The organism is Halovulum sp. GXIMD14793, assembly GCF_054457435.1.
On record NZ_JBTLNE010000032.1, the window covers coordinates 1 to 41,370 of the forward strand.

Annotated in this window: 38 protein-coding genes and 7 pseudogenes; 25 read left to right on the plus strand and 20 right to left on the minus strand. The window is 58.0% G+C overall.

The window, feature by feature from the left end:
• From ACW9UQ_RS10630 to ACW9UQ_RS10645, 4 genes and pseudogenes are all read right to left on the minus strand, one after another.
• Positions 1-495 (minus strand): annotated as a pseudogene (locus ACW9UQ_RS10630) (hypothetical protein); the annotation flags it as partial.
• Between the two features lie 165 nt (positions 496-660).
• The gene (locus tag ACW9UQ_RS10635; RefSeq protein ID WP_458931000.1) at positions 661-1,179 is read right to left on the minus strand and encodes a saccharopine dehydrogenase NADP-binding domain-containing protein; all 519 of its coding nucleotides are present in this window, start codon (positions 1,177-1,179) and stop codon (positions 661-663) included.
• Positions 1,176-1,628 carry a thiol-disulfide oxidoreductase DCC family protein gene (locus tag ACW9UQ_RS10640; protein WP_458931001.1) on the minus strand — a complete coding sequence of 151 codons (453 nt, stop codon included), beginning with the start codon at positions 1,626-1,628 and terminating at the stop codon, positions 1,176-1,178. Before ACW9UQ_RS10640 ends, ACW9UQ_RS10635 begins: the two co-directional genes overlap by 4 nt.
• Before the next feature lie 124 nt (positions 1,629-1,752).
• Entirely contained in the window at positions 1,753-2,364 is a 612-nt protein-coding gene (locus ACW9UQ_RS10645; RefSeq protein ID WP_458931002.1) for a hypothetical protein, read from the minus strand.
• A gap of 215 nt (positions 2,365-2,579) precedes the next feature.
• Here ACW9UQ_RS10645 and ACW9UQ_RS10650 point away from each other — a divergent pair, with 215 nt between their 5' ends.
• The 11 genes and pseudogenes from ACW9UQ_RS10650 (at position 2,580) to ACW9UQ_RS10700 (ending at position 12,874) form a co-directional block, all read left to right on the plus strand.
• A complete protein-coding gene (locus tag ACW9UQ_RS10650; protein ID WP_458931003.1) occupies positions 2,580-3,692 on the plus strand; it encodes an S-(hydroxymethyl)glutathione dehydrogenase/class III alcohol dehydrogenase in 1,113 nt (370 codons plus the stop codon).
• A 224-nt stretch (positions 3,693-3,916) separates the two neighbouring features.
• Positions 3,917-4,291 (plus strand): c-type cytochrome, encoded by a 375-nt coding sequence (locus ACW9UQ_RS10655; RefSeq protein ID WP_458931004.1) that lies wholly within the window; start codon positions 3,917-3,919, stop codon positions 4,289-4,291.
• Positions 4,292-4,572: 281 nt separating this feature from the next.
• Positions 4,573-6,375 (plus strand): annotated as a pseudogene (locus ACW9UQ_RS10660) (methanol/ethanol family PQQ-dependent dehydrogenase).
• Positions 6,376-6,456: 81 nt separating this feature from the next.
• Positions 6,457-6,960: a c-type cytochrome, methanol metabolism-related gene (locus ACW9UQ_RS10665; RefSeq protein ID WP_458931005.1), complete on the plus strand. Its 504-nt coding sequence runs from the start codon at positions 6,457-6,459 to the stop codon at positions 6,958-6,960.
• A 36-nt stretch (positions 6,961-6,996) separates the two neighbouring features.
• Positions 6,997-8,047 (plus strand): annotated as a pseudogene (locus ACW9UQ_RS10670) (ABC transporter substrate-binding protein).
• 9 nt (positions 8,048-8,056) lie between these two features.
• A pseudogene (locus tag ACW9UQ_RS10675) lies at positions 8,057-9,016 on the plus strand (YVTN family beta-propeller repeat protein).
• A 125-nt stretch (positions 9,017-9,141) separates the two neighbouring features.
• Positions 9,142-9,565: pseudogene (locus ACW9UQ_RS10680) on the plus strand (cupredoxin domain-containing protein).
• Positions 9,566-9,576: 11 nt separating this feature from the next.
• Positions 9,577-9,825: a PepSY domain-containing protein gene (locus tag ACW9UQ_RS10685; protein ID WP_458931006.1), complete on the plus strand. Its 249-nt coding sequence runs from the start codon at positions 9,577-9,579 to the stop codon at positions 9,823-9,825.
• A gap of 48 nt (positions 9,826-9,873) precedes the next feature.
• A pseudogene (locus tag ACW9UQ_RS10690) lies at positions 9,874-10,600 on the plus strand (ATP-binding cassette domain-containing protein).
• A complete protein-coding gene (locus tag ACW9UQ_RS10695; protein ID WP_458931007.1) occupies positions 10,597-11,409 on the plus strand; it encodes an ABC transporter permease in 813 nt (270 codons plus the stop codon). The pseudogene ACW9UQ_RS10690 and the gene ACW9UQ_RS10695 overlap by 4 nt, the downstream one beginning before the upstream one ends.
• Positions 11,410-11,509: 100 nt before the next feature.
• The gene (locus ACW9UQ_RS10700) at positions 11,510-12,874 is read left to right on the plus strand and encodes a phosphohexomutase domain-containing protein (RefSeq protein ID WP_458931008.1); all 1,365 of its coding nucleotides are present in this window, start codon (positions 11,510-11,512) and stop codon (positions 12,872-12,874) included.
• Between the two features lie 273 nt (positions 12,875-13,147).
• On the opposite strand, the gene ACW9UQ_RS10705 is transcribed toward ACW9UQ_RS10700, so the two are convergent.
• From ACW9UQ_RS10705 to ACW9UQ_RS10765, 13 genes and pseudogenes are all read right to left on the minus strand, one after another.
• Positions 13,148-13,696 (minus strand): recombinase family protein, encoded by a 549-nt coding sequence (locus ACW9UQ_RS10705; RefSeq protein ID WP_458931035.1) that lies wholly within the window; start codon positions 13,694-13,696, stop codon positions 13,148-13,150.
• Positions 13,679-13,963 (minus strand): annotated as a pseudogene (locus ACW9UQ_RS10710) (transposase); the annotation flags it as partial. The pseudogene ACW9UQ_RS10710 and the gene ACW9UQ_RS10705, both read right to left, overlap by 18 nt.
• Positions 13,964-14,082: 119 nt before the next feature.
• Positions 14,083-14,289, minus strand: a complete 207-nt coding sequence (locus ACW9UQ_RS10715; RefSeq protein WP_458931036.1) for a transposase — start codon at positions 14,287-14,289, stop codon at positions 14,083-14,085.
• Between the two features lie 143 nt (positions 14,290-14,432).
• On the minus strand, positions 14,433-15,080 hold the full coding sequence (locus tag ACW9UQ_RS10720) for an SDR family oxidoreductase (RefSeq protein WP_458931009.1): 648 nt from the start codon (positions 15,078-15,080) through the stop codon (positions 14,433-14,435).
• A complete protein-coding gene (locus tag ACW9UQ_RS10725) occupies positions 15,077-15,766 on the minus strand; it encodes a DUF1045 domain-containing protein (protein ID WP_458931010.1) in 690 nt (229 codons plus the stop codon). The genes ACW9UQ_RS10720 and ACW9UQ_RS10725 overlap by 4 nt, the downstream gene beginning before the upstream one ends.
• A 133-nt stretch (positions 15,767-15,899) precedes the next feature.
• Positions 15,900-17,222, minus strand: a complete 1,323-nt coding sequence (locus ACW9UQ_RS10730) for a c-type cytochrome (RefSeq protein WP_458931011.1) — start codon at positions 17,220-17,222, stop codon at positions 15,900-15,902.
• A 3-nt stretch (positions 17,223-17,225) separates the two neighbouring features.
• A complete protein-coding gene (locus ACW9UQ_RS10735; RefSeq protein ID WP_458931012.1) occupies positions 17,226-18,464 on the minus strand; it encodes a formate dehydrogenase subunit gamma in 1,239 nt (412 codons plus the stop codon).
• A 145-nt stretch (positions 18,465-18,609) separates the two neighbouring features.
• Positions 18,610-19,203 (minus strand): formate dehydrogenase FDH3 subunit beta, encoded by a 594-nt coding sequence (gene fdh3B / locus ACW9UQ_RS10740; RefSeq protein ID WP_458931013.1) that lies wholly within the window; start codon positions 19,201-19,203, stop codon positions 18,610-18,612.
• A 14-nt stretch (positions 19,204-19,217) separates the two neighbouring features.
• Positions 19,218-22,118 (minus strand): formate dehydrogenase subunit alpha, encoded by a 2,901-nt coding sequence (locus ACW9UQ_RS10745; RefSeq protein ID WP_458931014.1) that lies wholly within the window; start codon positions 22,116-22,118, stop codon positions 19,218-19,220.
• A gap of 106 nt (positions 22,119-22,224) precedes the next feature.
• A complete protein-coding gene (locus ACW9UQ_RS10750) occupies positions 22,225-22,413 on the minus strand; it encodes a twin-arginine translocation signal domain-containing protein (protein WP_458931015.1) in 189 nt (62 codons plus the stop codon).
• Positions 22,414-22,447: 34 nt separating this feature from the next.
• Positions 22,448-23,059, minus strand: coding sequence for a TorD/DmsD family molecular chaperone (locus ACW9UQ_RS10755; protein ID WP_458931037.1), 612 nt, complete (start codon positions 23,057-23,059; stop codon positions 22,448-22,450).
• A gap of 93 nt (positions 23,060-23,152) precedes the next feature.
• Positions 23,153-23,746, minus strand: a complete 594-nt coding sequence (locus tag ACW9UQ_RS10760; protein WP_458931016.1) for a DUF3306 domain-containing protein — start codon at positions 23,744-23,746, stop codon at positions 23,153-23,155.
• Positions 23,743-24,300: a DUF3305 domain-containing protein gene (locus ACW9UQ_RS10765; RefSeq protein WP_458931017.1), complete on the minus strand. Its 558-nt coding sequence runs from the start codon at positions 24,298-24,300 to the stop codon at positions 23,743-23,745. The genes ACW9UQ_RS10760 and ACW9UQ_RS10765 overlap by 4 nt, the downstream gene beginning before the upstream one ends.
• 94 nt (positions 24,301-24,394) lie before the next feature.
• Here ACW9UQ_RS10765 and ACW9UQ_RS10770 point away from each other — a divergent pair, with 94 nt between their 5' ends.
• The gene (locus ACW9UQ_RS10770) at positions 24,395-26,368 is read left to right on the plus strand and encodes a 4Fe-4S binding protein (protein ID WP_458931018.1); all 1,974 of its coding nucleotides are present in this window, start codon (positions 24,395-24,397) and stop codon (positions 26,366-26,368) included.
• Positions 26,369-26,506: 138 nt separating this feature from the next.
• Here ACW9UQ_RS10770 and ACW9UQ_RS10775 read toward each other — a convergent pair whose 3' ends face one another.
• Positions 26,507-27,250: a hypothetical protein gene (locus ACW9UQ_RS10775; RefSeq protein WP_458931019.1), complete on the minus strand. Its 744-nt coding sequence runs from the start codon at positions 27,248-27,250 to the stop codon at positions 26,507-26,509.
• A gap of 89 nt (positions 27,251-27,339) precedes the next feature.
• On the opposite strand from ACW9UQ_RS10775, the gene ACW9UQ_RS10780 reads away from it, so the two are divergent.
• The 7 genes from ACW9UQ_RS10780 (at position 27,340) to pyrC (ending at position 32,563) form a co-directional block, all read left to right on the plus strand.
• Positions 27,340-27,549 (plus strand): DUF6494 family protein, encoded by a 210-nt coding sequence (locus ACW9UQ_RS10780; RefSeq protein WP_458931020.1) that lies wholly within the window; start codon positions 27,340-27,342, stop codon positions 27,547-27,549.
• Positions 27,546-28,616 (plus strand): iron-sulfur cluster carrier protein ApbC, encoded by a 1,071-nt coding sequence (gene apbC, locus ACW9UQ_RS10785; RefSeq protein ID WP_458931021.1) that lies wholly within the window; start codon positions 27,546-27,548, stop codon positions 28,614-28,616. Before ACW9UQ_RS10780 ends, apbC begins: the two co-directional genes overlap by 4 nt.
• On the plus strand, positions 28,609-29,322 hold the full coding sequence (locus ACW9UQ_RS10790) for a biotin/lipoate--protein ligase family protein (RefSeq protein ID WP_458931022.1): 714 nt from the start codon (positions 28,609-28,611) through the stop codon (positions 29,320-29,322). The genes apbC and ACW9UQ_RS10790 overlap by 8 nt, the downstream gene beginning before the upstream one ends.
• 5 nt (positions 29,323-29,327) lie before the next feature.
• Positions 29,328-29,807 carry a DUF6505 family protein gene (locus ACW9UQ_RS10795; RefSeq protein WP_458931023.1) on the plus strand — a complete coding sequence of 160 codons (480 nt, stop codon included), beginning with the start codon at positions 29,328-29,330 and terminating at the stop codon, positions 29,805-29,807.
• Between the two features lie 74 nt (positions 29,808-29,881).
• Positions 29,882-30,220: a hypothetical protein gene (locus ACW9UQ_RS10800; protein WP_458931024.1), complete on the plus strand. Its 339-nt coding sequence runs from the start codon at positions 29,882-29,884 to the stop codon at positions 30,218-30,220.
• 234 nt (positions 30,221-30,454) lie between these two features.
• Positions 30,455-31,486 carry a nucleotidyltransferase family protein gene (locus ACW9UQ_RS10805; RefSeq protein WP_458931025.1) on the plus strand — a complete coding sequence of 344 codons (1,032 nt, stop codon included), beginning with the start codon at positions 30,455-30,457 and terminating at the stop codon, positions 31,484-31,486.
• Positions 31,487-31,525: 39 nt separating this feature from the next.
• Positions 31,526-32,563 carry a dihydroorotase gene (gene pyrC / locus ACW9UQ_RS10810; protein ID WP_458931026.1) on the plus strand — a complete coding sequence of 346 codons (1,038 nt, stop codon included), beginning with the start codon at positions 31,526-31,528 and terminating at the stop codon, positions 32,561-32,563.
• Here pyrC and ACW9UQ_RS10815 read toward each other — a convergent pair whose 3' ends face one another.
• Positions 32,564-33,418 (minus strand): sulfotransferase family protein, encoded by an 855-nt coding sequence (locus ACW9UQ_RS10815; RefSeq protein WP_458931027.1) that lies wholly within the window; start codon positions 33,416-33,418, stop codon positions 32,564-32,566.
• Entirely contained in the window at positions 33,415-34,797 is a 1,383-nt protein-coding gene (locus ACW9UQ_RS10820; protein ID WP_458931028.1) for a sulfotransferase family 2 domain-containing protein, read from the minus strand. The genes ACW9UQ_RS10815 and ACW9UQ_RS10820 overlap by 4 nt, the downstream gene beginning before the upstream one ends.
• Positions 34,798-35,026: 229 nt before the next feature.
• Here ACW9UQ_RS10820 and ACW9UQ_RS10825 point away from each other — a divergent pair, with 229 nt between their 5' ends.
• The 6 genes from ACW9UQ_RS10825 to ACW9UQ_RS10850 all read left to right on the plus strand — a co-directional run bounded on the left by ACW9UQ_RS10825 (position 35,027) and on the right by ACW9UQ_RS10850 (position 41,244).
• On the plus strand, positions 35,027-36,649 hold the full coding sequence (locus ACW9UQ_RS10825; RefSeq protein ID WP_458931029.1) for a peptide ABC transporter substrate-binding protein: 1,623 nt from the start codon (positions 35,027-35,029) through the stop codon (positions 36,647-36,649).
• Positions 36,650-36,685: 36 nt separating this feature from the next.
• Entirely contained in the window at positions 36,686-37,609 is a 924-nt protein-coding gene (oppB, locus tag ACW9UQ_RS10830) for an oligopeptide ABC transporter permease OppB (RefSeq protein WP_458931030.1), read from the plus strand.
• A 1-nt stretch (position 37,610) separates the two neighbouring features.
• Entirely contained in the window at positions 37,611-38,534 is a 924-nt protein-coding gene (locus ACW9UQ_RS10835) for an ABC transporter permease subunit (RefSeq protein ID WP_458931031.1), read from the plus strand.
• On the plus strand, positions 38,534-39,490 hold the full coding sequence (locus ACW9UQ_RS10840) for an oligopeptide/dipeptide ABC transporter ATP-binding protein (RefSeq protein WP_458931032.1): 957 nt from the start codon (positions 38,534-38,536) through the stop codon (positions 39,488-39,490). Before ACW9UQ_RS10835 ends, ACW9UQ_RS10840 begins: the two co-directional genes overlap by 1 nt.
• A complete protein-coding gene (locus tag ACW9UQ_RS10845) occupies positions 39,487-40,470 on the plus strand; it encodes an oligopeptide/dipeptide ABC transporter ATP-binding protein (protein ID WP_458931033.1) in 984 nt (327 codons plus the stop codon). Before ACW9UQ_RS10840 ends, ACW9UQ_RS10845 begins: the two co-directional genes overlap by 4 nt.
• Positions 40,471-40,533: 63 nt before the next feature.
• Positions 40,534-41,244, plus strand: a complete 711-nt coding sequence (locus ACW9UQ_RS10850) for a VIT1/CCC1 transporter family protein (protein ID WP_458931034.1) — start codon at positions 40,534-40,536, stop codon at positions 41,242-41,244.
• Positions 41,245-41,370 lie beyond the last annotated feature (126 nt).

The following is a 41,370-nucleotide window of genomic DNA, read 5'->3' on the forward strand; positions in this document are numbered from 1 at the left end:
GATAGGCAGGGCCGTGTGTTCGAAAGATGTCAGCGACCTCCAGTTTTGGGCGCGGCAACGCCCGGACCCGTCACTCTGACCTTCGATCTTGAAGCTGCGCCAGCAACTCGTAGGGGCTACCTCTGTGCGGATGGTCAGATCGGACATGGCTGCTTCGGCCTCGATCAGCGTGAACTCCGCCAGACAGGGCCGCGCGCCGGGGCGCAACTGGTCACGCCGCAGCAAGCTGCGTACAGCGATCCCGGGGATGTAGGGGCCTTGTGCGGCCTCTGCCAGCAGGGTCCAGCGACGTTCGGTCATTGTTGAGCCCACGCGTCCGACGACCTGCACCACCATACCGCCGCGATCGGTGCCAAAGGGCAGCAATCGCTTTGACAGCCAGTGCAGCAGACCAAGGCTGCGCAGGCCTTCGCGCAAGGGTAGCGTGCGGCGTAGCTTGGCCAGCAGTGACAGAGAACGGTTCATCACGCCCAATTCCATACCGGAGCGGAACATCACTGATCTGGCAGAAAAATGCTGCGGGAAAAGGGTCAGATCCGGGACATCCACCAGCTAGGCCGGGCGGGTGTCACCTTTGCTGAAAGATACCCGGCGCCGGTCGCTCCAACCGCGCATCTGGCGCCACGCGCCGCCGCACCATACGGCAACGGGACGACCAACTTACGAGACGATGCTTGCGATGACGGACCGGCCCCGAGGGGCGCGATTACCAGGCAGAATGGCGCTTTCGATCAGGGCGATCTCGGACATGCCCCTGGTCAGAGACGCGACAACGGCCGATGACAGGCCCGGAACACTGGAAGCCCCCGACAAAATGCAAACGCCTGCAGCGCGCGCTTCGGTATCGAGCGTGGTGATGCCTTGCGTGAACTCAGTGGAATCGCTGAGATCAAGGTAAGAGCAGCCTTCGGCGATACAGCGTTTGGGTAGCAGATAGGGGTCATCATAGCTTTGAAATGGCCCAGCAGCGTCCACGATCACATCCGGTTCCGACGCGAACAGAGGGCTTAGGTCGCCTTTGCGATCAACCTCGAGGGCCCGACAGCCCAGGCGTGTGGCCAGGGCGTTGGCCGCAGCTTGGTTCCGTCCAGCGATCCAAAGCTGGTGACCGTCCTTTATCAGCAACTCGGACAAAAGTGCACCAAATGCCCCGTAGCCGCCAAGGATGATAACCTTCATCCAATAAGACGACGTTGCAGGGCCGGGTCGGGCAGGGCGCGGAGATCGGTGCGGCCGAATAAAGCATAGCGGTTGCGCGCGATGCGGCGGTAAAGCCAGTTTCGAAGCATGCTGGGCATCAGACGCAGAGGCTGCAAAAGCCAGCCAATGCCGCCGACCTTAGCGCCAGCAACGATCATTGCGTCCATTGAGGTCAGCGCTTTGCCATCAATCAACAGCAACCAGGTTTCGGGGGCATCGGGATCAATGCGGTAATGATGCAGGACGGCGCGACCAAGGTCCGACTGGATCGGGCAGATGCGGAACTTTTCTTTCTTGTCGAAACGGGTGATCAAACGTGCCCCGAACGAACACAGGGCGAAATCGCCGTCCATGAACGCAACGGGACCCGTATCGTCAAAGGCGGGGACCTTTGGATCGTCGCGATAGGAATAGGCTGATTCAGGCATGTCATTTGCCTCCATCCTGTCCTACGGAATCTATTTGTATTCTATCCGGTTCACCAGAGGACGCGCTGTCGCAGGAACGTGTATGAAGCACTAAGGCAGTAGGTAGGGTGGGTTTCAACCCACCCTACAGCTTTACTCCTGAAGATGCGCCATGATGATACGCGCCAGTGCAAAGGCCCGTTTTTTTCAGCAGGACCGGTGTCTCGCAGACATATGTCAGTGACTGTCGGCGATCGTCAAAAATACGCGTGTCCCAGGCCAGTTCATCCTCGAGCAGTTCAATTTGATCGTAGTCCGGCGTATCCGAATTCTTAAGCTTTGCGACCTCGGCCCGCCGTCTCTCAATCTGCTCTGCAAGCGCAATCTGCTTGCGGGAGTAGCGCCCGATCCCCTGGATAAGTGCGTTGCGATCACGGTCGATTTTCTTGAAAGTCGCGGCGAAGAGCGCCGTCAGATGTGCATCAGGTGCCGCGTCGTGATCCGTGACAAAGTCTGCCACCAGCGCTTTTGCGTCTTCTTCAGAGGTACGCCGCACCGCCAGGCGTCCAGCCAGCAGGCGTATAGTATCCGACTTTATCAGCTGCTCGACATGATCGTCTATCTGCGGCCCGGCCCACATCTGGCCAAGTGACAGATGCTCGACTTTGCGCTGAATGCAGGGCCAGTCAGGATCGTCAAAGTTGGCGGCGACACCTGGTCCGGCAAGCAGGGTCATAAGGATCATAAGGTATTTCATCACTTCCCCCTGTGTCTGCTTTGCAGGCTAGGCGATCCGTTACCCCAAAGCCAGAGCCGCAATGTTGGTCATAGCCCGGGCCGCCTCACAGGTCTGCTGCGACTAAGGTCTAGTCTCGACCCGGCATTTACTGCAGGTATAGTTGCAACAGAACCTTTAGGCCCCGCCCGGCAGTTTGGCCCAGTCGCGGGAGTAGCAGTATGGGAGGAACACTTATGAGAACGCGTGCTGCGGTCGCCACCAAAGCCGGTGCGCCGCTTGAGGTGATGGAGGTCAATCTCGACGGCCCCCGAGATGGTGAAGTGCTGGTTGAGGTCAAGGCCACCGGGCTTTGCCATACAGATGAATTCACCCGTTCGGGTGCTGACCCTGAAGGGTTGTTCCCGGCCATTCTGGGCCATGAAGGTGCCGGTGTTGTTCTGGAAGTTGGCCCAGGTGTGACCTCGCTCAAGCCCGGTGATCACGTGATCCCGCTTTACACCCCGGAATGCCGGGAATGCGAATACTGTCTGAACCCCAAGACCAATCTCTGTCAGTCGATCCGGGTCACGCAGGGGCAGGGGCTTATGCCGGATGGAACCTCGCGCTTTTCCACGCTCGATGGCGACCCGATCCTGCATTACATGGGCTGTTCGACCTTCGCCAATCATACCGTCCTGCCCGAGATCGCCTTGGCCAAGGTGCGCCAAGACGCGCCGTTCGACAAGATTTGCTATATCGGTTGCGGCGTGACCACCGGCATAGGCGCGGTGATCAATACAGCGAAGGTTGAGATCGGCTCGCGCGCGGTCGTGTTCGGCCTGGGCGGTATTGGCCTGAACGTTATTCAGGGTCTGCGGTTGGCCGGTGCTGATCAGATTGTCGGCGTTGACCTGAACCCGTCTAAGAAAGACATGGCTGAACGTTTCGGCATGACTGATTTCGTCAACCCATCCGAGGTCGAGGGCGATCTGGTGCCCTATCTGGTTGATCTGACCAAGGGCGGCGCGGATTACACCTTTGATGCGACCGGCAATGTCGGCGTCATGCGCACGGCTCTTGAATGCGCCCATAAAGGCTGGGGGGAATCGATCATTATCGGTGTAGCGCCTGCCGGCGCAGAGATTTCGACCAGGCCTTTCCAGCTGGTAACCGGACGTAGCTGGCGCGGTACTGCTTTTGGCGGCGCACGCGGTCGGACCGATGTGCCCAAGATCGTCGACTGGTACATGGACGGCAAGATTGAGATCGATCCGATGATCACGCACACGCTATCGCTGGATGAGATCAACAAAGGGTTTGATCTGATGCATGCCGGCGAAAGTATCCGCGCGGTGGTCGAGTACTGACACAGGCCGGTTTGGGGCTGGAATGTAGGGCGATCCGAAACTGGCCGCTCCGCCGCGCCGATTTGCCGCAGCCCTTAAACGGTCACAGTTGGTAACAATATATTGGTCAACTCGCGGAACAGTGTCTTGTTCGGATCAGCTTATAGGTTAGTCTGAGGCAGATTTGACACTTCGGCATGACAATCCCGCTGATGCACAGACGACCAGTTAATGGAGACGATCGAATGAACAAAGCAATGATCGCCGGCCTCGGCCTTCTGGCCATGACCATGCCAGCCCTTGGTCAGGATGCCGAAGCAGGTGAAAAGGTATTTCGGAAATGCAAAGCCTGCCATCAGGTCGGTGAAGGTGCCAAGAACCGTGTCGGCCCGATATTGAACGGTATCGTAGGGGCCGAGGCTGGTAAGGTTGAAGGGTTCAAATACTCCGACGCACTTATGGAAGCCGCCGCTGGTGGTCTGGTCTGGGACGCTGAAACGCTGGATAAATTCCTGCTAAAGCCGAAAGACCTGATCAAAGGCACCAAGATGACGTTCCCGGGCCTGCGCAAAGAAGAAGACCGGGCCAATGTGATCGCTTATATTGAATCGCAATCCTAAGCCGCATTCAATTCTGAAATCTGGCGGTCGATCCGAAAGGATCGGCCGCTTTTGTTTTTGTATTCTATAGGCGCACGCAGACAAAACCCCGCGAAGGCTACGGCGACCTGTCGAGTATTCCATGGTGTACTACTTTAGCCGCAAAACCCTTTGCTGCTTGTTGACGCAGCGTTTTCTGCGCCGCTTTATGATCTCGTCTGAAGGGGCGACATCCGCCTTTTTCGCGCAACTCTCCGGGCGGGCAAAACGCACCGAAGAGATTATGAAACGGGAGGGAACTCATGAAAAAGTTGACTGCAAGCGTCTCTGCGCTTCTGGTTGCATCCGCAACGGCGGGTCTTGCGAATGATTCCGTGATGGATATCGCAAAAGACCCCACGCAGTGGGGCATCCAGACCGGGGACTATGCCAATACCCGCTATTCCGAGCTGAGCCAGATCGACAAGTCCAATGTCGGCGATCTGCAAGTGGCCTGGACATTCTCAACCGGCGTTTTGCGTGGCCACGAAGGGTCGCCCCTGGTTATCGACGGCATCATGTATGTCCACACGCCATTTCCGAACAACGTTTATGCGCTTGATCTGAATAACGAAGGCAAAATTGTCTGGAGCTACACACCACAGCAGAACCCGGATGTGATTGCCGTGATGTGCTGTGACACGGTGAACCGGGGTCGGCCCATGCCAATGGCATGATCTTCCTGCATCAGGCGGATACCACATTGGTCGCGCTGGATGCCAAGACCGGCGAAGTGAAGTGGAGCGTGGTAAACGATGATCCCTCGAAGGGTGAAACCAACACCGCAACGGTGCTGCCGGTAAAGGACAAGGTGATTGTCGGTATCTCGGGAGGGGAATACGGCGTGCATTCGCATGTCACCGCCTATGATATGGAAACCGGAGAACAGGCCTGGCGCGCCTATTCCATGGGCCCGGACGATATGATGCTGGTCGATCCGGAAAAGACCACCCATCTGGGCAAGCCGATTGGTGCGGACTCCTCGCTCAATAGCTGGGAGGGTGATCAGTGGAAGATCGGCGGCGGGTCGACCTGGGGCTGGTATTCCTATGATCCTGAGCTGGACCTGTTCTACTACGGCACCGGCAACCCATCCACTTGGAACCCCGCGCAGCGCCCGGGTGACAATCGCGGGTCGATGACCATCATGGCCCGTTACCCCGATGATGGAATGGCCAAATGGTTCTATCAGATGACGCCGCACGACGAATGGGGGCTATGACGGTGTCAACGAAATGATCCTGACGGATCAGGAAGTTGATGGCGAGATGCGCAAGCTTCTGACCCATTTCGACCGTAACGGCTTTGGCTATACGCTGGACCGCGCAACCGGCGAGTTGCTGGTGGCAGAGAAATACGACCCGGTGGTCAACTGGGCAACCGAAGTCAACATGGATCCCGAAAGCGATCAATACGGTCGCCCGCAGGTGGTGGCCCAATACTCGACCGAGCAAAATGGCGAGGATGTCAACTCCACCGGTATCTGTCCGGCGGCACTTGGCTCAAAAGACCAGCAGCCAGCGGCCTATTCGCCGAAGACTCAGCTGTTCTACGTGCCGACCAACCATGTTTGCATGGACTATGAGCCGTTCCGGGTCAGCTACACCGCAGGGCAGCCCTATGTCGGGGCGATGCTGGCGATGTATCCGGCACCGGACAGCCATGGCGGCATGGGTAATTTCATTGCCTGGGATAACATCAAGGGCGAGATTAAATGGTCCCTGCCAGAGCAGTTCTCGGTCTGGTCCGGTGCGCTGGCCACTTCGGGCGATGTGGTCTTCTATGGTACGCTTGAGGGGTATCTGAAGGCTGTTGACGCAGAGACAGGCGAGGAACTTTACAAGTTCAAAACCCCGTCGGGCATCATCGGCAACGTGATGAGCTACGAGCATGACGGCAAGCAGTACATCGCGATCCTGTCGGGCGTTGGTGGCTAGGCTGGCATCGGTCTTGCGGCTGGTCTGACCAATCCCAATGACGGGCTGGGTGCCGTGGGTGGCTATGCTGCACTCAGCGACTACACCCAGCTTGGTGGTCAGCTGACCGTCTTTGCTCTGCCGGACTAAGGCCTCGGGCAGAACTGAAACGAGGCCGGCCCCGGCGCAAAGACTTGGGGCCGGTTTTCCTTGGGAGGATACAAAAAACCAATGCTGCACAGAATTATTGCACCGCTCCTGCTATACGCAGTCGCTTTCGGCGCTCAGGCCCAGGACGCAAATATCGACGTCAACTATACCGAAGGCGGACGCTCGTTCACCGCAGATGACGTCCCCACCTACCTGATTGCCGAAGACGGCACCGTGGATTGGCCCACCTTTTCCGGTTTTCGCCGCTATCACGCCGAATGCCATGTTTGCCACGGCCCGGATGGTGAAGGGTCGACCTATGCTCCGGCGTTGAAGCAGTCGGCACTTGATATGGATTACTACGATTTTCTGGAGGTCGTCGCCTCGGGTCGGCAGAAGGTGGGTGCGTCCGACAATTCGGTGATGCCTGCCTTCGGCACCAACAAGAACATCATGTGCTATCTGGACGATATCTATGTGTATCTGAAGGCACGCGGGACGGATGCTGTTGCGCGCGGGCGCCCCGCGAAGAAGCTGCCTAAGCCGGATGAAATCCGGGAAGCCGAAGACGATTGCATGAGCTGATCAGCCATGATCGCAAGGTATATCCTGCCGGGTCTGATGCTCGCCCTATCCGGTGCGGGCGGGATGGCGCAGACCTCTGATGACAATCAGACAACCGGCCGTTTCATGGGGCAGGAGTTTGTCAATGAAACCGTGGCGGTCGAGGATGCGACGGCGGCGGCAGAGGTTTTGGACAGGCTGATCGGCGAGGGCACATATTTCATTGTCACCATGGCCGATGCCCAGACCACACTTGCGCTGGCTGATCACGCCGGCGACCGCGCGCTGCTGGTAAATGCGCTGGCCCGTGATACCGCGCTGCGCGATGATCAATGCCGCCGTAATCTTCTGCATATCGCGCCCAGCTCGGCGATGATTGCGGATGCGTTGGCGCAGTTTGCTGCTGTGAAACGATGGGATGAATGGTTCCTGATCGAGGGGTCAAACCCCGCTGACACCGAATTGGCCGAGGCCTATCGCCGCGCAGCCAATAAATTTGGACTGAAGGTGGTTGAAACCCGCGTCTTCGAAGACACCGGCGGCGCACGGCGCACCGATAGCGGTCATGTCCAGGTCCAGCGCCAGATGCCTGCCTTTACCCAATCTGTGCCGGATCACGATCTGGTCGTCGCGGCGGATGCGACAGATTATTTTGCTACCAATCTGCAATTCCATACATGGGAGGCCCGGCCGGTTGCCGGTTCCGCAGGCCTGCGGCCCGAGACCTGGCACCCGGCACAGGAAGCCTGGGGGGGCAACCCAGTTTCAGAACCGGTTCGAGAAACTGTCCGGTCGCTATATGCGGGACGAAGACTTTCAGGTCTGGGCGGCGCTTCGTGTCCTTGGCGAAGCAGCAACACGCACCCAGTCAGCCGATTTCGCCGTGCTGCGGGATTACATCCTGAGCCGCGATTTCGAACTGGCTGCCTTCAAGGGGCAAAAGCTGACCTTTCGTCCCTGGAATGGTCAGCTACGCCAGCCGATCGTCCTTACGGCTGACAAGGTTGTTGTGACGGCGTCCCCGCAGGAACAGTTCCTGCATCGCGTGTCGCGTTTGGACACGCTGGGTCTGGATGAGCCTGAATCGTCCTGCAATTTCAATGAATAGGAGGCCCGAATGCTGCGTGTACTGTTTCTGGCGCTGAGCCTGATCGCGGGTCCTGCGCTGGCCAACAAGGTTTTTGTCTCGAACGAGAAATCAAACGACATCACCGTCATAGACAGCGACACGCAGGAGGTGATCGCAACCTTTCCCGGGGGCCAGCGCCCCCGCGGCATCACGATCAGTCCGGATGGCAAGGAGCTGTATGTCTGCGCCTCTGACGACAATCTGATCCGGGTGTTCGACACAGAGACCTACAAGGAACTTCACACCTTGCCCTCCGGCCCTGACCCGGAGCTGTTCATACTGCATCCATCAGGCAATCCGATTTATACCGCGAACGAGGATGACAATCTGGTCACGGTCACGGATGTCAAAGAGCGCAAGATCCTCGCTGAGGTTCCGGTCGGTGTGGAACCTGAGGGCATGGGGATCAGCCCCGATGGCAAAGTGGTAGTGAATACCTCGGAAACCACCAATATGGCCCATTTTATCAATACCGAGGCGTATGAGATTTTCCAGAACACCCTGGTCGATCAGCGCCCGCGCTTTGCCCAGTTTACGGCGGATGGCAAATACCTATATGTCAGCGCCGAGATTGGCGGCACCGTTGCGGTGATCAATCCCGAAGATGGGGCTATCCTGCACAAGATCACGTTTGAGGTCCCGGGCCTTGCGCCTGAGGCCCTGCAGCCGGTGGGGGTACGTGTCACCTCGGACGGCAAAACCGTGTTTGTGGCCCTTGGGCCTGCCAACCGGGTTGCCGTGATTGATGGCGAAAGTTGGGAAGTACAGAAATACCTGCTGGTCGGTCAACGCGTCTGGCAGCTGGCCTTCACGCCAGATGAAAAATAGCTCTACACCACCAACGGCAATTCCAACGATGTCTCGATCATTGATGTAGACCGCTTGAAGGTCGTGAAATCCGTGCAGGTTGGCGAACAGCCCTGGGGCGTCGCCGTTAAACCGAACTAAAGCGTTTCGGGATAAACCTGAGACAAAGGATTATCCCGAAACGCAGTGATAAGCCTATATGGCGTACGCGTTTCGATTTTATGTGATGTCTCAAGGTAAACTCGAAACGCTTTAAGGGAGACGATATGAAACACCTGTTGCTGGCCGCACTTTTGGCAGCCACGCCCGCTGACGCCCATGATCTCGGCTTTGCCGGGTTGATGTCCGCAAAAAACCGCGAGACGCTGGAGCCGCTGACGTTGGCCTCGGGTCAGCCAGTTGCCAAGGCACCCTATACGTTGAAATCCGGCACTTATTACAAGCTGAAGATCATTGCGGACGGCTCTGCTGAACTGGCGCTGTCCGGCGGCGACTTCTTTCGCGCGATCTGGATCAATGAGATCGTTATCAACAAGATTGAGATACGGCCAATGGGCGTCCACAGCCTTGAATTCGACGACGAGGGCGAGGCCGAGATCAGTTTTATCGCCATCAAGCCGGGGACCTATGAGTTGAAAAATCCCGGGGTCTTCCGGCGAGTCCCAGAAAGCCGTTTTCACCATCCAATAGGAGGATAAGACATGAAAGCCCCTGCGATACTTGCAACCCTGTCCCTTGCCCTCAGCGCCCCGGCTTTTGCCGAAGGGGAGGCTGATTATCTGCCGAAGATCATGGAATTCATAGAGGAAATCGGCTGCGAAATCGACCCGGATGATATCGAGGTTGAGGACGAAGGCGGCTATGATCTTGACGATGCGCAATGCTCGGATGGACAATATGACATCACGCTGGATGCAGACTTCAATGAGACTGGCCGCCGTAAGGAATAACCTCTGACTGACGTTACACAGAGCAGGACAGATAGCGCGGGCAGGGCGGTGCCCGCGCTTGATGTGTCTTGTGTCAGCCATGCCTTTGGTCGGCTGAAGGCGCTGGATGATGTCTCGCTTTGTGTTCCGGAAGGGGCATTCGTGGCACTTCTGGGGGTTAATGGCGCGGGTAAGATGACGCTGTTTTCGCTGATTACCCGGCTTTACGACAATGTGTCCGGCGCGATCCGTGTCGGCGGGCATGACGTTCGGCGTCAGCCCGGCCCGGCGCTGGCGCAGTTGGGGGTCGTGTTCCAAAGCCGCGCGCTGGATCGCGACCTTAGCATTCGTCAAAACCTAGCCTATCACGCCGCCTTGTATGGCATCCCGCGCCGCCCGGGATCGCATCGAAGAGGTGATTGCGCTGGTCGGTCTGACGGACAAGACCGACATCCGCATTGCCGCGCTATCGGGCGGGCAAAGCCGCCGGGCCGAAATTGCCCGCGCCCTGCTGCACAAACCAAAGCTGCTATTGCTGGACGAGGCAACGGTAGGACTTGACGTGCGCACGCGGGCCGAGGTGTCGGCACTGGTGCGCCAGCTGATCCGCACCGAAGGGGTTGCCGCCCTTTGGGCCACGCATATTTTTGATGAGGTCGAGGCCGGTGATACCGTCGTTGTGTTGCATCAGGGCCAGGTGCTGCGCACGGATTCAGCCACGGCGATTGCCGGTGACGGCACATTGTCTGACGCCTTTCTAAACCTGACCGGGATGCCGCAGGAGGCATCGGTATGAGCGTGCGTCTGAACTGGGCTGGCCGCCTGACCGCCTTTCGCGGCATTGTCTGGCGCGAAGCCCTGCGCTTTACCAAACAGCGCGAACGCTTTTTGTCCGCACTGGTGCGCCCGCTGGTCTGGCTGTTCATCTTTGCTGCCGGATTTCGCGCCGTCATGGGCATCTCGATCACAGAGCCCTACCAGACCTATGTTCTGTACGAGGTCTACGTGACCCCCGGATTATGTGGCATGATCCAGCTGTTCAATGGAATGCAATCCTCGCTCAGCATGGTTTACGACCGTGAAACCGGGGCAATGCGCACGCTGCTGGTCAGCCCTTATCCGCGCTGGTTTCTGCTGACCTCCAAACTGCTGGCTGGCGTTGCGGTGTCGATTGTTCAGGTCTATGTCTTTCTGGGCATCGCCTGGTTCTGGGGCGTGGATCCGCCGATATGGGGCTATATTGCGATCCTGCCCGCGCTACTCCTGTCGGGCATGATGCTGGGCGCGCTGGGATTGCTGATCTCGTCAACCATTCGTCAGCTGGAGAATTTCGCCGGCGTGATGAATTTCGTTATCTTTCCGGTGTTCTTCGCCTCCTCTGCGCTTTATCCGCTGTGGCGGATGAAAGACAGTTCGGTGATCTTGCATGAGATCTGCCGTTTTAATCCTTTCACCTATGCCGTCGAACTGATCCGCTTTGCTTTGTATCTGCAATTCAATCTGACGGCCTTTGCCGTGGTTGTCGGCTGCACGCTGGTATTTATGGGCGGGGCGATCTTCGCCTATGATCCGTCCAAAGGGCTAATTACGCGGCGGCGGGGATAGCTAAGCGGGCCGCCGCAATTCTGTTGCAAACTGGTGATTGATTGTCGACCGCAGTCGGTATCCCGGCTATGGATTTTTCAGAGTAAAAGACGGAGCAATCATGACGGACAGCCCTTTCAAAGCCTATGACATTCGCGGCACGATTGGTCAGACCCTGACCGAGGACCGGGTGATCCGTATCGGCCGGGCTTTTGCCCAGGTGGTCAAATCGCAATCCGTTGTCATCGGCCATGACGCCCGGGAAACCTCGCCGGGATTTGCCGATGCGCTGGCGCGGGGGCTGACCTCCATGGGCGTTGATGTGATGGAACTGGGGCTGTGCGGCACCGAAGAGGTGTATTTCAGCACAGCTCATCAGGGCGCGGCTGGGGGGCTGATGGTCACGGCCTCGCATAATCCGATTGAATATAACGGCATCAAGATGGTGCTGGCCGAGGCCAAACCAATCACCCGTGAAACCGGTATGGCCGAGATTGAGAAACTGGTTCTGTCCGATCATGCCTTTGCAGAAGCGGCAGTGCATGGACACCGGCAGGCGGTTAATGACCGCGCCGCCTTTATCGACCGGGTGTTGTCGTTTATTGATCCGGCCTCCATCAAAGGTCTGAACGTTCTGGCAAATTCCGGTAATGGCGCGTCTGGCCCAACAGTGGATGCGCTGGTGGCAGAGATGCGGGCCCGCGGTGCGCAAATTGATATCGTGCATCAATATGCCGATCCGGACCCGACCTTTCCCAATGGTATTCCAAACCCGCTGCTGCCTGAAAACCATGCGGCATCAGCGCAAGCGGTTCTGGATGCGGGCGCGGATTTCGGGGTCGCCTGGGACGGCGATTTTGACCGTTGTTTTTTCTTTGATCACACGGGCGCTTTCATCGACGGCGCTTATGTGGTTGGCCTGCTGGCCACGGCGTTTCTTCGCACCCATCCGGGCGAAAAAATCGTGCATGACCCGCGTATCATCCTGAACACCCGCGATCTGGTTTCTTCGGCTGGCGGGCAGGCCATCGCCTCGCGCACGGGGCATGCCTATATGAAACAGATCATGCGCGAAACCGGGGCGATCTATGGCGGCGAGATGTCGGCGCATCACTATTTTCGCGACTTCATGTTCTGCGACAGCGGCTTGATCCCGTTTGTGCTGGCGGCTGAACTGGTTGCCTCGACCGGGACCACACTGGCCGATATGGTCAGTGAACGTATGGCGAAATTCCCGGTTTCTGGTGAGGTGAATTTCCGGGTCGCGGATGCCAGCACTGCGATTGCAAAGGTCGTTGCGGCGTATGAGGCGGATGCTATTGGCCGGGATGAAATGGACGGCGTGTCGCTGGATTTCGGCGATTGGCGCTTTAGCCTGCGTCAGTCAAATACAGAGCCTTTGGTTCGGCTGAACATCGAGTCAAAAGGGGACGCGGCGCTGGTAGAAAAGCATCGCGACAGAATTGCCGCGATGCTGCGCGATTAGGGCCTGTTAACACTATTGTCTATCGCTGAAATGTGCTAACTATATGTTATGAATGAGATAACAGAAAGCCAATACGCGCTGATCTGCCCCTACTGGGGTTGATTCCGGCTGGGTGCAGAATAGGGCGTTAAAGCGTTTCGGGATAAACCTGAGACAAAAGATTATCCTGAAACGCAGTGATAAGCCTATATGGTGTACGCGTTTCGATTTTATGTGATGTCTCAAGGTAAACTCGAAACGCTTTAAGCCCGGATCGGGGTACTGTCTTCACGCTCAGCCTCCGTTTTCGGTGAGATAACGGTAGATTGTGGCCTTAGAGAGGCTGTATTCCGCCATGAGGTCTTTGATCAGCACGCCTTGCGAGCGTTTCTCCCGGAGTTCCTTGATTTGCTCACCCGACAGCGCAGGCCGTTTTCCGAACTGGACACCTCGATCCTTGGCTTTCTTAATCCCATCCATCTGACGCTCGGCGCGGATCTCGGTCTCGAACTGTCCGATGGCGCCCAGCATGTTGAACAGGAGACGGCCGGTCGCATCGGAAGTGTCGATGTTCTGATCAATGACGACAAGATCGACGCCGTTCTCCCGCAAGGTCTCAGCGATCTGACAGAGGTGCAATGTGGATCGTGCCAACCGATCAATGCGCGTGACAATGAGTTGGTCGCCCTCGCGCACGTAATTCAGGCATTCCTTCAGTTGAGGGCGGGCGTCCGTGGTGCCACTGCGCTTTTCCTCGAAGAGCTTGTCACAGTCACGCAGCTTTTCACGCTGCACATCCAGAGATTGTCCAACTGAACTGACACGGGCATATAGATCGCAGATATCTCCGACGGCGTTTGTTAGAGCGTCGAAGGTTCGCACGGCCAAGCGTCTGAGATGGGCTTTGAGCTTGGAGAACGCCATTTCAATCGGGTTCAGGTCCGGGCTGTATGGCGGCAGGAACAGCATCCAATTGCCCTGTGCGCGTAAGAGCTCCTGCACCTTTGCGGATTTGTGGGCGGCGAGGTTGTCGGCGATCACCACGTCGCCAGGGAGCAGCACAGGGGCAAGCTGGGTTTCGACATAGGCGTCGAAGGCGGCACGGTTCATTCCGGCAGCTTCAAGCCTCCCTTTTGAGAGGTCGCGTCTGCATGCGTTTTGCAGATGGTGGCATCCACGAGAACGTATTCGAAATCCGGGTCCGTGCTTAAGGCTTTGAAAAGACTCTCTCAAACACCTGCCAGCGTCCAGCGGCGAAACCTGGAATGAGCTGTCTTCCAATTTCCCAATTCCGGTGGCAGGTCGCGCCAGGGCGATGCCCCTCTCGCCAGCCAAAGGATCGCGTCGAGGAACAACCGATTGTCTGCGCCAGTGCGGCCCCGGTCACCCTGCTTGCCCGGGACCAAAGGTTCAATGATCGCCCCCTCTCGGCAGATTGCTGCGCAATCGCCTGCCGGGCAGTGACTGCCTGTCTGTCAAAGTCCGTCTGCTCAAGATCGCCTCCCGTTTTTGATCTTGAATCAAACGAAAGATGATTTGGGAATCCCCTAAATGCAGACGCCGCCTAGTACACTTTGCTCTAAAAAGCGATTTCGCTGCCGTCATAGCTGCGAAATCCGCCGGTGTTTTCCAACGACAGGCTGGTGATCTGCTGAAACAGTCCGGCGGCGCTTTCTTCAACGTCGATATCCGCCTCACCGCCGCCCATTTCGGTCCGGACCCAGCCGGGATGCAATGCGGCCACGGCAATTCCGTCGCTGCGCAAATCCGTTGCCAGATTGCAGGCCAGATTGACCGCAGCTGCCTTTGACGCGCGATACGCCAAGGATCCGCCCGGTGCCCGCGCGCTGCTGGCCATGATTGAGGCCATGACCGCAATACGGGGGCGCTTTGCGCGTCGCAGATGCGGCAGAAAGGCCCGGATGGTCAGAAAGACGCCGGTGGTATTGACGGCCAGACTGTCGGCCCAATCCTGCGCCGTTGTTTCCTCCAGCGATTTACCCTTATCGGCATAAATCCCGGCATTGCAGACCAGAATATCCAGGGCTTCGTTACCCATGCGATCTGCGGCAGCTTTCAGGCTGGCCTCATCGGTGACATTGACGGGCCAGAGAACGCCTTCGGGCTGGCGCGCGGTGCCGATCGTTGTCAGGCCGTGTTGCCCCGCAACTTTCATCAATTCTGCGCCAATACCGCGATTGGCGCCGGTGATCAGAATCGTGGTCATGGGGTCCTCAGGGCAAAGCGGTTGATCTGGTGAAAGCGACCGTCCGGAGCCTCGCCGAACAGACAGACATCCTTGACCCAGGCAGGTTCGGGCACAGCAGGCGCAAGATGCGACTGCAACGCGGCCTGCACCGGTTGCACAATGCTGGGGTCCAGCTTGCCGGTCAGGGTGATGTGGAAGCGGAATTCATCAAGCACATAAGGGTAGCCCCAGTGCTGAAGGTTCTGCTCCTGGGCCTCGGTCAGGCCCGAGGCGCGGCGCTTTGCCAGCTCTGCCTCGGTCTGGGGCGCGCGAAACCGGTCGGGGGCCTGCACGCAGGCGGCGGAAAGCGTGGCCAGCGGTTCAGACGGGGCAGAGGGCGTCAGGGCAAGGAACCGGCCAAGGGCTGTGACCTGCAGAAGGGGCAGCTCAAATGCAGGCTGATCACAGATGTCTTGCTCAATCACCGTAACCAGGTCATCGACCGTCCCGCCCATCAGCCGAAAAGGGGGCTTCAGCGTTCCGTGCAGACCGTATTTGCGGGGTGTTTCCGACAGGCTGCTGACGGGGGCGGGCAGGCCGGGAATGTCCGGATGGGGCAACTCCTGCCCGGCAATCGTATCCCATCCCAGCCAAGCCGAACCGAGGTCATGCAACGCGCTGTCAGCAGGCGGCGCATAGTAGATCGCGTAACGCTGGTAGTCCATGCCGTATCAGTCCAAACGGACCGAGTTTCCAGAGGAGCGCTGTTGTTCGGTATACCAAATACTGCCGAGGATCGTGTTCGCGCCGAAAGCGATAACTCCGATTGCAACGAAAGCCAGAAGCATGGTGCGCATATCAGTCCCCCTTTTCCTTTTGGTCAGTGGTAGTGCGTTTCAGGAACGCCAGCAAGTCCGCGCGGTCGCTTTCTGCGACAATCACCTGCATCGGCATTTTTGAACCTGGGGTATAGTTATCCGGCCCCAGTTCAAACAGCTTGCTGATGGTTTCGTCGGTCCAGACAATATCGGTCTGACGCATAGCCTCGGAATAAGGATAACCGGGCAGGGTTCCGGCTTGACGCCCGAAGATGCTGTATAGGCTCGGCCCGGCTTTGCGGGCCGTATCTGGCGTCAGGCTGTGACAGATAGAGCATTTGCGCATGAACTGGCGCTCACCATTTTCCATTGTGGACGGATCCCGCAGGAAACTGCGCCTGTCGGTGGCCATTTGTTGATCGCTGCTGTGTTCAGCTGGCCAGACAAACGCCGCATCGTCGATGCCACCGGCCAGCAGGCGTGTCCCATCTGCACTAAAGGCCAACGCCCAGATCGGGCCGCGCAGCGCTGCCTTGAAATCATGTGCGATGCTCCAGTCTGTGGTGTCGACGGTCATGATAAACCCCTCGCCATCGCCAACCGCCAACCGTGTCCCATCGGGGTTGAGGGCAAGCGACAGGATCGGGCGGCGGTCAAGCGTCAGGTCGGCCAGTTGCGCGTTATCCGACAAACGGATCGCCCGCGTGCCACCATCGAGCGCGCCATAGGCCAGCCATCCAGCTGCCTCGTTCAGCACCAGACGGTTAATGCCGAACCCATGTCGGGCATACAGGCCCGTCTGATCACCGCTTGTGACATCCCAGCTGCGCACTGTGCCGTCAAACGTCGCAGAATAAATCGTCTGGCCATCATCGGAAAATTGCACATCATTTACGTTGCTGCCGACCTCAATCCAGCGCAGCAGGCGGGTCTCGGGCACCGACCAGACCCCGATGCGCCCATCCCAACTGGCAGTGGCCAGGGTCTGACCATCAAGACTGACAGCAAGGTCGAGGATCTTACTGTTATGTCCGGTCATCTCGGCCACAGATTCGCGGGTGTTCAGATCCCAGACTATGATCGAGAAATCATCCCCCGCAGAGGCGGCGCGTCCGTTTGGCAAAAATACTGCCGCATTCACGGCTGCCGTATGTCCGTCCAGCCAAACCGGTGCATCGGGCTGATCCAATTGCCACAACCCCAGCGCATAGTCGAAGCTGGCTGTCAGAACCGCCTGATCCTCAACCGCAATACCCTTGACCGGCCCGCCATGGCCGGAGAGCAAAACCACTTCCTGCCCATGGCTTGGCAGGGCGGGGGCGGCCATCAGGGCCGCGGCCAGAATGGCGCGGCTCAGCTTCATGGGTTATTCCGCAGGTGTCGCTTCGGCAGGCGGATCAGAAGGTGGGGTCTCGGGCAGGCCTTTCTTGGCCTGCACTTCCTCAACCCACAGGCTGTGATGCTCTTTCGCCCAATTAAGATCAACCTCGCCCGACCCCATGGCATCATACGCACCCTCCATCCCCAGAGAGCCGATATAGATATGTGCAATGATGATCGCCATCAACACGAAGGACACGATGACATGCCAGATCTGGGCATATTGCATCTCTTCATGTGGTGACAGGGCAGCGGGGATCGGCCCAAGGCCGGGCAGGGAGTCAATGCCCCATCCGCGCAGCATCTCAAATGTGTGTGCAAACAGGTGCAGTTCGAAGGGGAACAACAGTGACACACCAGATACGGCGATAGACCCGCCCAAGATGATCACCGACCAGAAGATGATCTTTTGGCCGGCGTTGAACTTCTTCGCTGGTGGATGCGCCTTGCCGATGATCCCCCCACCTTTGAGGAACCAGGTAATGTCATGCCGAGACGGCAAATTATGCAAAACCCAGAAGAAGAACACTATCACCAGGGCAATGATAAACGCCCAAGCCACGTTGTTATGCACCCATTTGGACATCTCAGCCAGCGGAGCAAAGGCTTCCTTGCCCAGAAGCGGTATGATGGCCATCCGGCCAAACAGGGTCAGCATTCCGGTTGCCGCTAAAAGCAGGAAAGATCCTGCCAGCAGCCAATGGCCGAACCGCTCGATTGAGGTGAAACGCAGAATTTTAACGCCGGACACGCCTTCGGAAATGCGGATACGGCCTCGGATCAGATAGAACAGGGCCAGCAAGACCAGCGTTCCCAGCAGCAGATACCCGCCATAGTCGCGCACCGGGCCCTCGCGCCATTGTAGCCAGCGCATGCCGCCATCCTGGATCAGAACGCGGGCTTCGGGGCCACCGCCCGAGACTTTGACATCGGCTGTGCCGTAGCGCAGTGCGCGGAATACCTCAGCATCTGAGGCACCGCCCAATGTCCCAAGCGCGCCTGTGATGCCCGCCGCACTGTCCGGGTCGCCTGTTGCATCGCGGCGAAAGCTATCATCCACTCTTTCGCCGCGCTGACGGGCCAGAATGTCTTCCAGCGTTTGCGCACCGCCGGTTTCAGCGCGGGTATCGGCTGCGGGCGCGTCGGCGTCGGTTGTCTGTGCCATGGCCGGAGAGACCATCGCAAAACCAAGAAACGCGAGAATAAGGGCGAGGGTCCTGATCATGATTGCACAGGCCTTTCTGTAATTTCTGCATTCGGTTTCCGCGCTTCAGCCCCCAAAAGGCGATTTCGCAGAAACGGCACTGCCCGGGGGTGGCCCGGGCAATGCAATGGGTTGGACGCGGCGCCGAAACGCCGCACGCCAGAGCTTAGTTGCCCTTCTGGTCGTAGGCTGTACCCCAGCCCCACGCGCCAGAGCCGAAGCCGCGGGCTACGACACGCTCGCGGTAGACTGCGGATACATCGTCGCCGTCACCGGCCAGAAGGGCCTTGGTGGAGCACATCTCGGCACAGATCGGCAGCTTTCCTTCCGCAATACGGTTGCGACCGTATTTCTGGAACTCAGCCTGGCTGTGGGTCTTTTCCGGACCACCGGCGCAGAAGGTGCACTTGTCCATCTTGCCGCGGCTGCCGAAGTTTCCGGCCTGCGGGAATTGCGGCGCGCCGAAGGGGCACGCGTAGAAGCAATAGCCGCAGCCGATGCACAGATCCTTGGAGTGCAGAACCACACCGTCATTGGTCTGGTAAAAGCAATCCACCGGACAGACCGCCATACAAGGCGCGTCCGAGCAGTGCATACAAGCGACCGAGATCGACCGTTCGCCGGGCTTGCCATCATTGATGGTGACAACACGGCGGCGGTTGATGCCCCAGGGCACCTCGTGCTCGTTTTTACAGGCTGTGACACAGGCGTTGCATTCGATGCAGCGTTCGGCGTCACACAGGAATTTGGCTCGTGCCATGTCTTTCTATCTCCTTACGCTGCGTAGACTTTACAAAGTGTGGCTTTGGTTTCCTGCATCTGGGTGACGCTGTCATAGCCATAGGTCTGCGCCGTGTTTGACGCCTCGCCCAAGACATATGGATCCGCCCCGTCAGGATATTTGTGGCGACGGTCTTCGCCCTGCAGATGACCACCGAAGTGGAAAGGCATGAAGACAACGCCTTCGCCAACCCGTTCGGTCACCATTGCCATGACCTTGACCTTGGCACCTTCGGCACCCTCGACCCAGACCATCTGCCCGTCGCGGACACCCCAGTTATTGGCGTCACGCGGGTTAATCTCGACGAACATGTCCTGCTGCAATTCGGCCAGCCAGGGGTTCGACCGGCTTTCATCGCCGCCGCCCTCATACTCGACCAAACGGCCAGAGGTCAGGATGGTTGGATAGTCCTTAGAGAAATCCTTTTGCTGGATCGACGAATACATCGTCGGGACGCGCCAGAACTTCTTGTCGTCATAGGTCGGGTAGTCTGCAACCAGATCACGCCGCGGCGAGTACAGAGGCTCGCGGTGCAGCGGAACCGGATCGGGGAAGGTCCAGACGACGGCACGGGCCTTGGCGTTGCCAAAAGGCGCACATTCGTGCTTGATCGCGACTCGCTGGATGCCGCCGGAAAGGTCGGTTTTCCAGTTGGTTTTTGGACCGGCTACCGCATCAATTTTCGCGCGTTCCTCGTCCGTCAGATCGCCGTCCCAGCCCAGATCCATCAGCATCTGCATGGTAAACTCGGGATATCCATCCTGGATTTCCGAATTGGCCGAGTAGACACCTTCGGCCAGCAGATTGTCGCCATCGCGCTCCACGCCAAAGCGCGCGCGGAAGGTCAGGCCACCCTCAGAGACAGGCTTGGACATGTCATAGAGGTTTGGCGTGCCGGGATGGTTCATCTCGGCCGTGCCCCAGCATGGCCATGGCAAACCATAGTAATCGCCATCAGCCGGGCCACCATTGGCGCGCAATGTCGTGCGGTCAAAGGTGTGCTGGTTTTCCATATGGAGTTTCAGCCGTTCTGGTGATTGACCGGTATAGCCGATGGTCCACAAAGCGCCGTTCAGTTCACGCAGGATATCTTCGACATTCGGCTCATCGTCGCCGTCCATCGCGATGTTGCGGAACAGACGCTCATCGAAGCCAAACTTCTTGGCAAGCTTGGCAATGATGATGTGGTCCGGAAGGCTTTCGAACAGCGGCTCAACAACCTTGTCGCGCCATTGGATCGACCGATTTGATGCTGTGACAGAGCCACGTGTTTCGAACTGGGTCGAAGCGGGCAGCAGATAGGCCCCGTCTTTCCGGTCATGCAGAATGGCCGAAACGGTGGGGTAGGGATCAATCACGACCAGAAGGTCGAGTTTCTCCATCGCCTCCTTCATCTCAAGCTGACGGGTCTGCGAGTTGGGCGCATGGCCCCAAAGAACCATCGCCCGGGTGTTGTCAGGCTGATCCAGGTTTTCCTTGGCTTCCAGCACACCGTCGATCCAGCGCGAAACCGGGATGCCGCGCTCGTTCATCATCAGACGGTCGGCCCCGTCGGTGCCTGCGCCTTCCATCTTGGCAAAGCGGCCCTTCAGCCAATCCAGATCCTCGCCCCAAACGCGGGCGAAGTGGGCCCAGGAGCCTGCGGAAAGACCATAGTAGCCAGGCAGGGTATCTGCCAGAACACCGAGGTCGGTCGCGCCTTGCACGTTGTCGTGGCCGCGGAAGATGTTGGTTCCGCCACCCGCAACACCCATGTTGCCAAGGGCAAGCTGCAATACGCAGTAAGCACGGGTGTTGTTGTTGCCGTTGGTGTGCTGGGTGCCGCCCATGCACCAGATCACGGTGCCGGGACGGTTATTGGCCATGGTCCGGGCCACACGTTCCAGCTGGCGACCAGGAACACCGGTGACACGCTCGGTCTCTTCCGGTGTCCAGCGGGCAACTTCTTCGCGGATCTGATCCATGCCCCAGGTACGGGTGCGAATGAACTCTTTGTCTTCCCAGCTGTTTTCGAAGATATGCCACAGGATGCCCCAGATCAGGGCAACGTCTGTACCGGGGCGGAAGCGAACATATTCATCCGCATGCGCTGCCGTACGCGTGAAGCGCGGGTCGCAGACGATCAGCGGTGCATTGTTTTCTTCCTTGGCTTTCAGCACATGCAGCAACGAAACCGGATGCGCCTCGGCAGGGTTGCCGCCGATGATGAAGATCGCCTTGGACTTATGAATGTCGTTGTAGCTGTTGGTCATCGCGCCATAGCCCCAGGTGTTCGCAACACCTGCAACTGTGGTGGAGTGACAGATACGCGCCTGGTGATCGATGTTATTGGTGCCCCAGTAAGCAGCGAACTTGCGCAGCAGATAGGCCTGCTCGTTCGAGTGCTTGGCGGAGCCCAACCAGTAAACGCTGTCAGGTCCGCTTTCTTCGCGGATTTTCAGCATCTGGTCGCCGATCTCTTCGATGGCGGTGTCCCAGCTGACCTTGGTCCATTCGCCGTCAACCAGCTTCATCGGGGACCGCAGGCGGCGCTCGCCATGGGCGTGTTCGCGGACCGAAGCACCCTTAGCGCAATGCCCACCAAGGTTGAACGGGCTGTCCCAGCCGGGCTCTTGCCCGATCCAGACGCCGTTATTCACCTCGGCAATGACAGTACAGCCGACCGAGCAGTGGGTGCAGACGGATTTGATGGTCTCAACCGCGCCGCTGACGGCAGATTGTGCCGATGCGCGGGTAACCATACCCGCATTTGCCGCAATGGCCGCCAGACCGCCAACGGCCAGACCCGAGCCGCGCAGGAACGCACGGCGATCCACGGACGTATTTGCGGCGTTTGAGAGGAGGTTTTCCGAACGGGGGCGTCGCGCAACCCCATTGGTTTTTTTCCTAAGCATTCACATTCTCCCTTGCTGGGCCCTCACTGGACCTCGCTTGGCTTTCATATGGAACGGCGGTCGGGCGTCACGCCACCGGTTGCCGGTCCCCATTACACCTGTCCGATCAGAACCGGGCAGTTTCCAGATATGTCTTGACGTGATCTGTCTTGCGAAGGCCTTCGCCAGCGGCCTCAAACTCTGCAGCTTCGACCTCTTGCGGGGTCATTGTCGCCATAGCGGCGGCTGCCGGGGCGCTAACGCCTGCAAGTTTCAGAAAGTTTCTGCGGCCTTCATCAGCCTTTTTCTCACTCATTCCTGGCTCCTTCATATTCTTTAAGTCGCTGGGTTTAGGCAGCATTTCCTGTCATGCGAAATGCTTCACGTTCGATATCGATAAAAGTACGCCCGATTGCGCCGACTGGTGCATAGAAGACAGAGTTCTTCGCGGCCTCAAGGTCCGTAAAGAAGTGCTCTGCCCAAGGAGCGATGTGCTTGTTAAAAAACTCTTGTTGGGTGGCCAATGATGCCGGGGCACCAAACCGCCCCCGGATCAGCCCTGCCATCACCTCGCAAAGTGTGGCAATGTTGTCTTCCGGCTCAAAGACATTTTCAGCACGCTGAATTTGCAAGCGGGCCAAGTCGTTGCGCAACACCGCCAGCGGCTTTTCGTTGAGGAAACCGGTCAGATAGTAGCTTGCGTAGGGCAGCAACTCCCCCCGGCCTAGTCCGACGAACAGTGCGTTAAACTCTCGCGTTACGGCTTTTTCCTTGATGGCCTTCGACACACGCGTCAAAGCATCAATCGCTTTGCCCAAGGCGCTGTCATCCCCAGTAAGGGCTGCACATTTAGCGATCAAAGAGGAGTTTGGCGGAGCGGCCAGCAATGCCCCAAGAAAGTCATAAAGATCCGCGCGAAGCACGTCCTCTTTAGTTTCAACTTTCTCGTCAAACGCCTGCACGCCGCCTCCCCACGAACTGCTTTGTCTTGATTTAGACAGTAGACCGGAACCTGCTGTTTCGCCAATGATTTTTTGCACGCTTTGGTGCATATTTTAGCTAGCATCCTCAAAATGCACTCGGATACGACGACGATAGGGTTGATCGGTGATTTCAGCTTCCATTTCAAACTCTTGCCGCGGCAAGTCCTCGTAAATTTCCTGTGGCGGCTCACTGTCCAATGTCTGACTGTTTTGATCGCCATCATCCAAAGCCACCATGTCCAGATCAGAATCGTCGATATCATCTTCCTGAACAGCCTCTGCCTCAATGTCCGGCACGTTCTTTAAAATACCGCGCCCTACCTTGTAGAGTGTCTGCAATGTCCCGGGTTTCACAAAATCCCCAGTGAAGTCATCGTCATAGTCGTTCAACCCATCCAAGCAGGCGAGAACTGGGTTTGATCGCCATAGCTTGCGCAAGGCGCGGTTGCGCAGGTGATGCGGAACGGCTTTGGCCATGAAGCCGGTGATATCATCCCCGGGCAACAGGCTGTCAGGGTCTTTCAGGCCGAGATCGGCCAGAATTTCCGCGTCTGACTTTTCGGACAGGTCAGCAGGAGGCGCTTCCGCAGGCTCGGGCATCACTTCGGGTTCGTCTGCCAGTTTTCGCCGCGACCACCTATTCAGGAAGCCTTCTTCATCGCTCATTGCAACCGTCTCCGTTTGGTCGGGGCGCGATAGACATCGCTTGTTTGTTTTATCCTGGCATCGCCGATGCCGTCCTCGACCAGTTCAATATCCTTGCGGTCGCGCCTGCGTTTCACAAAGGGGGTTTCCTCGTGATGGGCCGCGATGAAATCCCGCACCCATGCGATCAGCCCCGCTGACATCGGCACCGGTTCCACAATATCCTCTGAACTGTCACCATAATCCTGCGCCTCATAGGCCGAGGCGGTGATCAGAAACAGATCGAACGGCCGCTCGGGGTCGGTTGCAGCGCGCAGCACGACAAAGGCTTTCGGTTCTTTGGCGTTCAGCGTTTCGACATAGGCCTCCGTTTCGGTCCGATGCAGTTCCATCGTCAGGGTTGCGGCATGATATTCAACCACATCCCCCTCCCGCCGGATTTCTCGCCAGCTTGCAGGATCGGCCCCCGGCAGCACGGCGACAGCCTTCCAGGCATGTTTGGCCCAGCGGGTCACACCCGGCCGTCGTTGCACCACGATACCAACCGGCATGGAGATCATTCGTTCGTCACGCACCCTTGTCCTCGGCCCCTTGCTCTGTCTTATTGCTAGAATAATTCTAGATAGCTGGGCGCAAGTGTCCAGCAATCGCAAGGATAGGGTACCAGGAATGAGCAGACGAGTGATGCTGTGCGACTGTGCGGCTAGCCAGAAGATCGACGCAAAAGCACTTGAGAATGCAGGGATTTTCTGCAGTAAGGTTCATTCCGGTCTATGTGGCGCCCAAATCGAAAAATTGGCCAAGGCGATGCAGAAAGATGCTGTTGTCATCGCTTGTGCGCAGGAAGCCCCGGTGTTTAAGGAGCTCGCCGGTGAGCTAAATACCGCGCCGCCCCTGCTGATTGATATCCGCGATCGCGCCGGCTGGTCTGAGGATGGCGATGCCGCCGGGCCCAAAATGGCGGCGCTGCTGGTCGAGGGGCAATTGGCCCCGCCACCCACCCGGCTGCGTGATGTGATTTCCGAGGGGCTGTGCCTGATTATTGGCAGCGCCGAGGTTGCGCTGCCGCTGGCTGAAAAGCTGAAAGGCGCGTTGTCGGTCTCTTGCCTGATCAGCGATGCCGAAGCCCAGATTGCCGGGCCGTCGCGAGAGATTGACGTTATGTCCGGGCGCATCCGCAATGCTGTCGGGTCCATCGGCGCGTTCTCGGTAAATGTGGATGCTCTGCGGATGACCAATCCTGCCGGCCGCGGCGAGCTTACCTTTGGCGCGGCGCGCGATGGTGGTGTGGCGCAATGCGATATTATTCTGGACCTGCGCGGGGAAACGCCGCTGTTTCCCGCGCCCCAGAAACGCGACGGTTACCTGCGCGCTGATCCAAAGGACCCGCTGGCCGTCGCCGATCTGGCCCTCAAAGCGGTGCAACTGGTCGGTACGTTCGAAAAACCGCTGCATGTCCGGTTCGAGGAAAGCCTCTGTGCCCATTCCCGCGCTGGCCAGTCCGCCTGCAGCCGCTGTCTGGACCTTTGTCCGACCGGCGCGATTACCTCGGCCGGTGACGCCGTTGCGATTGATCCGATGATCTGTGCCGGATGCGGGGCCTGTGCTGCGGTTTGTCCCTCAGGGGCCGTCAGCTATGATGATCCGCCGGTCGCGCATCTGTTCAATCGTCTGTCGACATTGGCGACCACCTATCGCGCCGGTGGGGGCAAGGCACCGCGCCTGTTGGTCCATGATGCCGACCATGGCAGCGAGATGATATCGCTGGCCGCGCGTTTTGGCCGGGGATTGCCGGCGGATGTGATCCCGCTGGCTGTCGGCGCGCTTGAAGGGTTTGGCCATGCCGAAATGCTGGCTGCGCTTGGTGTTGGCTTTGCCGATATCGCTATCCTTGCCACCCCGCGGACCGAGGTGGCGAATATCTCTGCCCAGATCACGCTGGCCAAAGCGCTGGCGCCCGAAGGGACACGGATTGCACTGCTGGAACTGACCGATCCTGATGCCTTGTCTGATGCGCTTTATGGCGCCCCCGCCGCGCGCGCGCCATCGCATGAGGCGATCCTGCCCTTGGGCGGGCGGCGCGAGGTCACCCGGCTGTCTGCCCGCGCGCTGCAAGGCCAGAATGCCATACTGCCGCTGCCCGAAGGGGCACCCTATGGGACGGTTGTGGTGGACACGGATGCCTGCACTTTGTGTCTGGCCTGTGCCGGTCTGTGCCCCCCAGGTGCTTTGGCCGATAACCCAGATAAGCCGGAATTGCGCTTTCGCGAGGATGCCTGCCTGCAATGCGGTCTATGTGCCAATGTCTGCCCGGAAGATGCGATCCGGCTGGAACCACGCCTTGACCTGTCCGATGCGGCCCTGCGTGAGCGCACGCTGAAAGAAGAGGAACCATATTCCTGCATCGAATGCGGCACGCTGTTCGGTGTCAAAAGCACCATCGAACGGATTGTGGAAAAGCTTGAGGGGCAGCACGCCATGTTCACTCAATCCGACAATGCGCGCCTGATCCGGATGTGTGATGATTGCCGGATCAAGGCGCAGTATCATACGGATGCCGCACCGTTCCGCATGGGCGACCGCCCACGCCCGCGCACGACCGAAGATGATCTGCGTGAGCGGGAAGAAACCGGGAAAGCTTGAGCGAGAGGCAGCCGTCCATTGGTGCAGGCAGGGATGATGGTCGAGAGCAATAGCGTTTCACTTGCAGGACGTGGGATCACTTAAGATAAATTTTTCAATAATCTGCGAGGTTATCTTCACGCGAAAAGGGCACCAAATCTACCGCGACTGCACCGGCGCGCCCAGATCCTTTGGTTTTATGGTTGCGGCGAAGGCAGCGATGGCCTCGACCTCGTCCAGTGTCAGATGGATCGGGGCGATATGGGGCGGACGAGACTCGTGGAAGGGCTCGGTTACGCCATCGACCTGGGTAAAGGATGGATGCGGGTTAAGGGCAAAGAACGCGGCGAACTTGCCCTCCCAACCCGGAATGGTCCGCAGCGCACCAAAGGATGGGGTCGAGCCGATGCCGCCATATTTGTTCTTTTCACTGACGACATGACAGCGCCCGCAATGCAGTAGGGCAAGCTCCTCTCCTAAAACGGTATCGCCTTCAAAAATGACCTCTTGCTCGACCGCCTTTTGTTGGGCCGCTGGGCGGAATGGTGCAGTGCCATCGATCTTGAATGAGGCCAGCGTGTTATGCCCGACCTCCGAGTTCAGCCAGTTGACCAGTTTGTCCAGGTCGTCGCCCTCGCCAGTCGGAACCAGTTCCCAAACCTCGCCCGCCTCGGTCTGCATATAAGGCGCGTCCGTCCCGGGGCGAAGCGCAAGATCGGCTGTTTCCTCCGCCCCCACGACAACGACCTTGACGCGGTGCTTCAGGGTAAATCGCGGCATCATGTATTTCACAAGCGCTTGCACCGCCGGATCATCGGGTTGGGCCAATCGCAGTGGCGTGCTTTGGGCAAGCGCAATTGTGGTCAATGACAGCAACGTCAACACCAGTCCGATCTGTCGCATTGCACTTCCCTCCCAATTATCCTCTTGTCATGCCCAAGGATAACGCCATGTTAGGGTCGATTTCCACCTGTGGTACAATGGAGTGCGGGATGAGCGACGATTTCAATATGTCGATGCGGAAGTTTCTGAAGCAGGTCGGTGTGACCTCGCAGCAGGAAATTGAAAAGGCTGTGCGCGCGGCACAGGCTGATGGTTCGCTGCCTAATGGGCCTTTGAACGCAAAGATGACATTGACCGTAGATGGTGTGGACCTGTCCCATGTGATCGAGGGCAAAATCGCCACCGGGGGTCTTTCGTGAGCGTCACCCGCGAAGCTGTTCTGGAGGTTCTGCGCGGGATCGAGGACCCGTTCAGCAAGAAAGATATTGTCGCTGCCGATCTGGTGCGTGCGCTGATGGTCGAAGGCGACGCCGTGCGCTTTGTGATTGAGGTGGATGCCGCCAAAGGGGCCGCGATGGAGGCGGTGCGCGCTGCAGCGCAATCTGCTTTGGAGGGTATGGAGGGCGTAGCAAAGGCCAGCGTTCTGCTGACCGCCCATAGCCAGCCAAAAGCGCCGCCTGATCTGAAGGTCGGGCGTCATCCGACCGCACAGTCCGGTCCGCAAAAGGTCGAGGGTGTGGACCGCATTCTTGCCATTGCCTCAGGCAAGGGCGGGGTTGGCAAATCGACTGTCGCGGCCAATCTGGCCACCGCACTGGCCGCAGAGGGCCGCCGCGTTGGTCTGCTGGATGCGGATGTCTATGGTCCCTCGCAACCTCGGATGTTGGGGATTTCCGGGCGTCCGGCCTCACCCGATGGCAAGACCATCCTGCCGCTGCGCAACCATGGTGTGACGCTGATGTCGCTGGGTCTGATGACCAAGGAAGACGAGGCCGTGGTGTGGCGCGGCCCGATGCTGATGGGGGCATTGCAGCAGATGCTGGGGCAGGTGGCCTGGGGTCAGCTTGATGTGCTGATTGTCGACCTGCCGCCGGGCACAGGCGATGTGCAGATGACCCTGGCGCAAAAGGCCGAGGTGACAGGGGCGGTCGTGGTATCCACCCCGCAGGACATTGCCTTGCTGGATGCCCGCAAGGGTCTGAATATGTTTGACAAAATGAATGTGCCGGTCGTCGGCATAATTGAGAATATGTCGACACATATCTGTTCCAAATGCGGGCACGAGGAACATATTTTCGGCCATGGCGGCGCAAAGGTCGAGGCGGAAAAGCTGAATATCCCGTTCCTTGGCGAATTGCCGCTGAACATTGATATCCGAACCGCCGCCGATGGCGGTGCGCCGATTGTGGTGTCCAAGCCGGACAGCGCTGAAGCACAGGCGTTTCGCGCCATTGCCCGCAATCTGATTGAAACCGGCAATGCCTGAGCCGATCTTTCCCCCGCTGCTGCGCGGCGAAAGCTCCGGCGCCGGGCATGATCCGTTCACCAAGGCGATTGCGGCGGCGACGCTTGGCACTGATGCTGGGCTGGTGGTTCATGACGTGACCGGCGATATGCTGCGCGCGGCGATGGTTTTTGCCCCGGAATGCACGCTGACACAATCCATGGCGATGGTCTTTGCAGTTGAAATCGGGTTCGCCGATGCGCTTGGCGCATTAGGTCCGCCCGAGGTTGGGGTGCATTTCGACTGGCCCGGTGGGTTGCGGATCAACGGCGCTCGCTGCGGGCGGGTGCGGGCTGCGGCCTCCACCACCGATCCTGCTACGGAACCGGATTGGCTGGTCGTGGGGCTGGAATTGCCTTTGCGCTCACAAAGCAACGATCCAGGTATGACACCGGAAGACACCGTTCTTTTTGAGGAAGGCTGCTCTGAGGTTGTTCCTGTAGCCCTGTTGGAAAGCTGGGCCCGGCACGCGCTGGTCTGGATCCACCGCTGGGACACTGAGGGGATGGCACCGCTGCATGCCGAATGGCGGTCCCGCGCGCATGGGATCGGTCAGCCGATCAGCTTGCATCTGACCGGGGCAGAGCAGACGGGCACCTTCATGGGGCTGGATGAATATGGCAGCGCGCTGATCCGCGACGCTGATCAGACAAAACTTGTGCCCCTGACCGATATGCTGGAAGACTGACAGACATGCCTAAACTTGCCCGCACCATCCATTTTGACGATAGCGACCGCAACGTCTTTGCTCGGCCCGCCGAAAGCGGTGAATGGGCCATTCCGGGCGGCTTTGAATTCTCGAACATCACCGAAGGCGAACTGACGGGTAAAACCCGTCAGGCCTTTGCCAATGGTTGGCTGGGTCTGAACAGTTTTGGCCGCGCGACGTTTGTGGCGGTAACCGCTGTCGAGGCTGAGGAAATCGACACGCTGACAGACAGTTTGGCCGCCCATTTCGTCGAGATTTACGGCGCCCCGTCTTTGGAAGCCGCGCGCGAGGTCGCAGCGCAAGAGCTGGCCTATATGGCTGAGCTTTGTGAGGACCATGATCCGAATATCCTGCTAGCGATCAGTCGGAACCTGACCGATGCCGGGGTGCGGGAACAGTTTTCAGCCATCAAACCGGCAGAGGCCGATATCGACATTGTCGCGGTGCATGGCAGTCTGGAATAGCTTTCCTTTTGCCATCGCAACTGCCGCCGCAGTACTTTTGAAACTAAAGATGGGAACAACAGATGTGAAACAGGTTGATCATACTTGCCGCATTGATGGTGTTTAGCCTTGGAATCAGTGCAGATGCCCAAGAGTTGGATACGTTCTATGAGGAGGAACTTGGTCCCAGCCTGGATGGATCTGTGACCTACTTTCAGTTTTGGTCCGGTAAGCATCTGCAGAACGAATATGATGATGTGCATGAGGTCTATGTCAGGGGCGATGGCAAGCTTGGGCAATTTCGCGGAATACTAGAGCTGCATTGCGCCAAATCTGATCAGTCCAAATGGTTGGCGGTTGGAGGTTTTTTGAAGGCGGATAGCGTACCGGTGGAGGCCATTGCTGAAGTAAGGCGTCAGTATTGTTCACGCTAAAGCGTTTCGGGATAAACCTGAGACAAAAGATTATCCTGAAACGCAGTGATAAGCCTATATGGTGTACGCGTTTCGATTTTATGTGATGTCTCAAGGTAAACTCGAAACGCTTTAGAACTGGCTTTTGCCGACTGTTTTCCCATCATGGCAGCTTAGAACAGCTGCACCCTACAGTTTTTAATTTTGTAGGGCAAAAATTTTGCCCTACAAAATATTTTATTGTAGGGTATCCCTATGATCCCATTCCGCCCCCACTCAACCATCGCCCAAAGCGCCTATATCGACCTGCTGCGACTGCTAAAGGATGACGCGGTATCGGAAGTCTGCGGAACGCTTAAATCGCGCACCCGCAATGGCCGGGCATACTGGTATGATCAGTACCGCATCGGCGATGCGATGCGAGAGCGCTATATCGGCGAAGACAGCGATGAGATGCGGGATCGGATTGCCAACTTGCGAACACTGCAGGACAGGCAGAAGGAACGGCAGGCCGCCCGGTCCCGGCTGATCCGCGTGCTGCGCGCCGAAGGGTTTCTTGGGGTTGATGCAACAACGGGCAGTCTGCTGGCTGCGATGGCGAAGACCGGTGTATTTCGCTTGGGCGGGACGCTTATCGGGACCCATGCTTTTCGCCTGTATGAAGGCGCGCTTGGGGTTCGTATCGGTTTTGACGACATGGCCGTGACCGGAGACATCGACATCGCCAGTTTCGAACGCCTGTCATTGGCCTTGAACGATACGGTGGCCTTGAACGATACGGTGGATGCACCTGTTGACGCGATACTTGGCGATTTCCGCTTTGATCCTGTTGCTGGGATTGATCCGGGCAAAGTCTGGCGCTGGCAACAGACCAGAGGGGAAGTGCTGGTAGAATTTTTGACCCCCAGCTTTGAAGAGGATGAGGGCGTGCGTCCCCTGGCGGCACTCGGCGTGAATGCTCAGGCCCTGCACCATCTGAATTACCTGCTCGCAAAGCCTATTCAAGCAGCCGTAACCTATCGCAGCGGCATCCTTGTACAGGTCCCGAGGCCCGAGCGATTTGCCATACATAAGCTTATCGTTGCAGATCGGCGCCGGGACCGGTTGAAGGCTGGAAAAGATAGGGCGCAAGCCGCCTTTCTGGTCCGGGTGCTGGCCTATGACAGGCCTGACGATCTGCGCGACGCCTGGCAAGAGGCCCGCAAGCACGGAGTGAAGTGGCGCACGCGAATGGATGCCACGCTAGAGCGGGTGCCGGAGGTTCGTGAAACCCTCGCGGCGCTCTGACCCCTTTGCAGCACCCGCCGGATCGCATAAGTCAACCTCATGACACAGACCCTGACCCTCCGCCGTCCCGATGATATGCATTTGCACCTGCGCGATGGTGCTATGCTAAAGGCCGTTGCACCAATCAGCGCCGCGCATTTCGCCCGTGCGATCATCATGCCCAATCTGGTGCCGCCGGTGGTCACCGGAGCAGATGCTGCGGCCTATCGATCCCGTATTATGACGTCTCTTGAAAATGCGGCGTTTGAGCCGTTGATGACGCTGTATCTGACCGAAGAAACCGATCCCGATGATGTGGCAGAAGCGGCCCGCAGTGGTCTGATCAAGGCGTTGAAACTCTATCCGGCGGGGGCGACGACAAACTCTGCCTCCGGGGTGCAGGATTTTGACAAGGTGCGCCCGGTTCTGGAGCGTATGGCCGAGATTGGCCTGCCGCTGTGTGTGCACGGCGAGGTGACCGATACGGAGGTCGATATCTTCGATCGTGAGGCGGTGTTCATCGACCGCGTTCTGGATCCGATCCGCCGCGCCACACCGGGGCTGCGTGTGATCATGGAACATGTCACGACCAAGGACGGTATCGACTATATCGGGGCAGGGGGCGATATCGCCGGGACCCTGACCACGCATCACCTGATCCTCAATCGCAATGCCATGCTGGTCGGCGGTATCCGGCCGCATTACTACTGCCTGCCGATCATCAAGCGCGAAACCCACCGTGCCACCCTAATGGCGGCGGCAATCTCTGGCGATCCGCGCTATTTTCTGGGGACGGACAGCGCACCGCATCCTGATGGCGCAAAAGAAAGCGCCTGTGGCTGTGCCGGGTGTTTCACAGCGCTCAATACCATGGCGTGTCTGGCACAAGCCTTCGAGAACGAGGGCGCGCTGGACCGGCTGGAGGATTTCACCTCAAGCTTTGGTGCGGATTTTTACCGTCTGCCGCGCAATTCCGAGACGATTACGATGACCCGGCAGGATACAGCGGTCGAGTGGCCGGAAAAGCTTGTGGTTGGCAGTGATCAGCTAACGGTATTTGACCCGCAGATGCCGGTCCACTGGACCGTTGCCGACTGATCATTTGATCAGCGACAGAAACTCCTTGTCGAAGTAGCTTTTCAGGAATGCTTCCTGCGGCTCGGCACCGATGCGCAGTTGCTCAAGCGTTTCTTCGGGCAAATCGCGCTTGCCGCTGCGATGCACGCGCCGGTCCATCCCCTGATATTTGCCCGGCGGCAAACCCAGAAATTGTTCAACCATGCGCAAAAGGCGCTCGGGGTTTTCGCGGATCAGGCCGAAGGGCAGGAATAGAAGCTGATCACGACCAAACGTGGCGTCCCAGCGCGGAATATACTCGGCATAGTTGCCCCGGTTATGCACCACCGGATTGCGCCCTTCCCACCGCCAGATGATCTCTTTCGGCGGGTTTTGCATTAGGCGGCGACCGACATTCATCCGCACTTGGCTTTTCATCCGCTCCATCGGATCACGGATAATATAGATCAGTTTGACACCCGGCAGCAGGTCTTTGATGTAATCCAAACCCTCCTGCGGCAGACCGCTGTATTCCGGCGTTACATCCATCGCCATCTGATCGACAGGGGCAGGGGCGAAAACGCTGCGATACCAGTCCAGCGTGCCATAGGGTTGCCCCTCGATACTGTTCAGATGTGCAAGCTTCTCGGTGCGTTTCTCGGGCGCTAACACCTCAAACCGCTCCCGCGCCGAGTCGTAGCCCCGCTTCAGGTGTGGCCCAATCCAGTCGCGATGCTTTTCAATAAACATATGGTCAAAGAAGTGCTGCTCCTTGAAAGGAGGCAGCCATATATCCGAACGTCCGCCGAAAATCTGATGCAGCCAGGATGTCCCAGCTTTTTGCGCACCAATGCACAGGATATCGGGCAGGCGGGCAGGGCGATCGCTGGAGGTCACAGATACCGCCTTCCCAATGCTTCAATAACGCGTAAGGGCCATTTTCGGGTGCGTGGGCGCGGATCATCGCCAGTCAGCTGAGCCAGCCGCTGAAAGCTGGTGTCGTTGGTTTCGACCCGTTGCATTATTTCAACCAAATAGGGCCCGGCAATCGGATCAAGGGCTGCAATATCGGTTACGCGCTTACGCATGTTGTCTACAAGATCACCCTTCTTGGTCCAGTAAGCCAACAGACCATCGAAAAGATGCGCTTCGCCCGGGATACGACTTTTGGGAGGCCAAGGACGCTTTGGATGGTATTGGTGCCGTTCTGTCTCAAAAAGTTTGACCGCATTCATCAGCATCGATCCTGCAAGCCCGATCGCGCGTTGCTGCGGGGTCCGCCCATGGTCGGCAAAGGTATCACAGACAGCAACCAGCCAGCGGGCGTTCAGATCGTGTTGCATCTGCGGGTGATAGTCCTCGGCGATACGAAAAAACAGGTCCAATCCTGCGGTGCCGTTGCTCCGCCGGATTGTCACGATGGTGCAGGCAAAAAGGTGAGCTAGCCGGGGCTTTCCGGCAAACTCCGGTTGTAGACGCAGGAAATGCTTGCGCAGGTTGGGGCGCCGTTGCGGCCAGGTTGGCCCGCTTGGGCCTGGTACGGATTCGGTCAGGAAAATATCCAGATTTCTGTCGGGCGCGGGTAGCGCTTCGCTTGCCCGGCCTGCAGGGTAATGGCGGCTGTCAAAAAGCGCGGGCCAAGTCGCCCAGATCGTTGATTGTGGTGCGGGTGCAAGCTGAAGCTTTCCATCGCCCGGCGCATATCCGAGTTGGCGGAAGTCCTCGGCAAAGATGTGCTCGAACAAAGCCCTTTCTTCCTTTGAAAAGGTAAGGGCTGTATTCGGCCGGGCATTGGCCCGCAAATGGGGCAGATCGCCTTTAAGGCCAAGCTTTGGCCTTAGCGCTTTGAAATCCTCGTCCAGTGTTTCGAACCGCAGGATCGTGTCAGCCTTGGCAAGGCAATTGAACGGATGCGTTTGCGGCAGCAGATGGTGTTTTAGCGCGGCGATGTGGTCCCTGACGGTCCGGTCAAAGGCGATGCTGTCATCCTGTAGGATATCAAGTGCCTGTGCGATGGTCAGATCGGGTAAAACAGGGTGTTGATAATGGTCATCAAACCCGGGATTGCCATACTTGAACATACGGATCGCCGAAAGAAAGCGACTTTCGGGATGGCGAATTGCGGCGATCCGGGGTGATGCTGGCCAGGTGTCGGGCACAAAGCCAAAGGCCCGGGGGGCTTTTCCCAAATCCCAAAAACTCCGCAACGAAGTAAATCCGGTCTTGGGGATATGGATCAAGACGGCGTCTGGTGATGTCGCAAGAATATTGGTCAAGGGCAGGTTCCGGGTCGCGGGCTGAGCCCAGACTATAAGCGGGTGCCGTCCGCCCCGCCAGCGTCGAGTTACGTGACGTAAATAGCGAAGTCCCGCCGACGCTTTCGCGTTGGGATTGCATTTCTGTGATTGAAGCCTAACCTCTGGCCCAGAGTTAACCATTTCCCGTGCGGCATCGTCCGTCAGTGCGGTCGTTTATAAAAGGGCGAAAACAAAATGGGAGGAACACATGAAAACCACAAATATACTGACTGCAACCGCCTTTACCCTGTCTCTGATCGGTGCGCCCTGGGCGATGGCTGCGGATGTGCCAGAGGGGGTGAAACTGGCAGAGAATCAGACCTTCACCTATCGAATCCTTGATGAGTTTCCGACGCTTGACCCGCAACTGGTCGAAGATGCGATCGGCGCAGATATAACCCGCGATCTGTTTGAGGGGCTGTTGAACCAGGACGCAGAGGGCAATCTGGTGCCCGGTGTGGCGACCGATTACACGGTGTCAGACGATAACAAAGTCTATACCTTCAACTTGCGCGAAGGTGTGAAATGGTCCAATGGCGACCCACTGACCGCTGGCGACTTTGTCTTTGCCTGGCGGCGTGCTGCTGATCCGGCCACTGCGTCAGAATACGCCTGGTTTATGGAACTGACGACCGTCAAGAACGCCAAGGAAATCATCGCCGGTGAAGTCCCGCCCGAAGAGCTGGGTATCCGTGCTATTGATGACCGTACGCTTGAGGTGACGCTGACTGAAAGCCTGCCCTATTTTCCGTCCATGACCACCAGCTTCACCTTGTTCCCGGCACCGCAAAAAGTGATCGAGGAACTGGGCGCGGATTGGACCGAGCCTGGCAACATGGTGTCAAACGGGGCTTATGTGCTGACCGAGCACGTGCCCAACGAATATTCTGTACGTGAACGTAATCCGATGTACTGGAACAATGACAAAACCGTCATTGAGAAGGTCACGGCCCTTGTGATCAATGACGAGGATGTTGCGTTGACACGCTATCTGGCCGGGGAGCTCGACTGGACAGATATTCCCGCTGGTCAATACCCAAGGCTGAAGAAGGAATACCCGGACGAGGCCACCTCGGTGCCGCGTCTCTGCAGTTATTATTATGTGTTCAACCTGTCTGACAGTGGCCCGGAAGCGTTCAAGGACGTCCGTGTGCGCAAAGCTCTCTCGTTGTCGATTGATCGTGACATTATCGTCGAAAACGTGCTGCAGGGCGGTCAATATCCGTCTTACAATTTTGCGCACCGCGCAACGGCCGGGTTTGAGATGCCGTTTATCGACTATGCTGAGATGTCGCAGGCGGATCGCGATGCCAAGGCCAAGGAACTGCTGACCGAGGCAGGCTATGGCAAGGATAATCCACTGAAATTCGACATGATCTACAACACATCTGAAGCGCACAAGGACGTTGCCACCGTCATGGTGCAGATGTGGAAACAGAAGCTGGGTGTCGAGGCGACGCTTGGTAACATGGAATGGAAGACCTTCCTTGATGTCCGAGGCAAGCAGGATTTCGAGATGGCGCGCGGTGCGTGGTGCGGCGACTATAACGAGGCATCTACCTTCCTCGATCTGCTGACCACAACATCCGGCTATAACGATGGCAAATACACCAATACCAAGGTCGATGACCTGATGTTGGAGGCCCGAACGCTGGCTGATCCAAGCGGGAATTACACTGCGGTAGAGAAAATATTGGCCGAAGATATGCCGGTCATCCCGATCTATCATTATACGACAACCTTCATGCTGAGTGCCGACATGAAGGGCTGGCCATATGAAAACGTCGAGCGGAACTGGTATTCGCGCGACTTCTACAGGGTCGCTGAGTAAATAGGGCAGGGGCGCCAAACCGGCGCCCCGCTACCCATGCTGGTATTTATCCTTAGGCGCCTGGCAGTCGCGATTCCGACGCTGCTGATCCTGGTGATTTTCTCCTTCGTGCTGATGTATTCGGCACCGGGAGGACCGTTTACCTCAGAGCGGCCATTGCCGCCTGCGGTCTTGGCAAATATCGAGGCCGCCTATGGCCTGGACAAACCCTACTACCAACAAGTGTTCGACTATGTCTGGAATGTCGTGGTGCATTTCGACTTTGGCCCGTCCTTCCGATATCGTGACCGGTCGGTAAATGATATTATCGCACAGGGCTTTCCGATCACGCTGACCTATGGTGGTCTGGCCTTTATTGTCGCGGTGGTCGTCGGCGTCAGCCTGGGCGTCGCAGCGGCGGTGCGGCACAATACGTGGCTGGACTATCTGGCCGTCGGCGTCTCTATCGGCGCGCAGGTCTTGCCGAATTTCGTCATGGCCCCGATCCTGGTTCTGATCTTTACGTATTGGCTGGGGCTGCTGCCCGGCGGCGGCTGGCAGGGTGGTCAGTGGCAATATATCATCATGCCGGTAATTGCGCTTTCGACCAGTTTCATGGCCTCCATCGCACGGATCACCCGGTCGTCAATGCTTGAAGTGCTGAACACCAACTTCATTCGCACGGCCCGCGCTAAAGGCCTGCCTGCGCAGCGGATCGTCTGGGGGCACGCGCTGAAACCAGCGATGCTGCCGGTGATCTCTTATCTGGGGCCTGCCTTTGTGGGAATGATAACCGGGTCGGTGGTCATTGACATATCTTTCTCTACCGGCGGAATGGGTCAGGATCTGGTGAATGGCGCGCTCAACCGCGACTATTCCACCATCATGGGGCTGACCATCCTGACCGGGGCGCTCACCATCTTTGTCAATCTGGCGGCGGATATCCTTTACGCCTGGATTGACCCGAAAATCCGGTACTGACATGACGCATATTCCCGGAACCGCTGCGGCGGAAAACCTCGCAGAGATGCAACTGGTCAAGGGCCGGTCGCTTTGGGCCGATGCGCGGTCGCGCTTTTTTCGCAACCGCGCGGCGGTTGCTGGCCTGATTGTGATCACGCTGGTGGTCTGCTTTGCCATATTCGGGCCGTTGATCGCGGTCTGGAACAACGAGGAAATCGACTGGGCCATCCTTGGCAAAGTGGCCGAGGAAGGCGCGCCATCGATTGAAAACGGACATTATTTCGGCGTCGACGAGGTTGGGCGTGATATGTTCGCCCGCACCATTCAGGGCACGCAGATTTCCTTGATGGTCGGTGTAATTGGCGCGCTGATCTCGGTTGGGCTCGGTACAGTCTATGGTGCTGTTGCCGGCTATATCGGTGGCCGCGTCGACAACATAATGATGCGGCTGGTCGATATTCTGATGTCGATCCCTTATATGTTCGTGCTGATCATCCTGATGGTGATCTTTGGCCGCTCCATCAGTTTGCTTTTTATCGGTATCGGCCTGATTTCTTGGCTGGACATGAGCCGAATTGTGCGTGGTCAGACGCTGTCCATCAAAAACATGGAGTATGTAGAGGCCGCCCATGCCATCGGGGTCGGACCACTGACCATCATACGCCGCCACATTTTGCCTAACATCCTTGGCGTGATCATTGTTTACACCACCCTGTTGGTACCGCTGATGATCCTGACCGAGAGCTTCATTTCCTTTCTCGGACTTGGTGTTCAGGAACCCAACACGAGCTGGGGTGCCTTGATCAAGGAAGGCGCGGACACCATGCAATATGGCACGCTGTGGCAACTGGCCTTCCCGTTGTTTTTCTTCGTCATCTCGATCTTCAGCCTGTACTTCATCGGCGATGGATTGCGCGACGCACTGGACCCAAAGGATCGCTGATGCTGGACGTTTCCAATCTTTCGGTACGCTTTGACACACCCGATGGCGATGTCCGTGCTGTGACCGACCTGAGCTTTTCGATGCAAAAAGGTGAGACGCTGGCGATTGTCGGTGAGAGCGGCTCGGGCAAGTCGCAAACGGCCTTTGCCATTCTTGGCCTTCTGGAGCGCAACGGACATGCCAGCGGTTCGGTAAAATTCGACGGTCAGGAAATCCTGAATGCGCCGATAGGTCAGCTCAACGATATCCGTGCGCGGCGCATTGCGATGATCTTTCAGGACCCGATGACCTCGCTTAACCCCTATATCCGGGTTTCCAAGCAGATGACCGAGGTGCTGGTGCTGCATCATGGGAAGTCCAAGGCTGATGCCCGCAAAGAGGCGTTGCATATGCTCGATGCCGTTCGCATCCCCGATGCTGCGCGGCGGATCGACAACTATCCGCACGAGTTTTCGGGCGGCATGCGCCAGCGGATCATGATCGCCATGGCGCTGATGTGTGGACCTGAGTTGTTGATCGCGGACGAGCCGACAACAGCGCTGGACGTGACTGTGCAGGCGCAAATCATGGTGCTGTTGTCGGATATTCAGCGGGATTTCGGCATGGGTATCATCCTGATCACCCATGATCTGGGTATCGTCGCCGGATCCTGCGCGCGCACGTTGGTGCTGTATGGCGGCCGGGTGATGGAGGAGGGGCCGACGGATCAGCTATTCAAGGCACCCAAGCACCCTTACACAACCGGTCTGCTGCAGGCGGTGCCGCGCTTTGACAGGGATGACGATACCCTGTTGACCATTCCTGGCGATCCGCCGGATATGTCCAACCCGCCGCCGGGCTGTCCATTTGCGCCGCGGTGCCCGTTGACGGTTGACCACTGCCAGACCATGCCACCCCTGACACAGGATGGCGGACGCCGCCATGCCTGCCACCAGACCGAAATGGTGATCGCATGACCAAGCCTTTGCTATCCGTCCGCGACCTGTCCGTCCAATTCCCGATCCGCCGACGCGGCGCGTTGCCCTGGACCCCGCCGCTGGTTCTGCGGGCTGTCAACGAGGTCAGCTTTGATCTGGTCGAAGGTGAAACGCTGGGCGTTGTCGGTGAAAGCGGTTCGGGCAAATCGACCCTTGCACGCGCCATCATTGGGATGCTCAGCACAGCCTCTGGCACGATCAGTTGGCTGGGCAAGGATTTGACCGGTCTGGCCCGCGCCCGCAATCAGGCGCACCGGTCCGAGGTGCAGATGGTGTTTCAGGACCCGCTGGCAGCACTGAACCCGCGCATGACGGTCGGCGAAATTATCGCCGAACCGCTCCGCACCCATGAACCCGGTCTCAGCAAGGCCGAACGTCAGAAGCGCGTGGCCGAAATGATGTCACGCGTCGGCCTTCTGCCGAATTTGCGCAACCGGTATCCGCACGAGTTCTCTGGCGGGCAGTGTCAGCGCATCGGGATCGCCCGCGCCCTGATCCTGAAACCAAAGCTGGTGATCTGTGATGAGCCGGTCTCGGCCCTGGATGTGTCGGTTCAGGCGCAGGTGATCAATCTGCTGCGCGATCTGCAGAAGGATATGGGATTGTCGCTGATCTTCATTGCCCATGATCTTAGCGTGGTGCGCCATATCTCGACCCGCATATTGGTGATGTATCTGGGCACGGTAATGGAGGTTGCCCCGTCCAAGACCCTGACCGACACACCCCGGCATCCTTACACGCAGGCACTGATCGCCTCGGTCCCGATCCCGGACCCTGAACTTGAGCGAGCCAAACCGCGCCAGATTGTCGAGGGCGATATCCCATCGCCGCTGAACCCGCCATCGGGTTGCGTCTTCCGAACCCGATGTCCAAAGGCACAGCCAGTTTGCGCTGAGGATAAACCGATCATGGCCGAAGCGGCCGCAGACCATATGGTGGCTTGTCCTTTTCACGATTGAGCAGGGTTGGGCGGGCGTGCCAAACGGGCTAGTTCTATGCCCATCCCATAGGAGGTCCCGCCCATGTCAGAAATGACACTCGCCCAGCACAAGGCGCAGGAACACAAAATCAGCACGGTTCAGGAGTTCCTGAAGCAGATCGTCTATGGCGGCAATGACGGGATCGTCACCACATTTGCCATCGTTGCCGGGTTCGCCGGGGCGGGGGCTGAAGGCGCGGCCCAGATCGGTGGCATCGCGGTGCTGCTGTTTGGTCTGGCCAATCTGTTTGCCGACGCCACGGCCATGGGGTTGGGGGAGTTCCTGTCGGCGCGCTCGGAACAGGATGTCTACCGCACCACACGCGAAAAGGAATTGCACGAAATCCGCACAAACCCCGAGATGGAGCGGGCAGAGATGCTGGAGATTCTGGGCGAGCGCGGCGTCAGCGATGCGGATGCGCATGCGCTGACGGATGTGCTTGAGCACAATCCTGAGTTCATGGCCGATTTTATGATGCAATACGAGATCGGTATGCCCGACCCCACCGGCGACAGCCCGGTAATGAACGGGCTGGCCACCTTTATCGCGTTTGTCCTGTTTGGGTCCGTGCCGCTGATCCCCTATTTCTTGCTGGAGCCGACCCAAATAACCTTTTGGCTTTCTTTCGCCTCAACCTTTGCAGCATTGGTTTCCCTTGGCCTGATCCGCTGGAAGGTGACCAGTGAGACCTTGTATCGCTGTGTCGCGAAACAGTGCTTGTCGGTGGCACCTGCGCGCTGGTGGCATTCATAGTCGGGGCGCTAGAGCACCGTCCATTTAATCTGCAACATACCCGGCAGCCTTGAAGAGATTTCGGCACTCGTCTGGTGGGAAGAGGTCGCATGTTTGTGCAACGGATTTGAAAAGCGCTTCGAAGGT

Excerpts from the sequence above, each read along its gene's own strand:
- ACW9UQ_RS10795 (WP_458931023.1), top strand. The coding sequence starts at position 29,328 with ATGCCTAAACTTGCCCGCACCATCCATTTTGACGATAGCGACCGCAAC.
- ACW9UQ_RS10665 (WP_458931005.1), top strand. The coding sequence starts at position 6,457 with ATGCTGCACAGAATTATTGCACCGCTCCTGCTATACGCAGTCGCTTTC.
- ACW9UQ_RS10775 (WP_458931019.1), bottom strand. The coding sequence starts at position 27,250 with ATGCGACAGATCGGACTGGTGTTGACGTTGCTGTCATTGACCACAATT.
- fdh3B (WP_458931013.1), bottom strand. The coding sequence starts at position 19,203 with ATGGCACGAGCCAAATTCCTGTGTGACGCCGAACGCTGCATCGAATGC.
- ACW9UQ_RS10730 (WP_458931011.1), bottom strand. The coding sequence starts at position 17,222 with ATGAAGCTGAGCCGCGCCATTCTGGCCGCGGCCCTGATGGCCGCCCCC.
- ACW9UQ_RS10780 (WP_458931020.1), top strand. The coding sequence starts at position 27,340 with ATGAGCGACGATTTCAATATGTCGATGCGGAAGTTTCTGAAGCAGGTC.
- ACW9UQ_RS10840 (WP_458931032.1), top strand. The coding sequence starts at position 38,534 with ATGCTGGACGTTTCCAATCTTTCGGTACGCTTTGACACACCCGATGGC.
- ACW9UQ_RS10750 (WP_458931015.1), bottom strand. The coding sequence starts at position 22,413 with ATGAGTGAGAAAAAGGCTGATGAAGGCCGCAGAAACTTTCTGAAACTT.
- ACW9UQ_RS10700 (WP_458931008.1), top strand. The coding sequence starts at position 11,510 with ATGACGGACAGCCCTTTCAAAGCCTATGACATTCGCGGCACGATTGGT.
- ACW9UQ_RS10735 (WP_458931012.1), bottom strand. The coding sequence starts at position 18,464 with ATGATCAGGACCCTCGCCCTTATTCTCGCGTTTCTTGGTTTTGCGATG.
- ACW9UQ_RS10760 (WP_458931016.1), bottom strand. The coding sequence starts at position 23,746 with ATGAGCGATGAAGAAGGCTTCCTGAATAGGTGGTCGCGGCGAAAACTG.
- ACW9UQ_RS10650 (WP_458931003.1), top strand. The coding sequence starts at position 2,580 with ATGAGAACGCGTGCTGCGGTCGCCACCAAAGCCGGTGCGCCGCTTGAG.
- ACW9UQ_RS10850 (WP_458931034.1), top strand. The coding sequence starts at position 40,534 with ATGTCAGAAATGACACTCGCCCAGCACAAGGCGCAGGAACACAAAATC.
- ACW9UQ_RS10720 (WP_458931009.1), bottom strand. The coding sequence starts at position 15,080 with ATGACCACGATTCTGATCACCGGCGCCAATCGCGGTATTGGCGCAGAA.
- ACW9UQ_RS10835 (WP_458931031.1), top strand. The coding sequence starts at position 37,611 with ATGACGCATATTCCCGGAACCGCTGCGGCGGAAAACCTCGCAGAGATG.
- ACW9UQ_RS10790 (WP_458931022.1), top strand. The coding sequence starts at position 28,609 with ATGCCTGAGCCGATCTTTCCCCCGCTGCTGCGCGGCGAAAGCTCCGGC.
- ACW9UQ_RS10685 (WP_458931006.1), top strand. The coding sequence starts at position 9,577 with ATGAAAGCCCCTGCGATACTTGCAACCCTGTCCCTTGCCCTCAGCGCC.
- pyrC (WP_458931026.1), top strand. The coding sequence starts at position 31,526 with ATGACACAGACCCTGACCCTCCGCCGTCCCGATGATATGCATTTGCAC.
- ACW9UQ_RS10655 (WP_458931004.1), top strand. The coding sequence starts at position 3,917 with ATGAACAAAGCAATGATCGCCGGCCTCGGCCTTCTGGCCATGACCATG.
- ACW9UQ_RS10725 (WP_458931010.1), bottom strand. The coding sequence starts at position 15,766 with ATGGACTACCAGCGTTACGCGATCTACTATGCGCCGCCTGCTGACAGC.
- ACW9UQ_RS10770 (WP_458931018.1), top strand. The coding sequence starts at position 24,395 with ATGAGCAGACGAGTGATGCTGTGCGACTGTGCGGCTAGCCAGAAGATC.
- ACW9UQ_RS10745 (WP_458931014.1), bottom strand. The coding sequence starts at position 22,118 with ATGCTTAGGAAAAAAACCAATGGGGTTGCGCGACGCCCCCGTTCGGAA.
- oppB (WP_458931030.1), top strand. The coding sequence starts at position 36,686 with ATGCTGGTATTTATCCTTAGGCGCCTGGCAGTCGCGATTCCGACGCTG.
- ACW9UQ_RS10805 (WP_458931025.1), top strand. The coding sequence starts at position 30,455 with ATGATCCCATTCCGCCCCCACTCAACCATCGCCCAAAGCGCCTATATC.
- ACW9UQ_RS10635 (WP_458931000.1), bottom strand. The coding sequence starts at position 1,179 with ATGAAGGTTATCATCCTTGGCGGCTACGGGGCATTTGGTGCACTTTTG.
- ACW9UQ_RS10825 (WP_458931029.1), top strand. The coding sequence starts at position 35,027 with ATGAAAACCACAAATATACTGACTGCAACCGCCTTTACCCTGTCTCTG.
- ACW9UQ_RS10695 (WP_458931007.1), top strand. The coding sequence starts at position 10,597 with ATGAGCGTGCGTCTGAACTGGGCTGGCCGCCTGACCGCCTTTCGCGGC.
- ACW9UQ_RS10845 (WP_458931033.1), top strand. The coding sequence starts at position 39,487 with ATGACCAAGCCTTTGCTATCCGTCCGCGACCTGTCCGTCCAATTCCCG.
- ACW9UQ_RS10640 (WP_458931001.1), bottom strand. The coding sequence starts at position 1,628 with ATGCCTGAATCAGCCTATTCCTATCGCGACGATCCAAAGGTCCCCGCC.
- ACW9UQ_RS10645 (WP_458931002.1), bottom strand. The coding sequence starts at position 2,364 with ATGAAATACCTTATGATCCTTATGACCCTGCTTGCCGGACCAGGTGTC.